Here is a 57,671-nt window from a genome sequence, read left to right on the forward strand (position 1 = left end):
ATAATCGAGCTGAGCTGTTGGCAATGAAGCGCAATCAACCGTTGAAGCTGAAGTTGGATGGCATCGGTGAAACGTATGTGACTTTATCGCAAACGAATAAGTTGGGGATGACAGTCGTTTCTATGCTTCCATCGTATGAGGTGACGGATCGGTTGGCTGGTGTACGAACAACAATCGGTGTTGTAACGGTATTGTGTGTAATCTTGGTCGTTGGCATCGCTTATGTAACCGTGATTCGTATTTCTAGACGCACGCAAGTTATCGTGAAAGCGATGAAGCAAGTACCTGCGGGCAAGCTGGACACACGTATTAATTTTCAGCAGGAAGATGAGTTGTCTGATATTGCACATAGTTTCAATCATATGGTGAACGACTTATCGGATTATATTAATCGTGTCTATAAGTCGGAATTGAAACAGAAGCATGCTGAGCTTGTGGCATTACAATCACAGATTAAGCCTCACTTCTTATATAACACGCTCGAAGTGATCCGTATGCGTGCTGTAGCGAAAGGTGCACATGATGTGGGTGATATGATTTACAACTTAGCTTCCATTTTCCGTCATATGGTTAAGGACAAGACGCATATTACACTGCAAGAAGAAATAGAGAACTGCAAGCGCTATTTGGAGCTAACGCGTATTCGCTATCGCGATAAGCTGCAATACACGATTGAGATGGATGCTGGTATCGGTGGCTATCAGGTAATGAAGCTGTCGGTACAGCCCATGATCGAGAACTACCTCGTTCATGGCTTGGGATTGGAGCGGACAGACAATCATGTATGGATACATGTGCTGCGTGAAGAAGATGAACTCATTATCCGTATTCGTGACAATGGTTCGGGTATTCCGCCTGAGCGCTTGCAGCAACTGCAAGATGAATTAAGCAGCGATGATTTGCAGGACCATGGCTCTTTAGGCATTAAAAATGTCCATAACCGTCTTCGAATTTTGTACGGCGATGGGGCAGGAATAGAGATCGACAGTATTTATCAAGAAGGTACAACCGTAACAATACGCATTCCAATAGGCTAGTAACGCACGCATCTGATGTGGAGGGATACGACATGTTTGAAGTATTTCTAGTAGACGATGAGCCATTCATCATAGAAGGGCTGCAAAGCATTTTAGAATGGAACGATTATGGCTTAACGATTGTAGGCCAGGCTGAAAATGGGGAAGCGGCTTGGCAGGCTTTACAGGAGAGGCCAGTGGATTTGGTTGTGACGGATATTATGATGCCGAAAATGACAGGGCTGCAACTCATCGAGCGTATGAAGACTACGCATCCCCATACACGTTTCATTATTTTGAGCGGCTACAATGAATTCGGTTATGTGAAGGAAGGCATTAAGCTTGGGGTAGAGAACTATTTGCTGAAGCCGATTAACCTAGAGGAATTCCGCTCTACCTTGGAGACAACTGTACAGAAGATGGAGCAGTCGCGCTCTAGCCAGTTGGTTGAGCAGCATAATCGTGATATTTTGCGTGAAAACGTATTGTATCGTTGGGTACGAGATCAGATTCATATGGAGGAGCTGCAGCAGCGAGCGGACATGCTAAATTTACAATTTAAGCATGCGTATTATTGGACGGTACTCGTTCGCATGGAAGGTGAGATCGCCCTCGATAGGCAACAGGCCCAGCAAGAACAGTTGTGGCGTATTGCAAATGACTATATTCGCTCGTACGAATACAGCTTTATTGTGCGTGAATGGGACGGCGAAGTTGTGTTTGTATTCGGAATAGGAGATACACAGTCCGATAAAGAACAACTGCTAGGATCGCTGCGTCATTGGAAGCAGGAGACGGAACAAAAGCTGGACGGCATCACTCTACAGATGACAACAGGCAGTATTCAGGCGGGCTATACGAAAGCAGCGCAAAGCTATGCTCATGCGAAGCAGATTCAGCCCTACCATCTTGTGCGGATGGACGAAAATATTTTGGATTACGAGGAAGCGATGCGCTACCGTTCCTCAAGGCCAGCCTCTTTGCAGCCTGACGTTGAGTCCTATGTGCGGTTGTTGTACGCCAAAAATAGGGAGCAACTGCATGAGCAATTGGAGCAGGACTTCCTCCACCTTACAGAAACAGATGGGGCAGAGCCGCGTGATGTGCGCAATTTTGCTGTTGAGCTGTTAATGGTATGGAAGCAGTCTATTAAGGAGACAGCTGTTCAGCTTCCTGTTAAGGATATTGATTGGTTTAGTGAAGTCTATCGCTTGCATTCGCTAGATGCGATAAGAGAACATGTGGAGAAAATAGCGGACCATCTGATCGACTTACTTACACAGCCGCAAGATATGTCTCCGGTTATCAAACAGGTGCTGCAGCATATGGAGGAGCGCTATGCGGAAGAGCTGTCGTTGAAGACGCTAAGCCAGGTGTACAACATTAATCCTGTATATTTGGGACAACTGTTCCAGAAAGAAATGAACGGTACGTTCTCTGATCATTTGAACAAGACACGTATTAAAAATGCGAAGCGCCTATTAGTAGAGACGCACTATCGCATGACCGAAATTGCTGAGAAAGTGGGCTATTGGGATAAAAGTTATTTTTACAAACAGTTTAAAAAGTATGTGGGTACTTCACCTAAAGAGTATCGGGAAATACGAAGCGGTGTGGATCAAGAACTCCGTTCTTAATAGTAAGGTATCGAATGGAACGCGTTCTTACATGGAAGGATATTGGACGTTGCCTATTCTAACGGTCACTAATGACGTTATTTTAGTTAAATTGGGTGTAGTAGAATTTTAACGGTCGTCAGAGCGCCTATTCTAGCAAAATGGTGAATAGCTTCGCTCTGTGTGGCAAATAAGCTCTCTGACATCCCTTACATTTCAAAATAAGCAAATATAGGCTGATTAGCCTCTGTGGCGACCGTTAGTGAAATTATGATGTACATGTGCTTGGAGCATCTTCTTTATTTCGCACTATTCGCTATCCGTCCCTTCTTATTGTTAGGTTGCCGAATACTCAGGTAATAAAAATCCCTCATTGAAGGGTAAGAAATCGACTTACAGACATGATTGCATTTTGAATATTATGATAATCAACAGGCATGCTCCACTTTTGAATATTTGGATAATCAACAACCGTGATAACAGGCTTACTAAGCTATATGTATGAAGGGTATTCCTCATTTGGTGTCCTAATTATAGCCAATGTAAGCCCTTTCTTTATTTTGTACACCAAATCTAAAGTTTGTTGACTATAGAAAATACCCCAGATCCGTTACGCTTAATTTACATTAAAGCAACGGGGGATGAATCGGATGCAAACGATTATGAACAGCTTAAAGAACCTCTATCGCAACCGGATCTTTCTTCTCATGGTACTCCCGGGAGCACTATGGTTCTTGTTCTTCTCCTACCTGCCGATGCTCGGAACTGTTATCGCTTTCAAAGACTATCGAATTCATCGAGATGGATTCTTTGCTGGCTTGATGCAGAGTGAATGGGTAGGCTTCGAGAACTTCGAATATTTGTTCAGTACGAATGATGCTTTCTTAATTACTAGGAACACGATTTTGTATAACTTTGTGTTTATCATTTTAGGTTTGGTATGTTCCGTCGCAATGGCTATCATCCTAAGCGAGATTGTGAACAAGCGCCTAGCAAAGGTCTATCAAACAGGTATGTTCTTGCCGCACTTCTTGTCTTGGGTTATCGTTAGCTACTTTACATTCAGTTTCCTGAGTGTAGACAAAGGGGTTATGAACCAAATTCTTGCTTGGTTCGGTGCGGATCCTATTTCATGGTACTCCGAGACGAAGTATTGGCCTTACATTCTGACCTTTATGAACATATGGAAAGGCGTCGGTTACTCCAGCGTTGTTTACTTAGCAGCGATTGTTGGTATCGATAAAACGTATTATGAAGCTGCGATGATTGACGGAGCGAGCAAATGGCAGCAAATTCGCCATATCACGCTTCCATCTATTACACCATTAATTACGATTTTGACGCTGCTTGCGATTGGTCGTATTTTCTACGCAGACTTCGGTTTGTTCTATCAAATACCGCGGAACTCTGGTCCGCTGTATCCGGTTACGAACGTTATCGATACGTACGTCTATCGTGGATTGAAGGCGACAGGGGAAATTACGATGAGTACGGCAGCAGGTCTATATCAGTCGTTCATCGGCTTCATTCTCGTCATCACATCAAACTGGATCGTACGAAAATCCAACAAAGACAACGCGTTGTTCTAACGTAGGGAGGACTGACTATGCGCAAGAAAAAACACCGCGACGTCCACCATCTCTCACCGATGATGAATCTGGTGTTCAATATTATCGCAGGCGGATTCGCTTTACTCTGTGTATTCCCGTTCTTATTCGTCATCATTATCTCATTTACGGATGAGGCGGCGTTGAACAAAAATGGATATTCGATCTGGCCTGAAAAATGGAGCTTCGCTGCTTATGAGTACATTTTCAAAGCAGGCGATCAATTGCTTCGTTCTTACGGGGTAACGATCTTCATTACCATAGTAGGTACACTCATTAGCTTGGTTACGATTTGTTTGTTCGCTTATGCAATATCTCGGAAGAACTTCAAGTATCGCGGGTTCTTCTCCTTCATGGCCTTTTTCACGATGCTATTCAACGGCGGTCTTGTACCAACATACATGGTCGCTACGCAAGTGTTGGACTTGAAAGACAGCATTTGGGCTTTGATCCTGCCATTGGCGGTAAACGCATTCTACATCTTAATTATGCGTACGTTTTACAGCACCTCTGTTCCAGATGCGATCATCGAATCTGCGAAAATTGATGGTGCGGGCGAACTGAGAGCATTCATCACAATCGTGCTGCCGATCTCCTTGCCAGGTATCGCGACGATTGGATTGTTCTCGACGCTAGGCTATTGGAACGACTGGTTCAATGCTTTGCTCTACATCGACAATCCGAACATCGTTCCATTGCAAGCGATGCTGATGCGAATTGAGAACAGTATGCAATTCTTGATGAACAATGCGCAGCTAAGTGCATCCGGTCAATCGTTGGAACTCATGCGTTCCTTGCCTGCAGAAGCAACGCGAATGGCACTTGTCGTACTGGCAACGGTACCTATCGCTTGTGCGTATCCGTTCTTCCAACGCTACTTCGTTCAAGGTTTGACGATTGGTGCAGTAAAAGAGTAATGCCGGGTATTCCTGCTCTGGCCACTGAGTGATAGGGGATTCAGGGTCATCGTGGTCAGAGCAGACACCATATATGCAATTCATCACGCTTATACAAAGGGGTTGACAAGAATGGCTAAAGCAAAAAAATTGCTCATGATGACGTTCTGTCTCGTAATGGTCGCTTCTCTTGTTCTCACAGGCTGCGGCAGTAAAAAAGAAGCAACTGGCGGTAGCACAGAAGGCACAGCTGAAAAGCCAGTTGAGCTAATCTGGTACACAATCGGTACTCCACAAAAAGACGTTGACAAAGTAATGGCAAAAGTCAGCGAGTATACGAAAGAAAAAATCGGTGCAACCGTCAAGATGAAAATGTATGATTGGGGCGAGTACAACGAGAAGATGCAAGTAATCGCGAACTCTGGTGAGCCTTACGACATCGCGTTCACAGCTTCTTGGGCATTCGACTATGTAACAAACGCGAAGAAAGGTGCTTTCCTAGCTCTTGATGACCTTATGGCAACAAAAGGCCAAGATATCGCGAAGAACGTTCACCCTTCCTTCCTAGAAGGTGCGAAGATTGATGGCAAGACGTATGCAATTCCAGTTAACAAAGAGTTGCCTGCACAGAAAGTATTCCGCTTCAACAAGAAGTATGTAGATAAATACGGTATCGACTACAAAAACGTGAAAACGCTTCAAGATCTTGAGCCGATCCTCGCGAAAGTAAAAGCAGGCGAGCCAGGCATGTATCCGCTATCTGCGGATAAGCAGTTCAAATTCGGCTTGAACTACGACTTGATTTCTGAGAACTTGCCGATCGGTGTAGCTTTGAATGACACAAATGAGCTAAAGCTTGTGAACGTTCTTGAGCAGCCTGATACGATGAAAGACTTGGAAACGATGCATGAGTACTACAAAAAAGGTTACCTGAAGAAAGATGCTTCTACGGCTTCCAGCGGAGATGAAATGAAAACAGGTAACTGGCTTGTAGATATGCCAGATACACAACCTTTCGCTGACGCATTGTGGTCTCAATCTATGGGTTATGAAGTTGTTTCTACACCTTACACGAAACCATATGTATACAACTGGTCTGTAATGGGTGCGATGCATGCGGTATCTGCTAACTCTGCATACCCAGAGAAAGCAGTAGAGTTCTTGAACTTGCTGAACTCTGACAAGACACTTCGTAACATGATCAACCATGGTATCGAAGGCGAGCACTTCAAGCGTATTGACGCAGAAACAATCGAATTCTTGCCTGCTAAGACAGAAGGCTATGATATGCCAGGCTTCACATTGGGTAACTTCTTCCTCTTGGATAAGCTGCCTACAGACCCTAAAGACAAATGGGAGCAATTCGAGAAGTTTAACAACTCTGCTGAAAATGCACCATTGCTTGGATTCCACTTCAACGCAGATAAAGTGAAATCTGAAGTGGCAGCATTGCAAAACGTAAAAGAAGAGTTCTACGCTTCCTTGTTCACAGGTACAGTAGACCCTAAAGTTTATGTTCCTAAAGCAATCGAGAAGTTCAAAGCAGCGGGCTTGGATAAAGTTCAAGCTGAAATGCAATTGCAATTGGATGAGTGGAAAGCATCCAAAAAATAAGTTTTGATGTGATTGGGCGAACCTTCGTCTGTTGCAGCATTGACAACAAGAATGGAACATCCGCAAAAGCGAAGTGAATAGCCCGATCTATGCAATCAGGTGGAGCATCGGCTTCACCTGATTGTGTCTTATAAGAGCATTCGACTACAACAGCGATCGTAAAAATGATTTGTTCTTAAAACGACAGGCAAGCCTATGTACTTTTCAATGCCCTAGGAGAGAAGGAGAGAATCGATATGGAACGTCTACCCCAAGCCGTACTTCGCGTGATGGAAGAAGCATCAACTCGATTAAACGATAATGAGAAACTGAAGCAGCTGTTCCTCAACTGTTTCCCTAATACGTTGAAAACAACGACGAAACTGCATGAAGATGGCACTTCGTACGTGTTCACAGGTGATATTCCAGCGATGTGGCTTCGCGATTCCAGCGCCCAAGTTCGCCAGTACTTGCCTTTGGCGGCAGAAGATGCAGACGTACGCCGCATTATTGCTGGCCTTGTACGTAAGCAACTGAAATATATTCAGATCGATCCGTATGCCAACGCATTCAACGAGACGCCTGTCCCACTAGAAGAGATTCATCACCGTGATATAACGGAGCTGAACGGCTGGGTATGGGAGCGCAAATACGAGATTGATTCCCTCTGCTATCCGATTCAACTTGGTTACTTGTACTGGAAGACAACAGGCGATGCATCGTTGTTCGATAGCGAATTCCGCCATGTTGCACATATCATTATGAACTTGTGGACGACAGAGCAGCGTCATTTCGAGCAGTCTTCTTATCGCTTCCAGCGTCAAGATTGTCGCCCTACAGATACGCTCAAAAACAATGGCATGGGTATGCCCGTTAACTATACAGGCATGACTTGGTCTGCTTTCCGTCCAAGTGATGATGCATGTACGTTCGGCTATTTAATCCCGTCCAACATGTTTGCAGTGGTCGTTCTTCGTTACCTCGAAGAGATTGCACGCGACGTGTATCAAGATGAGCTGTTCGCAGAGAAGGCGCGTAGATTAGGCACAGAGATTGATGAAGGCATTCAAGCCTATGGTATCTTCCATCACCCGAAATACGGAAAAGTATATGCTTATGAAACAGACGGATATGGCAACCACAACTTAATGGATGACGCGAACGTACCGAGCTTGCTCGCGATTCCGTACCTTGGTTATACGACGGCTGACGATCCGATCTATCAAAATACTAGAAAGCTCATTTTAAGTGAAGATAATCCATACTACTACGCAGGCAAGCAAGCACGCGGTATTGGTAGCCCGCATACGCCGAAAGATTACATCTGGCATATTGCTTTGTCAATGCAAGGCTTGACGGCTGCTACAGATGAGGAGATTCAAGAAGTTATCGCAATGCTAGTAGATACAGATGCAGAGCTAGGCTATATGCACGAAGGCTTCCACAAAGACGATGCAAAGCATTTCACGCGCGAATGGTTCGCTTGGTCGAACAGCTTGTTCTCTGAGCTCATCTATCGTGAATTCTGGTTGAAGAAATAGAAGGCAAGAACATAGGAACTGGAATACAACAGTGAACGGAAACATGATCTACTAACCAAACTCAGACAATGATAGTCATAAAAATCATTTCTAAACGCCCTTCTATTGGAGAGGAGAGACAACAATGACGAAAAAGACAGCTCATATTATTTCCCATACTCACTGGGATCGCGAATGGTATATGCCTTATGAATATCATCATGCACTCTTAGTAGAATTGATGGATACTTTGCTAGAAACACTTGAACGTGATCCTAACTATAAGAGCTTCCACCTCGATGGACAGACAATTATGCTGGAGGACTACTTGCAAGTACGTCCAGAAATGAAAGGGAAGCTGGAGCAATATATTGCCGAAGAACGTATTCATATTGGTCCATGGTACATCCTTCAGGATGAGTTCCTGACGAGCAGTGAGGCGAATATTCGTAACTTGCAGATCGGTCACCGTGACACGAAGCAGTATGGCGGTAAAATTTCAAAAGTCGGCTATTTCCCGGATTCCTTCGGAAACATGGGGCAGGCGCCGCAAATTTTGAAGCAAGCAGATATCGATGTGGCGATGTTTGGCCGCGGGGTTAAGCCAACGGGCTTCAATAACCAAGTGTCTGATGATGCGTCTTACGAGTCGCCTTTCTCTGAAATGATCTGGCAGTCTCCAGACGGTTCTCGTGTCATCGGTATTCTGTTTGCAAACTGGTACTGCAACGGGATGGAAGTACCTGTAGATGAAGCACAAGCAGTAGCGTATTGGGAGAAGCGTATTCCAGATGCGGAGAAATTTGCTTCGACGAACCATTTGTTGTTCATGAACGGTTGTGACCATCAACCGATTCAAACGGATTTGTCACAGGCAATTGAAGTGGCGAAAAAGTTGTTCCCAGACGTGGACTTCGTGCACTCCAACTTTAACGAGTATGTAGACCGTGTGCGTGAGGAATTGCCTGAGAACTTGAAGACAGTAGAAGGCGAATTGCGCAGTCAGCGTACTGATGGCTGGTACACCCTTGTAAATACGGCTTCTTCTCGTGTGTATTTGAAACAGATGAATGCAGACAACCAAACGCTGTTGGAAAAAGTAGCAGAGCCATTGGCGGCATTTGCTCACCAAGCAGGCAAGCCATATCCGCATCATTTGTTCGTCTATGCGTGGAAGACATTAATGCAGAATCATCCGCATGACAGCATTTGCGGTTGCTCCGTAGATGAGGTTCACCGTGAAATGGTGACGCGTTTTGAGAAATCGAAGCATATGACAGAGATGATCGTGAACGAGTCTTTGGATTCCTTGCTGCCGCAAATCGATACGATGGCATTTGACGGCAAGCGCGCGGTGCCGTTCACGGTGTTTAACACAGCTGGCTATGAGCGCAATGGTGTTGTGGAAGTGACGCTTGAACTGAAGCGCCGTTACTTCAGCGAAGCACATCCAACTGTATTGGCAGCAGAGATGAAGCCTGAGCCGATTGAGCCAGGCGTAGTTATCGATTCAAACGGCAATTCGATCGATTGCGAGTGGGAAGATGCGGGCGTTATGTTCGGCTACGACCTGCCGAAGGATAAGTTCCGGCAGCCTTATATGGCACGCATCATTAAGGTTCGCGTACAGGCGCAGCGTATTCAAGCGTTCGGCTACAAGACGTTGGCATGGGTACCTGTTACAGAAGCGGGTGCAGCAGCAAGTGAAACAACAGCGACAACGGTAACAACAGCTTCTGAGTGTCTCGTTACAGGAGAGTTCACGTTGGAAAATGAGTTCCTGCAAGCAGAAGTTCAAGTAGACGGCGCATTGAAGCTGACGGATAAGCGTACAGGTCACGTATACGATGGCCTTAACGTCTACGAAGACGCGGGTGACATCGGCAACGAGTACATGTTCCGTATGCCAGAAGGCTCTACACCGTTGACGACGAAGGGTGTTCAGGCGGAGCGCAAGCTGATCGAAAATACACCGTTCCGTGCAGTAATCGAAGTGAAGCACAACTGGAGCATTCCGGTATCAGCGGATGAGACGCTGAAGCAAGAAATATTGGACATCGTGGACTTCCCGAAACGTCAGGCGCAGCGTTCTACAGAGATGGTGCCGTTCGTGATCGTGACAAAATACACGTTGGATCGTGGTGCGAAGCGTGTAGATGTAAACGTGACAATGGAGAATCAATCTAAGGACCATCGTGTACGTGCATTGTTCCCGACTGGCTTTACGGCAGAGACGCATGTGGCGGATTCCATCTTCGAAGTGGCGCGCCGCAACAACGTGCCTGCGCAAGAATGGCAGAACCCGAGCAACGACCAGCATCAGCAAACCTTCGTCAGCGTAAGCGATGGCGTGCATGGGTTGACGGTTGCGAACATCGGCTTATGCGAATACGAGGTATCGCAAGACAACAAGAATACCATTGCGGTTACACTGCTTCGCTCTTCGGGTGAGCTTGGTGACTGGGGCTACTTCCCGACGCCAGAAGCGCAGTGCCTTGGCAAAAATACCGCTTCCTACAGCATTATCCCGCATGCGGGCGATGTCGTTACGTCCGGTGCCTATGCGGAAGCTTACAGCTTCCCAGTGCCATTCCTCGTGCGTCAAACGGACGTGCACGAAGGCCGCTTCGCGGCAGACCACGCCTTCATGGCATGGGAAGGCGAAGGTGTCGCGTTCTCTTCCTTAAAGATGGCGGAAGAGACCGGCGACATGGTCGCGCGCTGGTACAACCTTGCGCACGAACCGCGCGCGCTTAGCGTAACGCTGCCAGCAGCAGCGAGCGGGTTCTACCGCTCGGATGTGCTGGAGCGCGCCGGCGAAGCGATCGCTAGCGCAGACGCGCAGCGCGCTAACATTGAGCTTGGCGCAGCGGAAATTTTCACGCTCGGCATGAAATAATAGCAAAGGTTGGCTGCTCTCTGTATGTACGTGGAGAGACAGCCAACCTTTTTAAAATACAAAGAAGTGATGGAATGAATAAGCTTAATAGGTATTTCATCCGTGTTTCTAATTGGATATAATTACTCTAAAATAGAGTGGATTGGAGTTGGTGTGGTGCAGTTTAAGATGCTTTTTAAGAAAGAACTGATTACGGCGGTGATATCTAGTTTGCTCGCTTGTCCATTAATAGCTTGGATGCACGATATCAATCAAGGAACGAGTTATCATTCACTCGATTTGAACGATTCCTATAGTAGTCTTGTATTCATATACCTTACATTTGCTACCCCATTCTTCCTTCTAATTGGTATACCTACCTCAATTACCCTGACTTCAATGGTTCAAAAGTTGAAATGCTCTTCTTTCATAAAATACGTGGTCAGTTGTGTATGTTTCTTTTTATCAGGCGTCGTTATCTATTGGGCTTATATTGCTGCTGGACGGCTAATCGTGGGAGCTACTTTGACCACTAATAATGTTCTATTTTATATGCTAGCTTTTGGCTTTTCTGCGCTCTTTTATTTTCATGTAGGTTTATTTGTGAAGCGAATTATAACATCAAGTTAGCAATTCAATGGCAGATAATTTGGTGATTTATATGGTATAAAACTTTTTTGACAATAAGGAGGTTCGTTTATGAGCGTAAAGCGAGCAACGATGAGGTTAGCTATGGGACTGCTAGCTGCTTTTGTTATTTTAACGGTTGGGTTCTATACAAAAGAGGAAGCAGTTGCTCTACCATCTAAATATGTAGTATCGGTATTTGGGCAAAACATGAGCACTTCTCACGTATATGTAAATGACGGAAAGAGCTATGTGTCGTTACGAGCGTTAACTGATAAATTACAGACAAAAATCAGTTATACCAAGCATTCTGAGCTGTACGATTATCATCAGTATGAGTTTAGTTTCAATGAAGAGCGAGCAATGGTCTGGGGCAACGAGCACCGAGGCTTCTGGATTCAATCGCGTCCTGTTGGTAAAGATAGTGGCCCTCATGATAAGAAAATCTATAAGCCCGAACAAATTTGTGTGCAGGAGTCCGATGTTTGCAAAGTAGATAAGAAGCGGTATCGCGGCCCTATCCTTGTGAAAGGAACGCTGTATGTACCTATTCGTGAGATTGCTCAAGCACTAGAGTTGGAGGTCGTAATGAAAAAGACAGATGGACAAACGGTGATTGATTTAGCAAGTGCATCCAACTAGAAATGGACAGTGCTCCACTAGCGGCTAGTGGAGTGCTTCTCGTTTAGGTGATGGACAACTACGAAGCAACTTTGTGCAAGCTCGAACATGAATCTTAAAGTTGGATAAATTTTTACCAAAAGTAGTTCATATGAGAAACATTTGTTAATTCTAACGCGTAAATCATGATATAATGAGACAAGCACAAAAAGGGCCATAAGGGCGCGGTCGGCTAGCTTCCCCAGAGGGAGGTGATGCCCCATGTCAGTGTACGAAGCGCTTACGCTTATGATAAGCTTTGGGACGCTTCTCATCGCGCTGATATCCGTCAATAAACGGAAATAGACCGCCCCCCGCAAAGGTTCGGTCTATTTCTGTACCGGTGCTTATTGCAGCCGACCGCTCTTATTGCGGTGTTGTGCCTGAGCCATGTTGACGCATGGCTCTCTTTTCTATGATTATTATAACCTCAAGGATTTATTCCGTAAACCTACGAAATGGTGAAAATCGACAGCACAAAGCCCCTTGTCCTATGAGTAGGATAAGGGGAGTTTCGAGTATCAAAAGAAATTAACGCATCTATATACGATAATGGCCTTTTTTCTGACAATTGCATATGCATTTCTTCGGTTTTTGTCTACTTGTATGCGATTAGCGCCTGATTGCTCAATAATTTCGCTCATTATTGCCACTTGCCACCCTCCACAATCACATCGTTAGGATTCACATCAGGACCAAGCTCACTGCGTAAATACTGATCGTACAGTTTTAGCAGATACTTTTCCTCGCCGAGCTTTGCCAACTCTTGATTCACCCATTCGCGAAGTTCGTCATTGCCTTTCTGCACCGCTGGAGCTATAGGAGCCTCTTTCTCCAGCTTATCTGCAAGTACGGTGTAGCCAGCATTTTTTCGTGCCCATGCATAAAGGATAATGTTGTCCTGCGCATAGCCATCTCCGCGCCCGTCTTTGAGTGCTTGCAGTGACTCGGTATTTTTATCGAACTTGATGAGTTCAACATCTGGATTTTTTTTCGTCAAATAAATATCAGCGGTCGTCCCTTTTGTAACGATGATCTTCTTTCCCTTAATGTCTGCTAACGATTGAATGCCGCTCTTATCACTAACAATGAGCTGAGTGGCTACCTTTACGTTTGGATTGGTAAAATCAACAGCTTGCTTGCGTTCTTCGGTCACCGTCATATTGGCGAGTATAAGATCGACCTTGCCGCTTTGCAAGTATGGTACACGGCTGGCTGGCTCTACGGTTACGAATTCAATCTTCGATTCATCACCAAGTAAGTCTTTGGCAAAGCGTTTCGCAAGGTCGGTATCGAAGCCGACATAATTGCCTTTCTCATCCACGAAGCCGAATGGCGGTTTATCGGTAAAAATACCAACGATCAGCTTGCCGCGGTCTTTGATTTGCTGCAAAGTTCCACTTGCATGAGCCCCTGCTGTACTTGATTTGTCAGATGTAGAGTCCTTACCATTTGATGTTTTGCTGTTCTGTCCGCCGCAACCTGCCAATAACACCGTAACAAATAGGATTGTTGCAAACATAGTTGCGAATGATCGAAATGTTTTTTTCATATGACTTCTCTCCCTTTCCATGTCTCTATCTCATAAAATTGCTGCAAAAATCGCTTGGCGCGATCGGTTTGCGGCTCTGAGAAGAAGCTTGTTGGATTTCCTTGTTCAATAATCGATCCCTTATCCATAAATAGAATTCGATCCGCCACGGCTCGGGCGAAGCCCATTTCATGCGTCACGATTATCATCGTCATCCCTTGTCGTGCTAATTGAAGCATCACTTCTAGCACTTCTTTGACCATTTCTGGATCAAGGGCAGCGGTCACCTCATCGAACAGCATGACTTCTGGATTCATGCACAGTGCTCGAACAATCGCGATCCGCTGCTGTTGACCGCCTGACAGCTCACGTGGATAAGCATCGCGTTTATCGAGCAAGCCGACTCGTTCGAGTAGCTCTTCCGCCTGCGCTAGCGCGTCGTCTTTGCTGCGTTTTTGTACCTTTAGAGGGCCGAGCAAAATATTATCTATCACCTTCATATGAGGGAATAGATGATAGCTTTGAAACACCATTCCGATGCGTTCGCGCACAGCCTGCCATTGCGGGCACTTAGGTGTAAGCTCCAGCTCATTGAAACGAATGCTTCCCTCATTTATGAACTCAAGTCCGTTCAAGCAGCGAAGTAGGGTGCTTTTGCCACAGCCGCTAGGCCCGAGAATGACGGTGACTTCGCCAGGATAGACCGACAGGTGAATATTTTTCAGGACAACTTGTTTCCGAAATGACTTGCCGACATTCATTAGTTTTAAAATAGGTGAAGCTGCAGCGTCATGGGTCATACATCTATTCCTTTCTCTCTGTTCTCTGTTAACAAACAACGAGGTGTTTCTCATTCGAACTCATTTGCCTGTTAGATTATGCTTTTTTCCAGTTTGCGCGATAGGACAGACAGCGGATAGCAAAGTAAGAAATAGAAGAAGAACAGACATCCGTAAATCAAAATGGCTTCGCCGGTTCGCTCTATAATTTGCTGTCCTGCCTTAACGACTTCGGTAACTCCGATGAGCACGGTAAGTGAAGTTGTTTTAATGATCCGTGTATACACATTGATAGATGGCGGTATCATTCGACGCAGCGCTTGTGGAAAAAGAATGTATCGATAGAGCTGGATTGTACGGAGTCCAATCGAACGTCCGGCATCACTTTGTCCGCGAGCGATAGATTGAAAGGCTCCACGTGCTACTTCGCCAATCTCTGTAATGCCCCATAGGGAAAGAACGAGTACGGCACAAGCGAAGCTGGATAGGTGAACATTGAAAAATAGCGGGAGACCAAAATAAACGAAGAACAGCCAGACTAGAATGGGTATCGACCGGAACAGCTCCAAGTAGAAACGGGTCAATAGGTTTAGCCATAATAAACGGATTGTTTGCAGGGCTCCAAATACAATGCCGCCAATCGTACTGAAAATAATGCTATAACAGGCGATCATTAGCGTTTGGATGAGTCCTTTTACGAGCTGGGGCATGGATTGTAGGAGTAGTTCAAGTCCCAAAAGTTCCATGCTGGTACCTCCTCTCAACCCAAGAGAGCAGAAATGAAAGCGGTAGAAACAGCAGGAGGTAAATCGCAGCCATCATGATGAGCATTTCATATGTTTTGTAATAAAGTGCGATATAGCTTGTTGTCGTGTATAAAATTTCAGGGATCGCGATAGCAGAGACGACCGTCGTTTCTTTGAGCAAAAATATAAAGTTAGCAAATAAAGCAGGGGTACTTATACGCAAAGCTTGTGGAAAAATGATATAGCGGAACAGTTGGGCTTTGCTTAAGCCAATGGCTAATCCCGATTCTTCTTGGCCTGGAGGTACAGCGTCTATCCCTGAACGAATTACTTCTGTTAAATAACCTGTACCTAAAAAAGTCATCGCGATAATCGCGGTGTCATAGTTGGATAGTTTAATCCCAAGAGAGGGAAGCGCAAAATACAAAAAGAATAGCTGGATAAGCAGCGGCGTGTTGCGTGCTATCTCTACATGGACGCGGACAAGCGTATGTAAAACAGGTAGGCGGTGATACAAAATTACGTTATATATACTTGATAGGAGCAGGGAGGCAGCAATGACGATAGCTGCGATTTCAGTGGTGAGTAGAGCGGCTTGAATAAAGTCAGGAATACGATCAATCATGAAGGCAGTATCAAGCTTCATCTTCTCACCTCGTAGGATAGTGGGATCGGTTCCTACTCCCGCGCGCTCCTGCGACGACGAGGGAGGGTGCGGGGACAGGAGTGTGCTGCAGGGTAGGAACCTGGATAGGACATTCCTTCGTAAAAAGGATATAAAAAAAGCCCAAATTTCATCGATGGCTGCGTGGGGTGCATCCATCTCTAGAAATAGGGCTTCCGTCCGTACGGTCAGCTATATCTGATTCAAATCATTGCATCTAATACTAATATTTTCACTATATTATTCCATAGTAAACCAACTTGTCAACTGGGTTATTGATAAATGTTTACGTGGATTTTTGTTTACGTATGACAGTTCGCATGCCATTCCAAAAATTCAAGCCGATTGCCAAGGATATGTCTATCTTAAGACTGGATGTCTTGAATGGTAATGGGAATTAACGTTTTTGATATTGAAGACTTCTTACCCTCGATCAATTGCTCGCAAATGACTTCAAAATTAATGCTATATAAATGTTGTTGCTCATAATAGGTTTTGTTCAGATTAAATGTTACTTCATACAAGTTTGAACTTTCTTTTTTCTCAATGAGTTTAGTTGTTGGTTCACTAATTACACCTATAAGTGAATCGGGGACTTTGAAATTAACTTTCGCACCATTAACTCTGGTTAGTTCATATTTCATCGTTACTTTCGTTCCATGCTGACTAAATGCGCTTCCCATGACATATATTTGTTTGTCCTCTGGGATTTGATCAGTGTGGTCTTTTCCGTCAAATACAAATAATCCTGTTTCAAGCTTAATCTCGTTATTAAATCCATCTATTATTACAATTTGATTGAAGTTAACATTATTTCCTTCAGTTTTTATCCATAGTTTATTATGATCAATGATATCAAACTTATGCTCGTTCTTTATGGATTGAACAAGTTTGTTATTCATATATAGATGTACACTTTGAATATTTTCAATGGTGTTAATAGCGTAAGGGAAGTAAATAGTGAAATCTGTATCATTAAACAAATAAGACTCCTCATTCATAACAAACTGCTGCATCTTATTTATATTTTCTTTATATGTTATTTGACTTTTTGATTCTGTGGCTGTACTACCTAAATCACAACCTACTAGAATAATAAATAACCATATAGTCAAACTAGTACCAAGACTACGTTTCATATGCTTTCTTACCCCTTTTTGTTTAAAGAGCATCCCTAAACGGAATGCTCTTTAATTGTGTAAGTCTTATTTATTTTTTAATTGGATTTGAATAGATCCAATATTCATTTCCTCTATGATCTAAGCTAGAAGCGGAGTAACGAGTATCACCAAACCATCCTGTATGCGTATATCTATAGTTTTGTTCCACGGTTTTTTTTGCGCTTTTTAATTCAGTAACATAGTATGGCTTTACAGTTACTTCTTGAATAAATTCTTTAGAATAAGTTTGTCCGATTGTTCCTTGCATTTGGGCTTGAGCAAATGTGCTAAACCCATACTCAATTTGTCCAGAGATAGAAGCCGTCATGCTAGACGTAGTTTTGAGCGTTATTTTTACAGAGCCTTTTGTATTGTTATTGTAACGATCATAGTCGTGACCTGAGTATTTATTAGCTTCTGACACTTTGGACCAAGTGTTAATACCACGAAGGACGTTAGGTGGTAGAGTGCCTTCTTTTCTTGGAACAAATTCAGGTGTTGTTCCTAATTCCGCATCTTTTAATTCCTTGTAATTATCAGGAATAACAGGAATTCCATCAAGATACTTTACACCATCAATTGTTTTTTCTACGGGCGCTCTAAAATTCGCTTCATCATTAGCATGAGCAACAGACCCTAGTGAAGAAATTGATAGTGAAATTGCCAAAGTGCTTAAAACTGTAATTTTCTTTAAACTTTTCTTCAAAACAACAACTCTCCTAATTTTTAGTGAAAATAAATTCTAATATACCTTGTTAAGAATTTCAATAAAAATCATTGAAATTATATACTCCTTATATTGTAAAAAAAGTTCGCTGGCGAAAAGTTAATTATTCTAAGGGGGCTTCTTGAAAGAATGATAGCTCAGGAAGATTAAACTGATAGTTCTTAAGCTTTATATTTTATAGAGTAGAATTGTCAGAATCGTAGAAATTGAGTGTGTACGGTCGATAATGAAAAAAAGATGTGCAGCTTCGAAGAGATGCTGCACATCTTTATAAATTACACACCAATAACCGTCAGTTCTTTAGGGAAGGAAGTCAATACACGTACGCCATCCTTTGTAACGACGACATCATCTTCAATACGCACGCCGCCAACACCTGGAACATATACACCAGGTTCGATCGTAAATGCTATGCCTGGTTGAAGCGTATCTTCATTTTGCTCATGAATCGAAGGATACTCATGTACATCGATACCGAGGCCGTGCCCTAGACGATGTGTGAAATATTCGCCGTAGCCCTTCTCCGTAATGAGGTCGCGTGCTGTACGGTCAAGGGAACCGAATGTAACACCCGGCTTCACGGCTGCAATCGCAGCTTCGTTAGCTGCTAATACCGTATTGTAAATAGCTTTCAATTCGTCGCTTACTTCGCCAACTGCGAACGTACGCGTAATGTCGGAAGCATAGCCATCCAAATAAACGCCAAGGTCGAACAGCAACAGGTCGCCTTCTTGAATGCGGCGTGTGCCTGGAATGCCGTGCGGCAGTGCGGAATTGTCACCTGTCAGCACCATCGTAGAGAAGGAAGGGCCTTCAGCGCCTTGCTTCTTCATTTCATACTCTAGCTCTGCCACAACTTCTGCTTCAGTCATACCGACACGAACTCGCTCTACGACATTGCCAAGCACTGTTTCCACACAGTCAGCAGCAGCTTGCATGCGCTCGATTTCTACGTCAGTCTTTACAACACGTAGTGACTGTAGCTCTTGTCCGATGTCTTCCACGTTCACAGCTTGTACGACAGCTTGCAGTGCTTCATAGCGCTGTACTGTCATATGTGCCTTTTCAATACCGAATGTGTGAAGGGATGAAGGTAGCTGTTCACGTAAAATTAGATAAGGATTGTCCGTGTCTTTGTGTGTTGCGATGCGCTTAATGGAGGAATCAGCAGCAGCTTTGTCTCCATCTAGAGCAGGGACGATTAAGACAGGATCTTGTCCTTGTGCAAGCACGATGCCGAGGAAGCGCTCATGCGGGTCACAAGCAAAGCCTGTAAAGTAGTACACATGCTTCGGATCGGTAATAAGCATAGCATCCCACTTATTGCGTTCCATAGCAGTATAGAGTTGTTGTACGAGGTTATTCATGGTGTAGTCATCCTTTCCGTTCTAAATTGATATATATCGACGATATCATGTTTACCCCATAAATGCGAATTTGATGAGGAAAGCAGCGGTAGTTGTAAAAGTAATTTTAGAAGTTGACTAGTTGAAGTGGTTAAAGGGGAGCTTATATGAATTGCATGGTTGTAACGGTTGCCACAGAGGCTATTTAGCTCAAATTGGCTTCATTCGGATTGTAAGGAACGCCAACGAGCTTATTTTTCAATGTGATCGATATCATTAAGCGGAATGGCTAAAATAAGCGCTCCTATGATCGTTACAATATTGATCCCAGTGATTTTGTCTGAATAACGTCAATGGCAACCGTTAGAGGAGGGAGCTTTATGCTCTCTATGCTAGAGAGGGTACGATAGTGGTGCTGTATACGGTTCGTCCATCGAGGGAGCGTCATGACTTTATGCTATTGGGCATATCGAATGCCAACGATAGAGTTTCACCTCAATGCGATAACTACGTTCTGTTACATAGTCGACGTATTTCCCGAATTTCCAAATGTTTCACGTTCCTCGTGGAACATTTTTCGACTATATTCGACTACGGGTGTGTTGAAATATACGGGATAACGAATGATCGTGGCAACAAATATAGGTGTGAACAGAGGAGTAGGGAATTTGTGGTATCATTTTCCGACTAGTGCCGAACTGAGAACAGTTTGTTCTTACCTTGAGATGAGGTTCACATAATATTCGAATTCTAGCTCGATTTTTTGATTTTTGCCACACTATTTCATCTTCAATTATGGGAAAATGGAAATGTAAGGATAGGAAAAAGGATGATTTTGATGGAGGGGACCGACGATGGTGACAACGGCAGAACTGCCAGTCCATTGGAATGAACATACAGTAGAACAGTTAGAGGTACGGAAGGCCGGTTATCAACTGTTGGTTGATTTTCTTGGAGAAGCACCAACACTGGAAGTGATAATGTCATGGCGCAATCATCCAGAACTGATTAGATTGTCACAGATCTCAGAAGGAGCACGTATCGTTCATGAGACGTTGTGCAAGATGACAGGAGAGGATATGTATCGTTTGTTCGCTCGCTTGCGTGATGAGTATGCACGTTTGTTCAACCGTGGAGGCGAACTGCCTGTAACTCCATGTGAGACGATGTATCGTGCGAATGAGCAGATGCTGCCGAAGTCTTATGCACAAGAGGTTTGCAAGGAATATGAACAGTTTAGCCTTCACTTTAAGAAGTTGAGAGGCGAGACGGACGATCATATTGCGATTGAACTCGAATTTATGATTACGTTAATTGAAAAAATGCTGAATACAGTTATGACTGAAGAAAGATTCAGCCGTTATATGAATGGGCAGCGTCGTTTTGTGAAAGAACATTTGCAATGTTGGGCGGCGCGTTTCGCTGCTGATTTGAAGCAGTATACGACACATCCATTATACGGTGCTATTGCTATGATGCTGCAAGAATTTGTGGCACGTGAAGCACGTTGGGCATTAGAAGGGGACGCGGCATAGTAATAGAGTTAGGTTTAAATAATAAAAGGGCTGTCACCATCAATTGAACGATGGAGATAGCCCTTGAGACCTGCCATTTGAGGCAGGTCTTTTTGCTTTTATTTTTTGATCCCTATAATGGTTATGCTAACAGCTTTAGACCGATAACAGAAGCGACGATGACTGCAATACATAAGATTCGCTTCCAGTCTTTCTGTTCTTTGAACAAGGTCATTCCTAATACGGCACTACCCGCTGTACCGATACCTGTCCAGATGGCATAAGCAGTACCCATGGAAATGGACTTCATTGCATAAGAAAGCATCGAGAAGCTTAATCCGAAGGCTACGGCCAGCATCAAGTAAGACTGCCAGTTGCGATGTGTCGTAACACGTTTAATCGCGAGTACACCTGCCACTTCGAACAAACCTGCAGTAATCAAAATCAACCATGCCATTATGCTACACCTTCTTTCGCTTCTTCATTCTCATCTTTGGTCACTAGCTTAAGCCCGATAACGGCACCAGCCAGTGTTGCAATGAAGAATAGTTTAATTGGGTTGGCAGGCTCTCCGAATACAAGAATCTCCATTAGTACGGTACCTGCTGTACCGATACCCGTAAACACTGCATAAACCGTGCCAAGTGGAAGCTTGGAAGCCGCTTCAATTAACACTTTAAAGCTCAGAGCAATTGCAGCGATGGTTAAAGCCCAGTGCCACCACTCTGTTGAATATTTCAGACCAGATACCCAGAAAATCTCCAGAAATCCAGCTAAGAACACCAATCCCCAATGTTTGTTCATGATGGTGATTCTCCCCTTTACGTTTTATATATTTTAAATAGATATTGTTCGTACAACAGCTCAAACTGCCCCTGTATGATAAATGAAGTGGTTTTGTTGTTGCTATTTGTTCAATCCTCTCCAGAACATCAGCCAAGCTGCATTCAGTCTTCTCGTTGCACGTTCAGGGCCGCCGTAAAGCAATTCAACGAAAAACCCATCAAGCAAGCATAGAAACGCCGCAGCGGCTTGCCCTGCGTCTATATTGTCAATTTCTCCAGCTTCTACAGCTGCTGTAATACGTGAAGCTACATATTTCTCTAATGTGTCCAAATACGTATACAACCGCTCCATGACTTCCTGTTCCATCCCAGCAGGTGGAAAGAAGGAGGTACGCAGCATAAATTTCATGTCCGGATGTGTATCATATCGTTCTTGATAAGTGGTAAGCATCAACGGTAGCAGCTGCTTTAATGGCATTTCACGGTTTGCTTCAGCTAGCTTTGTAATGTAATCCAGCTCAGATTGGAACACATTTTGAACGACACGCAGAAAAAGATCATCTTTACTTTTAAAATGTGCATATATTGAAGGCTTCTTAATGCCGACCTCTTCAGCAATCATGGCGAGCGAAGTTTCCGCGTAGCCATGCTCCGCGAAGTGGGCAAGTGCGACTTGTTGGATTCGGTTTGCTGTCATAATAGGAGACCTCCTCATTAGCAATATTTTGTACCAAACATGTTGTTCCTACTGGATAGACAAGCTAGAGAATTCTGTATGCTGCTCTTTGTACGTACTCAACAGAAGCGATAAACTGAGAAATGAACTTTATTTTAACTACCTAACGGTCGTTAGTTAATATGCTGCTATTATTTCACATGGAGATATGTCTGTCAATATATATTCGAAAGATCTTTTTGCTGCATTTGTTAGTAATAAGGATTGAGCCTTATGTACGAAGTGTAAAGATCATTCAGGAAATGTAGATTGGCAAGAGGAGAGAGTTAAGGGCATAATAAACAGATAGACATCCGAAGTGGAGGGTACGCGTAATGAGAAGGAGCATACAAATTACATTATTTCTTATAATGCTCTTAACGCTCGGCTACTACGTAAATGATACATTTGGTCGAACAATTGCCACGGCACTAAGTATTTTAACCCCATTAGCAGTTTTAACGCTGGCTATCATTATTTTTATGGAGAATCGGCATCCATCCAGTACGATGGCTTGGCTGTTAATTTTAGCACTTATTCCTGTGGTAGGATTCGTCTTTTACCTGTTGTTCGGACAAAATTATCGTAAACGGCGCAAGTACTCGAAGAAGGCGAAACGTGATAAAGAAGAATATGCATTCCTTAAGGCGCAGTGGATCGAAAGTCAATACTCAGCCAGAGAATTTACGGCTGAACAGCGCAAGCTACTGCTGCTCATGAATCGTATTAGCAATAGTACAGTTAGTTTCTCTACAGAGACGAAAGTGCTTACAAATGGGGAAGAAACCTTTTCCGCCCTGCTGCATGAATTGCGGATGGCACAACATCACATCCATATGGAATATTACATATACCGCGATGATGATATTGGTAGAGAAATTCAGCAAATTCTTATTGAAAAAGCAAAATCCGGGGTACATGTTCGTTTTATGTATGATGCAGTAGGCAGTGTGTATTTGAAAAATAGCTTCGTAAAAGAACTGCGTGAAGCCGGTGTTCAGGTGGCTGTATTCGGTCCTGTGCGATTCCATCTTGTGTCCAACAAGGTTAATTATCGTAACCATCGTAAAATTGTTGTTATCGATAGTAGCGTTGGATTTATGGGCGGATTAAATGTTGGGGACGAATACTTGAGTCGTAACAAGACGTACGGTTTTTGGCGGGACACGCATATGATTGTTCGGGGGGAAGCGGTGCAAACGCTGCAAGCTATTTTCCTCAAAGATTGGCGTCATATGACGAAGGAAAAGGTTGTAGAACCGAAATATTTTGTATCCTGTAATACGTTGAATCCAGAAGCAGAGCATGGGGCTGTCCAAATTATTGCGAGCGGACCTGATCAGGAATTCCAGACGATGAAGAACCTGTTCTTCTCGATGGTCACATCTGCACAGAAGTCGATATGGATCGCGACACCGTATTTTGTTCCAGATGAAGATTTGCTTACAGCACTTAAAGTAGCGGCTTTATCAGGGCTGGATATTCGGTTGCTGTTTCCTGCGAAGCCAGATCGATGGCTGCCTTTTCTTGCGTCTCATTCCTATTTCCCGGGGCTAATCGAATCCGGTGTCAAAATCTATGAATACGAAAAGGGCTTCTTGCACTCTAAGCTCGTCATTGTAGATGGAGAAATTGCGACCATTGGCACGACGAATATGGATATGCGCAGTTTCTACTTGAACTTTGAGGTAAATGCGCTGCTTGTGCGTACAGATAGTATCGAGCGACTTGTGACAGACTTTGAACGCGATCTTCAATCAGCAGCCCGTATTAATGAAGAGCAATTCAAAAAGCGCAAGAAGAGGACGAGGTTCTTGGAATCTTTAGCCCGCTTATTCTCTCCGTTATTATAGTACGTAAAAAATTCAACCTATATTGTGCCATGGAAACGATTGACTATCTAATGGGCATATGTCATCATAGAGAAAAGATGAGAACGATTATCATTATTTTTAACGCTTGCAGTTTATCAATTTAGGTATGGGGTTGGAATTCGAGCTGGGCCCATACGTTGAGGAGGGCCGTCAATGGCAGGATTACAGACTGAATCGATAACGTTAGCTTATGATGACACGGTCATTGTGGATCAGTTGTCTTTAAATATCCCACAGGGTAAAATTACAGTACTAATCGGCAGCAATGGATGCGGCAAGTCAACATTACTGCGCTCACTTGCTCGTTTGCTCAAGCCAAACGAAGGTTCTGTCCTTTTGAATGGACATGATATTCATACTTCTTCCACGAAGGAAGTTGCACGCAAGCTTGCGATTTTGCCACAGGGGCCTGTCGCTCCAGAAGGCTTGACAGTACAACAGTTGGTGAAGCAGGGGAGATATCCTTATCAGAGCTGGCTTAAGCAGTGGTCAGAAGAAGATGAGCGCTGTGTCAATCACGCTTTGAAGGTTACTGGGATGGAAGAACTGAAGCACCGCCCAGTAGATGCGCTATCAGGTGGCCAACGTCAGCGTGCGTGGATTGCGCTAACATTGGCTCAAAATACGGACATCATTCTGTTGGATGAGCCTACAACTTACTTGGATCTCAGCCACCAGATCGAGATTCTAGACTTGCTGTACGATTTGAACCGTGAAGAAGGCCGTACGGTTGTCATGGTACTACATGACTTGAACTTGGCTTGTCGTTACGCAGATTATATCGTTGCTGTACAAAATAAAGGTATTTACGCAGAAGGTGCGCCAGAAGAAATACTATCCCCACAGCTTGTGAAGGATGTATTCCAGATGGACTGCATGATCTGCTGCGACCCTATCTTTGGTACACCCATGTGTGTACCTCATGGAAAAGGACGCAATTGCATCAAAGATGCACTTACTTTCAAGCAAAATGCGGATTTGCTGCGTACTGTAGCTACGGATTATTCTGCTTTGGCAGTGGCAGCGAAGTAATTGCATTGCAGCAATATTGAAGTAATCATACATAGCCCGCCCTCTCTCCTATTAAGGATGAAAAGGGGCGGGCTTTTTGCTGTATTTTCGGCGGCAGATTTATCAAATGTATCATTGTCAACATTTTCAAACCAGAAATGAAAAATTGAAGTTGGAGAATGTATCGTTGTCGCGTACAATTAGGGTTGTTCGTGCATTTTACGCACACAGTGGAAAGAGAAATCATATTGAATAGAAGACGGAGGTGCGCTTTATGAAATATCGCAGCGTCTTTGATATAATCGGGCCCATTATGGTAGGGCCATCGAGTTCGCATACTGCGGGAGCTGCTAAGATTGGCAGGCTTGCTCGCAGTATTTTTGGGCGTCAGCCGCAGTCGGTGCATATCTCGTTGTACGGATCATTTGCAGAGACATATAAAGGTCACGCAACAGATGTGGCTTTGATCGGTGGATTGTTGGATTATGAACCGGATGATACGAGGTTGCCGGAAGCCCCGCGTTACGCAGAGGAAGCAGGGATGGCAGTTACCATTGCGACAGAGGAAGCGGTGCCCGAGCATCCCAATACAGCTCGTATACGCATGCAGGATGAGCGGGACAAGATGGAGGTCGTCGGAATTTCGATCGGCGGCGGTAAAGTTGAAATTTGTGAGCTGAACGGATTTCCGCTTCAGCTGTCAGGAACGTGTCCTGCTATTTTAATCGTGAATGAGGATCGATTTGGAGTCGTAGCTGCCGTTACACAATTGTTAAGCAGAGAGCAAGTGAATATCGGGAATATGAAAGTATCGCGCAAGGAAAAAGGCGAGCGTGCATTGATGATTATAGAAACCGATGAACGAATGAAGCAGCCGTTGTTGGATGAAATCAATGAGCTGGCGGGCGTCATTCGTGTGCTTCGAATGGAAGATTAATTTTGCCGAATAGTTGAGGGGGTACATTATGTTTCGCAATGTAGCGGAGCTAATTGCATTAACGGAGGAGCATTCCTGTTCGATCGCGGAGATTATGATTGAGCTGGAGATAAAGGCTACGGATAGAACAAGGGCAGAGATACGCGCTCAGATGGGCCGCAATCTGGATGTGATGGAGCAAGCAGTGGAACGCGGGCTGGCAGGTGTTAAGTCTCATTCTGGCTTGACGGGCGGAGATGCAGTGAAGCTGAAAGCCTATATGAACAGCGGGCGAGGCTTAAGCGGAGATACGCTGCTTGATGCGGTATGCAAGGCAATAGCAACAAATGAAGTCAATGCCGCAATGGGTATGATTTGTGCAACACCAACGGCTGGTTCCGCAGGTGTTGTACCAGGTACTTTGTTTGCCTTACGTGAAAAATTGAATCCAAGTCGGGATGAGATGATCGATTACTTGTTCACCTCTGGAGCATTTGGGCTTGTAGCGGCGAATAATGCATCTATTAGTGGTGCAGCTGGCGGCTGTCAGGCTGAGGTGGGTACAGCTTCAGGGATGGCGGCGGCATCGATTGTTGCTTTGGCAGGAGGAACACCGAAGCAATCTGCTCAGGCAATGGCAATCGCTCTTAAGAACTTGCTAGGGCTTGTCTGCGATCCGGTAGCAGGATTGGTTGAGGTTCCATGTGTGAAGCGCAATGCGATGGGGGCGGCTGTGGCAATGATGGCAGCAGATATGGCGCTTGCAGGCATTGAGAGTGTCATTCCATGTGATGAAGTTATCGATGCGATGTATCGAATCGGCCAAACGATGCCGGTTGCTTTGAAAGAAACCGCGCAAGGTGGTCTTGCCGCAACACCTACAGGTGAACGTTTGAAGAAGCAAATTATGCAGTAGCAGAGCAGGCGCTCATGATGAGGAAGCTTGTCATTCTATTGCATGTTGCTATGTTAAACAGTTGGACATATACGGTATAATAAATATTTGATATTCTAAATGTAACAATGAATAGGTGCATTCCAATCTTTCTTTGGGAATGCACTCGCGTAAAAGAATAGTGGACAAGCCAAACCTATACTTAATTAATGCAGTGATATTGCATATGTGCTTATAAAGATAGCTTTTCAAGATAACTGTAATAATAAGCTACTGCTCCATCATCTATTCTATACGCATAAATCCAAGCTGAAGCCAGCGTACTGCCAAGGAGGTCGTAACCGATGTCAGAATGGAATAGTCAGGATGTGCCCGCGCACGGTGCAACCGAGCAGCGCAAAGCGGAGCATGTCCGTATTTGCTTGGATGAAGCAGTAAACAGTGTTGGTGTATTAACGGGATTGGAGCAATATCGTTTTCTTCATCAGGCATTGCCCGAAATCAATTTCGATGACATTGATCTGTCTACAACATGGTTCAACAAGCGAATTTCGACTCCTTTACTCATTAGTTCAATGACAGGCGGCAGTTACGGTACAGGCAGTATTAATCGCCGATTGGCAGAGGTGGCTGAGTCACGTGGATGGGCAATGGGGGTAGGGTCTGTACGTGCGGCAGTAGAGAATCCAGAAGTAGCTTCGACCTTCCGTTTGCGGGATGTTGCGCCTACCATTCCTATCTTCGCCAATATCGGTGCCGTTCAGCTCAATGCTGGTATGGGTATAGAGGAATGCCAAAGGGCGGTAGAGATTGTAGAGGCTGATGCGTTAATTCTTCACCTGAATGCGCTGCAAGAAGTGTTCCAGCCTGAAGGAGATATTGATTTTAGCGGATTGTTGGTTAAAATCGAACACATATGTCGTAAGCTTTCTGTACCAGTTGGTGTAAAAGAAGTGGGTTGGGGTATCGCTGCCGATACAGCGGTGCAGCTTGCTAATGCCGGTGTCGAATTTATCGATGTCGCGGGTGCAGGCGGGACTTCCTGGATTCAGGTAGAGAAATACCGCTCTAACGACGCAATGAAGCGACGTGCTGCTGCTGCTTTTGCGGACTGGGGAATTGGGACTGCTGATAGTGTCATTCAAGTTCGCGAAGCACTTCCAGATATGAAAATTGTCGCGAGCGGTGGTCTGCACAACGGAGTTGAGGCAGCTAAAGCAATCGCATTAGGTGCAGATGCAGCAGGCTTTGGACGTTCGCTGTTGCAGGCAGCTGTCGATTCTGAAGAAGCGATTGATGATGTGTTGGCTCAAATTGAATTTGAGCTCAGAGTAACGATGTTCGGTATTGGAGCACGTACGATTGAGGAACTGCGCCATACAAAGCGACTTTTGAAAAAGGAATAGCCGGAGCATAAGTACGTTCATAGTTGCTTTGTTCTATTAAGCCGATGACAGTGGGTAGCCGCTGTATCGGCTTTTTGAAATTATAGTTATTATATGCTTTATTTTATATGAGTACACATCTACATATACATTTAATGATAGGTACATATAGTCGTTCGACTACTTGCAATTGCGGAGCTGTATTAGCGGCTATCTGTGCAAAGTAATCGAATCTATACATCAGGGGGCTGACAGCATGAAACAGAAGGTAGCAACAATTGCTCGTTCAATGCAAGGCGTTTTTCAGAAGAAGAGAATGTCTATTAAACAGCGTTTCATCATTCTTGTAACTATAATTACGGTCGGCTTTATGATTGCAGGGACGGTGTCCAACCTTAGTTCGAGGACACTCGTCGATAGCATGGATCAGATGTATAACGAACATATGCAAAATGTCATTCGTGCAGAAAAAATGATGCTTGTTTTCAAGCAGTCCGAGTTGTTCTTGGAACGCACGATTGAGAGTGAGACGATGGATGAGGCGACAGGGCATGTGAATGACTATATGCGCTTTATTATGGAGGTTCGCCAGCCGCTGCAAGAAATTGTGAATAGTGAACACGGTGAGCAGGCAGCTAAGTATTTGGAAGCGATTGAAACACATTTATTTAAGTTGGAGTATTTGGCTGCCGAGATGAAAGGATATATTGCTGACGGTAAGCTGGAACAGGTTAAGCCAGAAATCGAAGCGGAAATAAGACCAATTGAGAAAAAAGTGTTCGCTGATATGCTGATTATTGAAGAAAGCAGTATACAAGCAGCAGAGCAAATTTACTTGAATAACAAGTCAGATGCGACACAAAGTCGGATTTTGAATGTTGTGATGACGATTGCTGTGGCTATTGCTTGCATATGGATGGCTGTAGCAACGATGAAGGTGATCCGAAAGCCGATTGATTCACTACAGCATTTAATGGCTGGAGCAGCAGAAGGGGACTTGAGTGCGACGAGCACGAATGTGGGAACAGATGAACTGGGACGTTTATCTGTCAGCTACAATGAAATGATTCTAGGTTTGAGGCGGCTTGTTGAACTTATTCAAACGAGTACAAATGTGTTAATGGACAATGTATCTCTAGTTGCAGAATTTGCTGTACAGTCCCAGCAAAGTGCTCAGCAGACGGCAGCAGCAATGGTGCGGACGGACGAAAGCGCTAAGCGTCAACAATCTTCTGCTGGTGAAACATTGCGTGCGATGGAAGATATGGCAAATAGCATTCAGCATATTGTTCACGCCACGACCGAAGTTGCCGATATAACACAATATGCAGGTCAGCACGCAGCACAGGGCGTTGTAACGATGGAACAAGCGGTTACTGAGATGGATCGTGTTCATCAATCTGTCCAGGGGGCTGAACATACGCTACAAGAGCTGCAGCAGCATTCCAAAGCAATCGTTCAGGTTATTACGATTATTCAGCAAATTAGTTCTCAGACATCCTTATTGGCGATTAATGCGTCCATTGAAGCTGCTCGTGCTGGTGAGCATGGCAGAGGGTTTAGTGTCGTTGCGGATGAGGTCCGCCAGCTTGCCGAGCAGTCTGGAGAGTCTTTGAAACGAATAAGCAGCATGGTTGATGCGATCCAGCGTAATACGGGCTACATGGCAAATGCGATGTTTGAAGTATCGAACCAAACACAAGCTGGGCAAGAAAAGGTAACAGCAGCGGGTGTTATGTTTAGAGATCTTCATCAGCAAATTAACGAAGTGGTAGAGCAAACCGAATCTGTATCGGCGTCTGTTCAAGAGATGAGTGCTTGTACAGAAGAGATCACAGCTGCCAGCTCGGAAATGGCGGCATTGTCCGAGCATGCAGCCGAAGAAGTTCAGCTTGTCACAACGATGACTACAACCCAGCTGGATCAGATGAGTCGCATATCTACTATTTTGGACGAGCTGTATGAAATGGCATATGGACTTGACGAGCAAGTAAATAAATTCCGCCTACAACAAGCAGAGACGGAGAGTAAGAAATAGTAAGAAAAGTAAGAAGCAGTACGTGCAGGTAAGAGTAGTAAAGGGCATTATGGGAACAGTAAAGGATAGAGAATAATCGCAAACAGGCACTGGCATATAGGTTTTGGATACCGGTAACATTTACCTTTAGCTATTAGCGGTTTGTTGTGATTACAATGGTCTTTATACTTATTGGTCTTACGACCAGATCACAATCGGAGTTAGAGTAGAGAGGTGTCCATCAGCAGCATGTCAAACAAGCAAGAAAGTCCTTCTACTGTAGACAAGAAGGCTGGCACAACAGAACGTTTCAGTTCCGCGGGCTTTATTTTGGCGGCAATCGGAAGTTCTGTAGGTTTGGGTAATATGTGGAAGTTTACGTATGTAACAGGACAGAATGGCGGGGGTGCCTTCTTCCTATTGTTCATTGCCTGCTTGTTTATCGTTGGCTTGCCCGTATTATTGGGAGAGTTGGCAGTTGGTCGTGCAGGACGTGGCGACGCCGTTATATCTTTTTCTAAGCTGTCAGGTAAGAAGTGGTGGGGAGCGCTCGGCTTTGTTGCTGTTATGGCTGCTTTCCTCGTAATGACGTTTTACAGTACAATCGCGGGCTGGACATTGCATTATGCAGTGCAGTCGATAAGCGGATCTTTATTTGAAAGTACAGATTATCAAGCCGTTTATGATGCTTTTACGGCAAGTTCAGCCCCTATTTGGTGGCAAATTGCTATCTTCGTTATAACGGGTATCGTTATCGCAAAAGGAATATCAAGTGGTATCGAAAAGTTTAATAAAATTGTTATCCCTGGATTGCTCATTATTCTCGTTATCATGTTGGTACGTACGCTGACGCTGGATGGAGCTGCTGAAGGTATTCGTTACTTCTTATATCCTGACTTCTCGCAGCTTACTTTCCAATCTGCTCTTGAGGCATTGGGCTTAGCATTCTTCTCCCTTTCTCTAGGGATGGGAGCGATGTTGACGTATGGAGCTTATGTAGAGAAGCATCAGTCTTTATCCGCAGCTACACTTGCTGTTGGTGCAGGGGATCTGGCCTATGCTCTTATCGCAGGTCTCATCATCTTCCCGACGACATTCACATTCGGAATTGCACCGAATGCAGGTCCAGGCCTCGTGTTCGTAGCACTGCCAGCTGCGTTTGCAGCAATGCCATTTGGCAATCTGTTTGGTGGTTTGTTCTTTATTTTACTAGCAATCGCCGCGATTACGTCTTGTTTGGCGTTGATTGAGGTGCCTGTAGCGTACTTGATGCGTAAATACGGCCATGGCCGCACGAAGGCGACTGTATTCGTTATGATCGCGATGTATGTGCTGGCATTGCCTGTGACGTTAGCTGCAGGCGGTGTGCTGACAGATGTGACGTTTGCAGGGCGCAACTTGTTCGATTGGCTGGATTTTGTGACATCAAATATTATGCTTCCGCTCGGCGGCTTGTTCGTGACGATCTTAGTCGGATTTGTCTGGAAAGGTGCTGGGGAAGAAACGGGTCTAAAAGGATGGTGGCTTAAGGCGTGGTTGTTCTCGATGCGTTATATTGCCCCAATTCTAATCGTGCTTATCTTCCTTAAGTACGCAGGAATTATTTAATTAGGTAGTTGGAAATGGAAATATAAGAATTGAAGCTAGGGAGTAACCTTCTACTTAAGGAGGGTTACTCCTTTTCTTTATGCGGATAATAGCATGAGAAAAAATTGCCAATCATAATAAGTGTGTGTATGTGCAACCTTCGACATATATAGCCCGTCTGAAGCATGAATAACAGAACAACACAACTTTGAGGAGGCACTAGTTATGAAAGCATGGAGCAAATTTCTCCTAACTACAACAGCCGTTACACTTTTAGCATTACCATTATCAGCATCCGCTCTTAGCAGCGTTAATGCCACAGAGCCAGTTCCTACTGCAAAAGTTATCGAAAGCAAGCAAGAGGCAGTTGAGCAAGCAGGAACTAAAGGGTTGCTGCAGCAAATTGTACATACTAAAAAAGGTACCCAAGTTTTTGTTGAAGGCGAAGGGATACGCCCCGTAGATCAGGATATAATTGTTTTGAATGTAACTGACAGCGTGCCAGTTGTTGATCAGCATGGTAACCCTGCCGATTTGTTAGAAGCTTTGCAGCAAGAATGGACGGTAACAGCCTATTATAATCCAGCAATTACGAAGAGCTTGCCAGCTAAAGGCAATGCGGAAAAGTTCGTAGTTGAGCGTCCGGAGGTTAAAGCGATGGTATCTACAGGTATCATTGATTCCACAGGAAAAGACCGTGTCGTTATGGTTGGCGATAGCAAAATCGTACTGAACTTGTCTGAAGAGACGGTTATCACAGATAAAGACGGTAAAAAGCTTAAGCAATCTGATCTGAAAGCTGGCCAACGCATTGAAGCTCACTATGGCCCGATGATGACAGCAAGCTTGCCACCAATTAGCCCGGCGCAAAAGATTGTAGTCTTGGGTGAAACAAGCCGCGTAGAAGGTGTTGTAGGAAAAGATATGAGTAAAGATGCGAAGAGCATCTATATTGATACAGCAGGCGACAAAAAGCGTGAGAACGATATCATCCTTCATCTCAACGAAGATACTTCTATTATTAACATTGTAGGTACACCGGTGAAGCCGGAAGAGATTAAGAAAGGCACAAAGATAGCTGCTTATCATTCTCTAGCAACTACTTTCTCCCTTCCTGCTCAAAGCAGTGCTTATGTAATCGTCGTACTCCCTGATCCAGTTAAATAATACAAACAGCCCCAACTGCTTAAAAGCAGTTGGGGCTGTTTTGTTCTTATATAAAAAAGGGAGAATGTCGTTCTATAGCAGAATTAACCGCTCAAGCCGATGTTGAAACATGTCTTTGTTTGACGAAATGTAGAATTTATTGTCAATAGGATAAAATATTCATTTTCAAATATTTTTTTGATTCGACAGGAGGATAAAAAAGGAAGATGACGAATACAAATATTGTCGAATCCTCGACTATGTCATTTATAACGTAACAAAGGAGGCAGAAAGCCAAATTTAGAAGTGTGTATGAATGGGATACTGTCCGCAAGAAAATGTAAACCTAACTCTCTTTTCAGAGGGAGACACAATTGCCTCGGTTTTTCTGATTAGCCAATTTCACTTCTTTTACTTTCATTCATTATATCTTTAAAGCAGTACACAAGCGCTGCGGAGGTAAGAAGCAGACAAATGCATATGCTGGAGGGGCGCTATGGGAAAAGTGGCTTTTTTGTTCCCTGGTCAGGGATCTCAAATCGTAGGCATGGGTAAAAACTATGCTAGAAGATTTGGTAGTGACTTTGAATCCATTTTTGATGAGGCTAGTGATGCGCTTGGTTTTGATTTAAGGCAGTTATGCTATGCAGGTCCCGAGCGTGATCTGATGAAGACTGAAATTGCACAGCCAGCCATTGTGACAGTTAGCAGTGGTATTTTGCGAGTGCTTATTAGAGAAGGACTATGTCCCGACATTGTAGCTGGTCATAGTGTAGGTCAATATTCGGCTTTAGTAGCTGCAGGTGTTTTATCGTTTGCAGATGCAGTGAAATTGGTACGCAAGCGCGGTGAGTTCATGGCAGCTGTGCGAACACCAGGAACGATGGCTGCTGTTGTTGTATCCCAACCCGAGCAAATGTCACAGGTGATAGCAGAGGTTAAGAATATGGAACTTGATATTGCTGGTATGAATACACCGAGTCAAATCGTCGTATCAGGCGCTAATCACATCGTTCCTATGCTATTGGAGCAGTTGCAAGCGATACAAGGAATAAGGACGAAGCCATTGGCCGTATCGCATGCGTTCCATTCTCGCCTAATGATTGAAATGGAAGAGCCTTTGATGGCTTATGCAGCAGGTTTATCCTTCTATGATGCTCAAGTACCCGTCGTGTTGAATGAAACAGCAAAAGTAACGACAGCAGTGGTCGATATTGTGGAGGATATTCGCGCACAATGCACAAAGCCAGTAGCTTGGAGACAAACCATTGAAGCAATTGGTCAGTATGAAGTTCAACATGTCATCGAAGTAGGCGCTGGAAATACGCTTACAGGGATGATGCGCTCATTCGGTAGCCATTGGAAAGGACAATCTACGAATTCTCCTATGGAGCTTGAGAAAGTATTACAACTGATGCGGAAGTTTAAAGAGGGGGCATAAGGATGGTGTGGTTTGAGCAAGGACAGATTGCGGTTGTCACTGGTGGATCAAAGGGGATCGGTAAGGCGATTGTACAGGATTTAGCGAGCCAAGGCGTAACGGTTGTTTTCACGTATTCTAGCAATGAAAAGGCAGCATTAACCATTGAAGCTGACATAAAGGCGTCTGGCGGTAACGTGAAAGCTGTACAAGTAAATGTGGCTTATGAACAGGATATTAAACGACTGTTTCAAATCGTGAAGACAGAGTATGGCAGACTTGATATTTTGGTGAATAATGCAGGCATTACGCAAGATGGCTTTTTGGCGGTCATGAGCGAGGCGAAGTGGGATGACGTGCTGCAAGTGAACTTGAAGGGGACGTTCCTATGTGCGCGTGAAGCTCTTAAAGTGATGATGAAGCATAAGTCGGGCTCTATTATAAATGTGGCTTCGACTAGTGGTATTACAGGCACACCGGGACAAACCAATTACGCTGCATCAAAGGGTGGAATGATAGCGTTCACAAAAAGTTTGGCAGCTGAAGCAGCGGCCTATCAGATTCGGGCGAATGTTGTAGCTCCTGGGTTTATTGAGACAGATATGACAAAGAAAATGGACAAGCAGGTACTATCAAAGTATATCGAGCATATTCCGCTTAAACGTATGGGTCGTCCAGAGGAAGTCGCACATTTAGTATCCTTTTTAGCCTCCAACCGAGCTTCTTACATTACAGGTAAAGTGTATACGGTGGATGGCGGAATGGTGAATGGGTAGGTAGAATGAATGATCGACTATGTCTGTTGTACATATAAAGGGGGATTTACAAATGAAGACAATACTAAATGCGGATGATATTCGTTCGCTGCTGCCGCATCGTTGGCCTTTTCTTCTACTTGACCGTATAGTCGAATTAAAACCTGGTGTGAGTGGGATTGGAATTAAAAACGTCACAGTCAGCGAACCATTTTTCGAAGGACATTTTCCGAAAGAATCGATTATGCCGGGGGTTCTTATCGTAGAGGCATTGGCTCAAATGACAGCACTCGTACACATTACAGGGGCTTTATATGAAATCCAACAGGGTGATAGTGAAGCAGCAGTTAGCCGTGAAAATATATTGAAGTTAATGGCTGGAGAAGGCGAAGATATTTCCTCTAAAGTGGGCTATTTAGCATCAATAAGGGATTTCAAATTCATAAAGCCAGTTGTACCAGGCGATCAATTGCTGTTAAAAGTTCAAGTGGGAAGGTCGTTAGGCGCATTATATCAAGTAAAAGTGTCCGCTATGGTGGATAAGCACATCGTAGCTGAAGGTAGCTTGAACGTTTCTCACCGTGTTGAGTAAGCTTAATAGGCTTAGACGGATACACGCAAACAACCTTAGCCGCTTGAAGTGACCAAGGTTGCTCGCTATATATTTAAGGGGAAACATGCTAACAATTAATCACCACATTCTATGAAGTTGAAACGTTAAAATTTTTTTGAAAGGAGAAGGAAAAATCAAGAAAGAAGCGAATATAAAAGAAATGTCGAAAATGCGACTATTTAATCAGAAAAAAGGGTTGAATGACTGATGTTGTCATCAATTGTAATTTGAATGGAGGGGAAATGTTCCTAATTATTTCAACATATCCGTATGTCTATGATCGTTACTCATGCTAGTTCAATCTACTTCATGTCTACATACATCATCGCTAATACATCGTTTTGTTTGTAAGTCCACACTTTCAATGTTTATTTTTCTGAGCTTGTCCTTATCATTTCTTCTTATCAGTCCTACATTTTTTACATTTCTGAAATTACATTACATGAATGAATTGAGCGAATTGTAAGCGATTACTCCTGTACTCGACTTTACCGTTCTATTTTACTGTATCTATTTTCGTGCAGGTTTGCATTCATATCGTTCATTCTACGAAGGAGGAATTCCTATTTATAAGCCGGTAACGATGGAAGTTCCTGTCCGTTACATTGAATGCGATCTCATGGGAGTAGCGCATCATTGTACGTATTTAGTTTGGTTTGAGTTGGGACGCGTTGAAATTATACGTGTTATCGGGGGAAAAGCGTTTGTTAACAAAAATAATTTTGTTTTCCCCGTCATTGATATTCAATGTTCTTACAAAGCATCTGCTCGCTTCGGTCAAACAGTCATTATCGAAACGATATTGAAGACTCCGGATAAGGCGTTACTTGAATTTGAATATCGTATTCTTCGTAAATATGGTCGCGAGCTGCTCGCAGAAGGCCGTTCCGTTCACACGCTGATGAATACAGACGGACAGACGATCTATCAGCTTCCAGGAACGATGAGAGAACGGATTGAGCAGTATCATAACGGCACGTTATGGCAGAAGCAGTAAATGGATCGAAAATGTGTATATAGCCTAGGGAGGAATGCATAGATGAATACGTATGAGGCTGGCTTTGCACAGGCAGCGGAGAGAATGGCACTTACAAGTAAAATTAAAGAAATTATCGTACAGCGACTTGATATGGATATTGACCCTGCATTTATTACGGACGACCAACCTATTTTTGGACGTGGTCTTGGTCTGGATTCTATCGATGCTCTAGAGTTATTGGTAGCGATCGAAGATGAATTTGGCGTAACGATATTTGATGATAACATGGCGGTTTTTGGATCTGTAAATAAAGTGGCTGACTATATTGTATCCAATACGAAAGCTGCTTCTTAATAGAGAATTATGCAGTCTTCCAACGGTAACAGATTAACGCTCATACTATGATGAAATCGGGTGATCACATGATAAATGTATTGAACATGTCCGAATTAACAAAAAGTTTAGCTGAGCACGGGGCACTACGTGATGAATCAGGATACGGTGTAATTGCCACCTTCCAAGGCGCAGAACATGAATATCATGCATTGCGCAATCATGTTGGCCTAATTGATTTGTCCGCATCAGGTCTTTATTTAATTAGTGGGGAAGACTTTGTTGAGTTCGTTAGCTCATTACTAACAAAGGATATAGAATTCCTTGATATAGAAAAAACAGTGACGAGTCTAATGTTGGATGAAGATGGTCAGATCATCGATATGGTAAGTGTATATCGTTTGGAACAGGCCATTCTTATAGAGACCTCTGCAGCAAGACGGGACAAAGTTGGAGCTTGGCTCGCTGAGCGTAAAAGCGATGGCGTGGAAATTGAGCACTGGAATGCTTCAAGAACGATGATCGGATTTGAAGGGCCTTATGCTTGGAAGCTTGCACAAACGATCGTGCCATTTGATATTTCTTCGGTTCCGTATCAAGCATTCGTTGAGATCGAGCTAGAGAACGAGCCGATTGTATTTATCCGCAGTGGATTTACGGGTGAGTATGGATATAAGATCATCGTTCCGCATCATCAAGCGATGTCTACTTGGACACAACTGAAAGAATGGGGAGAGGAAGAGGGAGAGTTAGAGATTAAGGTGGAGCCTGTTGGTCTCGAAGCGCTTGAGATTGCCATGTTAGAGGTGCGCCAGCCTTGTGCTCAAGTTGAAGGTAATGGATTGACGGTTTATGAGGCGGCTGTGCAATGGTTTGTAAGTTATCATAAGGAAGAGTATGTAGGTTACAATGCTTTGCAGCAGCAGCTTCAACAGGAGAGCAAGCAGCATCTCGTTGGTTTTACAGCGGCTAATGCTTTATCTCTTCAAATCGGGAACGCTGTTATGTTGTCCAGTAATAAGGTGGGTCGTATCGTTCAGCTTGTATACAGCCCTACACTTGAGAAAAAGCTTGGCTTAGCTTTGTTGGATGATGCTTGTGCCGTATCTGGAATTGAGTTGGAAGGTATTAATGAAGCTGGGGAATCTGTTGTGTTGCATACGGTATCTTCTCCTTATGTGCTCCCAAAATCATGGTCCATTAAGATGATATGAGGTGATCCTATGGCAAACGATCAGGTTCAGATTGCGATAACTGGTGTCGGCATCATCTGTGCAAATGGACAAAACATTGATCAGTTCTGGCGCAATGTGACAGCTGGTCAGAGTGGGATACGACTCGTGACAACGATTGATACAGCAGAGCTTGATGCTAAGCTAGGTGGTGAGGTTGATGGTTATCTTCCTGAAGACTACTTCTCTACCGAAGAACTCCAGCACCTAGATCGCGCTGGTCAATTCGCAGTCATTGCAGCGCGTGAGGCTGTGCAAAGAGCAGGGCTCGATATAGCTAGCTTTGATCCTTATCGACTCGGCATCGTACTGGGTACATGTTTAGGTGGATTGAGAAGCGGGGAAGCGTTTCATGAACAATGGATTACTCAAGGGTTGGAGCATGCAGAAGAGCATTTGTTGATGAAATATCCAATGCATGCCCCTTGCGATAATATAGCACATGATCTAGGTTTGAAAGGGCCGCGAAGTGTTATTGCCAACGCCTGCGCGGCGGGTACAAACTCGATAGGTTATGCAGCTGACATGATTCGGATGGGTACAGCAGATATCATGCTTACTGGTGGCGTTGATCCGTTGGCACGTTTGTCCTATAGCGGCTTCAATAGCTTGCAGGCATTGAGTGCTGGAGCTTGCGCACCGTACAGCACGAGTGCGGGTTTGAATCTAGGTGAGGGTGGAGCCATCCTCGTACTAGAGCGTATGGATGTAGCCTTGCAGCGCGGTGCTACGATTATTGCTGAGGTACTCAGCTATGATCTTTCCGCTGATGCGTATCATCAAACAGCGCCTGAACCGGGTGGGGCCGGTGCGCTGCGTTCGATGAAAGGCGCACTTAGGCGTTCTGGTGTTACGGTAGAGGATGTTAGCTATATTAACGGACATGGCACAGGGACGCCTGCAAATGATTCTTCTGAACCGAAGGCCATGCGTGCTCTCATTCAGGATCAACACGTTCCGATTTCGTCGACCAAATCGATGGTAGGGCATATGCTGGGGGCTGCTGGAGCAGCAGAATCCATTGTGTCTGCATTGGCCATACAAGATGGTTATATACCGCCTACGATCAACTTTAATGCTGCTGATCAGAAGTTCGATTTGGACTTTATTCCGAATGAAGGTCGGGACACAGATGTACAGGTGGCGCTCTCCAATTCATTTGCATTTGGTGGGAATAATGCAACCATTTTGCTCGGGAAGTCTAAAGAACCGTCTGGAGAAAGCTTATCTTCTGCTCGTAAAAAGGTTCTTATAACAGGAGTTGGCGGACTAGCTGGGAATGCTGCTACTATTCAGCAACTGCAAGAGCTGATAGATCGTGGTGAGAGTGGAATTAGTCCGATTCGACTATTCGATTCGAATGCGTATCAGCTTCATGAGGCTGGACAAGTCCCTGAACTTGCATATGCGAAGATGATCAATCCTAGCCTGCTGCGCAAAATGGATACGATTAGCAAGCAAGCTGTAGCAGCTGTGAAAATGGCATTGCTGGATGCAGGGATCGTTGTCAATCGTGCGAATCAGGAGCAAATAGGCGTTATATTTGCGACAGGGACAGGCCCTATTGAGACGGTCGATGCCTTTAATCGTGCAATTATAAAAGATGGTATTAAGGCGGCCAATGCGAAGCTATTCCCGAATACAGTTACGAATGCACCTGCAGGCCATATCGGGTTGAATTTTAATATTAAAGGGCCTACATCTACAATCGCGGCGGGCGGTACTTCATTTATTAATGCGCTCTACTATGCAAATGCCATGATCCAGCTTGGTCAATGCAAGACGGTGCTCGTTGTTTCATCAGACGAGTTCAATGAACCGTTATTGGCTGGGTACCAGCGTGTTTCCGGCTATTTGAGTAAAAGTGTTATTCGTCCGTTTGATAAACATCGAGACGGAGCGGTATTAGGCAGTGGAAGCTTTTGTTACATTGTTGAGAGTGAAGAAGCGGCTCTTGAGCGCAATGCAAATGTGCGTGCTGAGTTAAAGGGATTTGGCATGACATCCGATGTTCGTTTGCTAGGCGGCATCAATCCGAGGGGAACAGAATGGGCGGATAGCTTCCGCGCTGCCCTTCATCATGCGGATTTGTCTGCTTCGGACATTGACTATGTTGCAGCAGCAGCTTGTGGGCACCGTATATTTGATTATGCAGAGGCTCATGCTCTTAATCGTGTGTTCGCTGGTTCGGTTCCTGTGAGTGCACCTAAGTCTTACTTTGGTGAAACACATAGTACGGCAGGAGCTATCGGTTTGTGGACAGCGCTGAATGCTATGCAAACGGGTCGTATCCCTGCTACGCTTCATTTGAATGAGCCATTGCAAGGTGTGGATGTGGATTTTGTTACAAGTGAGCGTCAAGAAGCGACGGTTCGCCACGCGATGATTAGCTCTTTTGCCTACGGCGGTAGCTACAATTCATTGATTGTAGGTAGGTACGAATAAATAGGAACCTCGAACGCGTTAGGCAGGCGTTCGAGGTTTTTTCGCTATGCGTCTAATAAACGGACTTATACTTATTGTGTTGAGTTAAGGCAGCAATGGTGAAGGGAGAGCCTTCGCTAATCTGTCTTCTTTGGCTTTTGTTGAAAAGGAACCGCTGTTTTAGCTTGCTCCAACGTATCATTGACGAATGCCATATCTTGATTTTTGGCATGCATTTGGGTCGTGCCTTTATAATTGCCGCGATGAGACTTGTTTTCCATACCTATCATCCTTTCGATACATTTTGTATAGTCCATTAGTTATGTTTCTATGGTCGCATATTGTCGCAGTAGTAAGATGCAACTAGGATAAAAAAACTATACGTTTTCATTGACAATGATACGATTAGTATCGTACTATAGTCTCGTTACATATTGTATCAATTTAATAAGGTGAGGAGGAATAGTGCGATGTCTAGTTCTGTTTTCTATGATGTGAACAGGCGATTATTAGTTTCCTTATTTGTACTTGTGCTTGTAGTTATGGGGGTCGTTGCACCGTCTCAGGCTTATGCTAATAAAGCTCCTGAGCAAGCAAATGTGAAAGCCGTTTATGTATGTTCGGACAACAAAGGTTTTGACAAATGGCGTGTATCAAATCATAGTAGTTCTGTTATTAAGGTGAATTGGTTTACAAAAGGTATGTCTGGTTTTGAGGATAGTGGCTTTGAAGTTTTGCAGCCAGGCAAATCGAACGATGTGTTTTCCGTGAAAAGTGAAAAGCGAAATGATCAAGTAACACTCACCATTAAGGATGAGAACTACAGCAAGACATTGACAACTGCGATAACAGATCGAAAAGCTTGTGGTGAGACGGAACAACGCGGCAAGATCCAGTTCAGCAAACCCAATACGTCTGCAGTTGAGGGAGACACTATTAAAATTGCTGTAGAGCGGGTTGGCGGTAAAAAAGGTACAATAGAAGCGACGATGTGCTTCTGCAGTGGTTCTGCGAAAGCAGGAAAAGATTTTGTAGATACGATCTTCACGGTTACCTTTAAAGATGGTGAGACTAGCAAAGTGTACGAACTGCCTCTTGTTGAGGATAATCAACCTGAAAAACGGGAAAACTTTATAGCACTACTGCAAGGGGACAATGAGGTTCTAGGTTTCAGACGTTCCATGGTTTTATTTATTACAGATAATGATTAATGCAGAAGTTGATGCTGTAAATAAGCGAGAGTTAATTCGCAGATAAGCATGGTCGTTTTTAAAAATGGCACACGGCCTTCCTTATTTAGCAGAATATGTAGAGAAGTCGGAAAAAATCTAGTCGATGACTAGGTTTTTTTTGCGTTGTTGGTTATAATGGTTAAGGAATTTTTGCAGGACGTAGTAAGACACGTCTGGATACGTTGTTAAGGGAACATGTTGTTCTAGTGAACTTATGTTTTTTATTACAGGCATAAGTGTGCACGGATTGATTGGATACATGACATGATGATGAGAAGGAGAGATATTTGATATGGCACTTAAGGCAGGTATTGTCGGACTTCCGAACGTAGGTAAATCTACACTATTTAATGCGATTACACAAGCGGGGGCAGAATCTGCGAACTACCCGTTCTGTACGATTGATCCAAATGTAGGGGTTGTAGAAGTTCCGGATGAGCGTTTGGTAAAATTGACAGAGCTGGTTACACCTAACCGTACCGTTCCAACTGCTTTTGAATTCGTTGATATCGCTGGTATCGTGCGCGGTGCGAGCAAAGGTGAAGGCTTGGGCAACAAATTCTTGGCTCATATTCGCGAAGTGGATGCGATTGTTCACGTTGTTCGCTGCTTCGAAGATGAGAACATTACACACGTTGATGGAAAAGTTGATCCGATCAGTGATATCCAAACGATTAACCTTGAGCTTATCCTTGCTGACTTGGAGTCTGTTGAGAAACGCCTTGAGCGTTCCAAGAAGAACTTGAAGAGCGGAGACAAGAAAATTGCTTTGGAAGTAGAAGTGTTGGAGAAGGTAAAAGAAGCTCTTTACAACGATACGCCTGTGCGCGGTATCGAGTTGACTGAAGACGAGAAGGTTGCTATTCGTGAGCTTCATTTGTTAACAATTAAGCCTGTGTTGTATGCAGCTAATGTAAGCGAAGATGAAGTGGCATCTGCGGAAGATAACAAGTATGTTGCAAAAGTTCGTGAGTTTGCAGCAGCTGAGAATGCAGAAGTTGTTCCGATCAGCGCAAAGGTAGAAGCAGAGATTGCTGAGCTGGAAGGCGAAGATCGTGACATGTTCCTTGAAGAGCTTGGCTTGGAAGAGTCCGGATTGAACCGTCTTATTAAAGCAGCGTATCGCTTGCTGAACTTGTACACATACTTCACTGCTGGTGTACAGGAAGTTCGTGCTTGGACGATTCGTAAAGGTATGAAAGCACCTCAAGCGGCTGGTGTTATTCACACCGACTTCGAGCGCGGCTTTATCCGTGCAGAAGTTGTATCTTATGATGATTTGGTTGCTGGCGGTTCTATGAACGTGGTGAAAGAGCAAGGTAAACTGCGTCTTGAAGGTAAAGAGTACGTTGTTCAAGATGGCGATGTTATGCACTTCCGCTTTAACGTTTAATAAATAGCCATTGTAAACGGCTTAGTCCAAATAGATGATTTTGATATATACACAATAATTGTGAGGAGAGGTGAACGTTTCATGTTAGATCGTTTGCAATCGTTGGCTGATCGTTATGATAAGCTGAGCGAGCTACTATGTGACCCGGATGTCGCTAATGATTCTAAGAAACTTCGCGAATATTCGAAGGAGCAATCTGATCTTCAGCCAACTTATGAAGCATATACGGAATATAAGTCCGTCATGTCTGAGTTAGAAGCGGCTAAGACGATGATGCAAGAGAAGCTCGATGATGAAATGCGCGAAATGGTAAAAATGGAGATTGAGGAGCTTTCCGCTCGTCAAAAAGAGCTGGAAGAACGTATTTTCATCTTGCTCTTGCCGAAGGACCCTAATGATGATAAGAACGTAATCGTTGAGATTCGCGGTGCAGCTGGCGGTGACGAAGCGGCTTTGTTCGCGGCAGATCTCTATCGTATGTATACTCGTTTTGCAGATTCACAAGGCTGGCGTACAGAGCTTATGGAAGCAAACGTGAACGGCTTGGGTGGCTTCAAAGAGGTTATCTTTATGATTACAGGTAAAGGTGCCTACAGCAAAATGAAGTACGAGAGCGGCGCACACCGTGTACAACGTATTCCAGTAACGGAATCCGGCGGACGTATTCATACATCGACTTCTACAGTGGCGGTTATGCCGGAAATTGATGATTTCGAGATTGAAATTCACGATAAAGATATCCGTGTCGATACATTCTGTTCCTCTGGTGCAGGCGGTCAGTCGGTTAATACAACGAAGTCTGCGGTACGTGTAACACACGTTCCAACGGGCATTGTAGCACAGTGTCAGGATGGTAAGTCGCAGCACGAAAATAAAGACAAGGCGCTTCAAGTTCTACGCGCGCGTATTTACGACATTAAGCGTCAAGAGGAAGAAGCGAAATATGCGGGAGAACGTAAGAGCAAAGTAGGTACAGGTGATCGCAGTGAGCGTATCCGTACGTACAACTTCCCACAGAGTCGTGTTACGGATCACCGTATCGGCCTCACGCTGCATAAGCTTGAGACAGTTATGAATGGCGATATGGAAGAGATTATCCAAGCATTGACTGTAACAGAGCAAGCGGAAATTATGGAGAGAGAGAATCAAGGATGAGTGAACGGAACTTGATTGACGGACCGTTACAGCCGTTCTCTCTTATTCCTCCACTAACGATAAGAGAAGCCTGGGTACAGGCTTCTTCTTATTTATCTGAATCTGGTGTGGAGGACGCTGGTCACCACGCAGAGCTACTGCTGAGACATGTGCTCGATTGGGAGCGCGTGACGTATTTGATGCGAATGCAAGAAGAACTGCCTGCAGCGAGCTGTGAAACATACCGTGAAATGATCGAGCGCCGTGGCTGTGGAGAGCCGACTCAATATATTATTGGAGAGGCATATTTCTATGGTCTAGGCTTCCGAGTAACGCCAGACGTCCTGATTCCTCGTCCAGAAACGGAATTGCTTGTGGAAGCCGTACTGGAAGAGGCGGATCGCCTATGGGGAGCGACAGCATCCATTCGTGCAGCGGATGTTGGTACAGGCAGTGGCGCTATTGCTTGTGCATTAGCATCAGAGCGTCCTTCTTGGCATGTTAGGGCGGTCGACATATCTACCGCGGCTTTGAGTGTGGCACGCTCCAATGCGCAGCAGTTGGGCGTGGCAGAGCGTTTGGAGTGGCTGGAAGGCGATTTGTTGTTGCCCCTTGAAGGTCTGGAGCTGGATGTTCTCGTATCGAATCCTCCATATATCCCTGATGAAGATCGAGAAGGATTAATGCGTGAAGTGCGTGACTATGAACCGCATACTGCTCTGTTTGGTGGTCAAGATGGTCTGGAACCGTATCGACGCATGATGGCGATGCTTCCTCGACTTGCTGCATTACCGCGCATTGTTGCTTTTGAGCTTGGGCGTGGACAGGCGCAGGATGTTGCCGCGCTCGTACGTGAAGCAGGTTATCCGCATATCCGTATCGTTAACGATCTTGCAGGGATTGAACGTCATGTGTTAGGTATTCTCGATTAGAAATGTTTAGCGATAAGAATATTAATGCTCAATATACTTATTGCGGTAATATTGCATGAGTTAAAGGCTCTTAAATGCTAGATAGGCGGGCGATGCTCGCCTATTTTTTATTATACGGATGCGGTCCCTTTTCTAGGACAAATCTATCGATTTGTACGTAAGGAAGAGACGGTGTTGAGGGTGAGGAGATGAGAGTGGGGGATGTACATTACAGTGAAGCCCAGTAAATCCCTGCATGCTGAGTGGAGAGCCATCATGTACATTAGCCTTGCTTAGCTGAGAAGTATCGATGGTAGAGTAAGAGAGTGCAAAAGAACAAAATATTTTTTAATAGTTTCATAGGTTTAGCGTTGAGAGGTTGGGGACATAATGATGGCTAAGAGGCGCGCCCAACCTCACAAGGAGCATAACCGTTATGAAACGTCGCACTTGGCTGAACATGCTGATGCTGACAGCTTTGACTGTTGGTATCGTGATGAGTTGGGATGGAAATGGAACGAATGCACAAGCAGTACAAACTTCAGAAGCTATTCCGGAAGATGCTATCCGACTTCGCATATTAGCACATTCAGATAAAGAAACGGATCAGGCTGTGAAGAGACAGGTGCGTGATGCTGTCGTCGAAGGGATGAATGGTTGGCTAGAAGAAGGAAGCACGCCGCGTTCCCGTGAAGAGGCAAGAAATTGGATTGAATCACATCTCGAACAAATTCAAAACATTGCAGATGAAGTGGTTACGAAAGCGGGATATTCTTATGGAGTAAAGGCCGAATTGAAGGTTGTTCCGTTCCCTGCGAAGTTATATGGAGGTCAAGCTTATCCAGCTGGCAACTATGAGGCTTTACGAATTACGTTAGGTAGTGGTGAAGGTCAGAACTGGTGGTGTGTATTGTTTCCTCCATTATGTTTTGTAGATGGTACACAAGGCACAGCTGTCGCAGCTGAGGCGGAAAAGGCAGAAGCAGTTGAAACTGCCAATCAGAAAGAAGCAGGGAAGTCGTCAACGCAATTGGAAGGAACTACATCTGTAGGAGAAGAAGCAGGTACATCAGATCGGGAAGTTCGTTTTTTCTTATGGGATCTACTTGTGTCCATTTTTGAGTGGATAGCTAACGTAGCTAAGTCCATATTTTAAATTTCGATGTAATATGCATGATGGATATACCGGCATGCTTTAGTAAGAGAATGAGTCTGGTTAAACCAGTTGTTACGAGTTCTAAGCGTCCTAAGGAATTGGATAATCATTGTTTCATGGCTATCATTTCATTTATAATAAATCTAGTTCAGTAATGTGAGATATACAGTCGAGAGTCGCTAAGCGAAAGTACGGAATGCAGAGTGTCGCAGAGACTGTTTTGTATAGTAAGAATGACTTGTTCTAAGCAAGAACCATTGCAGCAGGACATGAGGGTTTAATATGAATAACAAGATCCGAGAGAAATGACAGGAAGATGCCGCTGATCCCGGCATCTTCTTTATTACGGTTAGGCTTTTCTTGACGATAAATATAGCGTTCAGCAGTGAAAATAGATTAGTTTGGCAGCGCAGTGTCTGTTGATAAATAGGATATGTACATGTTGTACAAAGTGACAGGAGGCAATAGGCATCATGAAAATAAATAATGAGGATCCTCAATACAGCGGATCTGGATTGCTGCCGGAAGAGAGAACAAAAGTATGGCAACTGCAAGGCACAGAACCAGCGATAGCAGAGCAGTGGATTCATGAAGCGGCATTGTGTTTGGCGGAAGGGAAGACGGTCGCTTTTCCAACAGAGACTGTGTATGGCTTAGGTGCGGATGCTACATCTACCGAGGCGGTTGAATCTATTTTTATGGCAAAAGGAAGACCATCTGATAATCCACTTATCGTGCATATCGCGCATCGAGAACAGCTTGATGATCTCGTACAGCCGTATAATGAGCTTGCCCAGCGACTCATGGAGCGCTTCTGGCCAGGACCATTAACATTGGTCCTGCCTGCACGCTCTGGTGCAGTTTCCCCGCGTGTGACGGCAGGCCTATCAACGGTAGCGGTGCGTATGCCGGATCATGAAGTTGCACTTCGTCTTATTGCTGCGTCGGGGAAGCCGATTGCGGCACCGAGTGCCAACCGTTCAGGTCGGCCGAGCCCAACGCGAGCCGAGCATGTTGTGACGGATTTGGCTGGGCGAATCGCAGGTGTTGTCGATGGTGGTTCAACGGGAGTTGGCGTAGAGTCTACCGTTGTGGAACTTGATGGTGATCGTATCCATGTGCTGCGTCCAGGCGGTGTAACGCTTGATATGTTAGCAGAGCTTGGTACACCTGTTACGGTTGATCGTGCAGTGGACCCGACATTAGTAGGTGTTGAGGTTGTTCTGAACCATATCCATTCGGGCAAAGAAATCATCCCAACAGAGTCTGCAGTGGCAGAAAATGAAACAGTAAGCAGCATAGGATTTGAGAAGGAAATAGTGAACATAAATGGTGCAGATATAGAGCAACTGCAACTGCCGGCGCGCCAATTGGTTGTAGAACCTACAAAGGATAGTCAGGTTACTGTATCAGCGGCAGAGGCGGTCGCTCCACGCTCGCCGGGCATGAAATATGCTCATTATGCGCCGCAAGGCACGATGTATCTCGTGCAAGGCGATGATGATACCGCTGTGTCGGCTTACATTCAAGCCGACCTCGACGACGCCAAGCAGCGCGGTGAGAAGACAGGCGTGCTCACATTCCATGAGCATGCCACACGTTACCGCGCAGACGTCGTCGTAGAGCTGGGCAGCTTGCAGCAGCTAGAGCAAGCTGCCCAACTGCTGTACGATGCGCTCCGCCGCTTCGATGAAGCGGGCGCAACGTACATCGCCGCCGAGACATGTCCGGCCGAAGGAATCGGCTTGGCGGTCATGAACCGCCTCGTAAAGGCCGCCGGACACCGTCTCGTCCGCGTGCCATAACGCACGCGTCCTTATACGCCTTTCGTTCCAGTAGGAACGATGGCGACCCAAACCGAGCAGGCCAGCGCCGCAAAAGATGGCGTTCCTAGCATCGTCGCATTTTTCGCGCAAGGCGATGCTACAGCGGTGAGGTCGTTCGCGCTCTGTGGATTGCAGGCCTGCTCTGTCATGATTCCCTCCTTGTCCGCATAGGCTGAATTAGATATCGGACAAGGAGGGGAAGTTCTTGGGAGATATAATGGCTGTTCCGTTTGGCCAACTGATGACCATTATGATTATGGCGCTAGCGCTCGGTTGCGATGCGTTTTCTCTCTGTCTAGGTATCGGAATGCAGGGAATGCGGGCGATTGATATGGTGCGTATAAGTATTAGCATCGCTCTTTTTCATATAGCTATGCCATTGCTAGGACTCTTAACAGGAGCCTATATGAGTGTGGTATTTGGACAAGTTACAAGTTATGCGGCTGGGGCGCTTTTGCTCTTGCTGGGCATACATATGATATATAGTACGCTGAAAGGTGATTCTGCGGGATTGTTTCATACAAGCACTTGGTGGGGAACCTTACTATTTGCGTTAAGCGTCAGCGTGGATTCATTTTCGGTCGGTGTTTCACTTGGCATGTTCCATTGGAACTTGTTCCTCACAGTCATGTTATTCGGCATATTTGGTGGAATCATGTCTATATTGGGATTAAAGCTGGGGCACCTTGTTGGCCAGCGTATAGGTGAGTATGGTGAGGCAATAGGAGGAGCGGTGCTGCTTATCTTTGGTATTCTTTTTTTGATTCCATCGTAGAATCGGGTACAATAGATATAAAGAGCGCTTGAGCGCACGAAAATGCACCGTGGAGGGACAACGATGACACGCATCTTATTTGTATGCACTGGTAACACATGCCGCAGTCCAATGGCAGAATCCCTGCTGCGTCATATGGCGTCTCAACGTGGGATCGCGGTTGAAGTACGCTCGGCAGGAGTAGCAGCAACGGACGGCATGCCGATGTCTAGGCACGCACAGACGGTGCTCTATGAACGGAATATGTCGAATGAATCTTTTGCCTCCCGTTCTTTGGAAAAGGCAAGTATAGATTGGGCGGATATTATACTAACGCTTACCGCGAGTCACAAACAACATGTGATCCACAAATTCGAGGGTGTCGCTGATAAAGTTTTTACGCTTAAGGAATATGTGGAGGAGAACGATACGTCCAGTCAGAAAGAGCAGTTCCATCAAGAGCTGCATTCGCTGATGGCAGAATTGCAATTGAAGTTGTCGATGGGAGAACAGCCTTCTGAACTGGAAATTGCAAGAGTCTATCAACTCCAAGCACGCATGCCTAATTTGGATATTCAGGATCCATATGGCGGAAACTTAGAACAATATCAATTGACGGCAGAAGAGATTCGATCCGCTTTAGAACGTGTTTTGGACAAGCTTGATCAAAAATAAATTGAATTTGTTATCGGTTTGCGATATGATTCAATTATCAAACGCGAGGTTCGATGTGACTGGCGACAAGAGTGGAGAAATACCACGATGGAGCATCGAATAATACGGCCGGTCGCCTGGGCAGAAGAGCAAGTGTACGCATATGCGTATGCTTAGCTCTTTTTTTGTTATCTGCATACCTCTCCGTCCTAGAATTTGTGCATTTGGATGTTAATCCCTTGTGACGAATTTGCGAGAAATGCGTCTTTTTCTACAAAATTCGTTATAATAGTGGCATAAACCGTAGGAGGTAACTTGCTATGAAAATTGCAATCGGAGCAGACCACGCAGGTGTGCGTTTGAAACAAGATATTATTGAAGTGATTCAACAAATGGGACATGAAGTACAGGACTATGGCTGCGATTGCAACCAATCTGTTGACTACCCGGATTATGCATTGCCAGTAGCAGAGGCTGTTGTTAATAAAGAAGCTGATCGCGGTGTCCTCATTTGTGGTACAGGTATCGGCATGTCCATTGCTGCGAATAAAGTGACAGGCATTCGCTGTGCACTTGTTACCGATCTTTTCTCCGCGCAAGCGACGCGCGAGCATAACGATACGAATGTATTAGCTCTAGGAGAACGTGTAACAGGTCCTGGTGTTGCACAAGAAATTGTGAAAGTATGGCTGTCTACGGAGTTTAGTCAAGGCGAGCGTCATGCAGGCCGCTTGAACAAAGTAGCGGAGATCGAGCGCAAATATCACGCAGCTCCTTAAGCGGAAAGGAGACTCATCATGCAGCATCCAGAACAACTTGAGTCCATTCGTGCTGAAGCAGAGCTAGCGGCCAATGCTCTAGTAGAGGCTGCTGAGCTGCGGCCTGGTCAAATTGTGGTCATCGGTTGCAGCACAAGTGAAGTGATTGGAGAACGCATTGGCACATCTGGTACATTGGATGTAGCAAGCGCGCTCTATGATGGATTGCAAGTTCTTCAATCGCGCTATCAGTTACAATTGGCTTTTCAATGCTGCGAGCATTTGAATCGGGCGTTGGTTATAGAGCGGTCACTGTGCGAAGCTATGCGCTTAGAAGAAGTCAGTGCTATTCCAGTTCCACGAGCAGGAGGTTCAATGCCTTCCATCGCTTATCGCAATATGAGCGATCCGTGTGTGGTGGAGCATTTGTCTGCACATGCAGGGATAGATATTGGGGAAACACTAATTGGTATGCATTTGCGCCATGTGGCTGTCCCATTACGAACTGCTGTCCGAACAATTGGTGCTGCACGCATTACGATGGCGACCAGTCGCCCCAAGCTAATCGGAGGCGAGAGAGCAGTATATAGCCTTGAGCCACATAGTGGAAATGATATAGTTGGCAGTTGTTCGTAACGGTTGCTTGATCTCATGGTTGTTCGAACTTGGAACAACGTAGTAGAGGAATTGATTTGCTCACGGAACGATTATGAATGACATAGTCGTTTCGGTCAATTTATATAAAAGTGTTGAGCATAGTGAAGTATGGATGAATTGTGGGAGGGATACGTCGATGGTAGATTTTTTGAGAAAGCAAGACCCAGAAGTATTGAAGGCAATGGATTTGGAACTGCAGCGTCAGCGTCACAACATCGAGCTTATCGCATCTGAGAACATTGTAAGCGAAGCAGTTATGGAAGCAATGGGAACAGTGTTGACGAACAAATATGCGGAAGGCTATCCAGGTCGTCGTTACTATGGTGGTTGCGAGCATGTCGACATCGTTGAAGATCTCGCACGCGACCGTGCGAAAGAGTTGTTCGGTGCTGAACATGCAAATGTGCAGCCGCACTCTGGTGCTCAAGCAAATATGGCTGTATATTTGGCAGCGTTGAAACCTGGGGATACAGTTCTAGGTATGAACTTGGCGCATGGCGGTCACTTGACGCACGGAAGTCCAGTTAATGCTTCAGGTGTTCTCTATAACTTCGTAGAATATGGTGTGGATAAAGAAACATTCCGCATCGATTATGAGGAAGTGCGTAAGGCAGCATTTAAGCACCGTCCGAAAATGATCGTAGCTGGTGCGAGTGCATACCCGCGTATTATAGACTTTGAAGCACTTGCTGCTATTGCTAATGATGTAGGTGCATTGTTCATGGTTGATATGGCTCATATCGCGGGTCTTGTTGCAGCTGGATTGCACCCTAATCCAGTGCCACATGCACATTTCGTAACGACAACAACGCACAAGACGCTTCGCGGTCCTCGCGGCGGTTTGATTCTTTGCCGTAAGCCGTGGGCAGCAGCGATCGATAAAGCTGTGTTCCCAGGTACGCAAGGTGGACCTCTTATGCATGTTATCGCTGCAAAAGCAGTTGCATTGGGTGAAGCGCTACAACCAGAATTCAAAGCATACGCACAAAACGTTGTCAGCAATGCTCAAGTGTTGGCTGAAGAGCTGCAAGCTCGTGGCTTGAACTTGGTGTCTGGCGGTACAGATAACCATTTGATGCTTATTGATACACGCAGCGTTAATATTACGGGTAAAGATGCTGAAAAAGTGCTTGATTCTGTAGGCATCACTTGTAACAAAAATGCGATTCCATTCGATCCAACGAGCCCGTTCATTACGAGCGGTATTCGCGTTGGTACGCCTGCAGCAACTGCGCGTGGTATGAATGGTGAAGCAATGCGTGTAATTGCAGAAGTAATTGCAATGACGTTGAAAAATCCTACGGATGAAGCAACGTTGGAGCAGGCTCGCGGCAAAGTGCGTGCGTTGACTGATCAGTATCCGCTGTATACACAGTTGTCCTACGACGCATAAGCGCGACCATGTGTCTTTGTGAGGTTAAATAACATTAATGATGCTCGTGTTGAGTGGCATCATGTAGTATAGGTTTCCTAGCCGTTCGTTGCCCTAGTGGTAGCGGACGGTTTTTTTATGAAGATTTTATAAAATGAAATATTGATCCGTTTTCGAAATGTCAGCGTATAATATAGTAATGGTTGAAGAGGAGGGGTAACAGATGGAGACAATAGTAATCGTCTTTGCTATTATTTTTGTTTTATTGCTCGTTATTGCATTTTCGTCTCCCAAAGCAAGAAATAGACGATTGAACAAGGAGAAGCCCTATACAGGGAGTGCCCCAGCTTATCTAGGTGTAGAACATAGCCATTCTGTGTACCCGCTTGTTAAGCATTACTTACATAGCTGGAATTCGGAATATGAGGAGCGCCTGAAGCTGCGAATGCTTGAAGAATTTTCGGGTATGACCGATTCGGAATATAGTTGGCGCAAGTTAGAGTTAGATCGGTATTTTGTGATATGTGCCATATTAAAAGAAGTGCCTATGTTCAGCAGCAAAGTGGATGCAGTATGGCATGAAATGCTTATGTTTACTAATAATTATGACCAATGGTCAACACGTTATATGGGAGAAAAAATTCATCATGAGCCTGCCGTTACGGTGAGCCCGACTCCACATTTACGGGCATGGTTTGATTGGGTATATAGTCAATTGTTCACGCCAACTGAATATACAGAGCAGCTATGGGGGAAGTTTTTCCGCTATCCATTAGATCCTGTTTTTCAGCAGGAGTTCGTGCATTCGGAGTGGGAAGAGCTGGAGCGTAGATTGTTCCGTAGTAGTTGCTGGAGGAAGGTTCCTGAGGCTAGAGAGGCAGCGACTTATTTGATTCAACAAGCTCGATTGCAAATGCAGCAAGCCGATGAATGGCGCGATATGAAAAGCGTTCGTGATCTGCGTGATCGATTGGAGGATCGCCAAGGTCATCTTGTCTCACGTCAACAATCGCAACAAGATCAAAGCTATCTTCAATGGGGACTGGCGGCCTCGGTTATGTTTATCGCATCCACTACGGATCATGTAGATTACGAAGAAGAGATGTCGGAACATGATAAGAGTAGCTGCTCAGGAGCGAGCGCTTGTGGCTCATCTAGCGGTGATTATAGTGGGAATGATAATGGGGGAAGCAGTGATTCTGGTTCCGGCTCAAGTTGCGGTAGTTCATGTGGCTCGGGATGCGGCAGTTCTTAATTATCTTGATTAGTAAAAGTTAAAGCGATATGTAATCTGTCACGGAAGGTCAATCGGCAAATAGGGTAAGCTTCAATTGTGCATCCTACGAAAATGTGTACGAACTAAGAAATGGGAAGCTCATTGACGTGCAGTCAATAGGTAAAAATGTTATAATAAAGGCTGTTTGAAGACGGACGAGTGTTGCTGTTTGCATTCAACGATGAGAGTAAATTGCGGAGGGAATTATTTATATGAGCAAACTGGTCATTTGTGATCATCCATTAATTCAGCACAAAGTAACATTGATTCGTGACAAAAAAACATCGACAAAAGATTTCCGTGAATTAGTTGATGAAGTGGCAACATTGATGGCATATGAGATTACGCGTAATCTGCCGCTGCAAACTACAACTGTTGAGACGCCAGTGGCGAAAACAGAAGCAAAAATTGTAGCAGGAAGAATGCTTGGCTTGATTCCGATTCTGCGTGCTGGCCTTGGCATGGTAGAAGGTGTTGTTAAGCTAATTCCAGGTGCGAAAATAGGTCACGTAGGCCTATTCCGCGATCCGGAAACGATGCAGCCTGTTGAGTATTACACAAAGCTACCTACAGATGTACAAGAGCGTCAATTGATCGTTATCGATCCGATGCTGGCAACAGGTGGTTCTGCCATTGCAGCTATCGACTCTTTGAAAAAGCGTGACTGCACACAAATTAAGCTTATGTGCTTAATCGCGGCTCCAGAAGGTGTACAAGCTGTTCAAGAAGCGCATCCTGATGTAGATATCTATTTGGCTGCACTTGATGAAAGACTTGATGATCATGGCTACATTGTACCTGGCCTTGGTGATGCAGGCGATCGCTTGTTTGGCACAAAGTAATACATTAGACAAAGCGGCATGCCGAATAGGGTGCCGCTTACATTTATGATGATATATCGGAGGATTGACCTATGAGTAAAATCAAAGTCATGACGGTCTTCGGTGTTCGACCGGAAGCAATTAAGATGGCTCCATTGATTTTGGAACTGCAAAAGCACCCAGAGCATATTGAGTCTATTGTGTGTGTAACCGCCCAGCATCGTCAAATGCTTGATCAGGTGCTTGAAGTATTCAAGATTACACCAGATTACGATCTAGATATTATGCAGAAACAGCAGTCTTTGAATGACATTTCGATTCGAGTTCTTCAAGGGCTTGAACCTGTACTTCGTGAAGCAAAGCCGGATATCGTGCTTGTTCATGGAGATACGTTAACGACATTCTTGGCAAGCTACGCATCGTTCATGCAGCAGATCAAGATTGGTCATGTTGAAGCTGGATTGCGTACTTGGAATAAAATGTCTCCTTATCCAGAGGAGATGAATCGTCAGTTGACAGGCGTTATGGCTGACTTGCATTTTGCCCCGACAGATTGGTCTGCTGGCAACCTGCGTAAAGAAAACAAATCAGAATCATCGATTTATGTCACAGGCAACACGGCAACAGATGTGTTTCAATATACAGTACGGGATGATTATGAGCATGAAGTGCTAGAGTGGGCGAAGGGTAAGCGTCTTGTTCTCATGACTGCACATCGCCGCGAATCACAAGGTGAGCCACATCGTAATATTTTCCGTGCTGTACGCCGAATTGCTGATGAGTTTGAAGATATTGCTATCGTGTATCCGGTACATCCAAGTCCGGCTGTACGTGAGCCAGCACATGAAATGTTGGGTGATCATCCACGTATTAAGCTCATTGAGCCGTTAGATGTGGTAGATTTCCACAACATTTATCCGCATACGCATCTAATTCTGACAGATTCCGGAGGTATGCAGGAAGAAGCGCCATCATTTGGTGTTCCTGTACTTGTGCTGCGTGATACGACAGAGCGTCCAGAAGGAATCGAAGCTGGCACATTAGAATTAGTTGGTACCGAGGAAGAACAGGTTTATGCGCGTACGAAGGCGTTGCTTGAAGATTCCGCTACTTATGAGCGCATGAGCCAAGCTGCGAATCCATATGGAGATGGCAAGGCTTCTGCGAGAATTGTCAGTGCAATTCTTCACAGTTTCGGTATAAACGAAGAAAGACCTGAAGCTTTTCACACAAAGTTCACAATTTAGTGCGATAGGCTCTTCTCTTTAAAAACGGTTCAGCATACAGTAGTACTGTACGGTTTTGTGCGAAAGTCGTACAAGCCGTACAGTTTGGACATCTATCTACAAGACGTGGCAAAATCTGGCTAACATTCGTTGACAAGTTCTTATAGTTTTAAGTAAAATGAATGGGAATTATAGCCTATGAAACCTAGTAATCATAACGAGAGCACATGGCGTACAGCCCTTGCTATCGGCGGCGCAGGCGTTACCCTTATTTTGTATATTCTTGTTGGATACTTGATAGGGAGCTGGCTGAAGCAAGAATGGGAGGGCCCTAGAATCTGGATTGGCCTTGGTGTCATTATCGGATTCGTGGCCGGGGTGATTCATATCATCTTCTATGTGACAAAGTTCATGGGGGAACAAAATGAGTGAACTATCTTCCATAGTGAACGCAGCTACTAGAACAGTGTTTCTACTGATGTCAGCAGCGCTGTTCGCATGGGCGTTCTTACCCGAACATCGGCCGTTAATGGCCGGTTTAGCACTAGGCTTGGTCGCAGGTTTGCTTACAGTGCGCAATTTAGCCATGAAGGTTATGCGCCTGTCGGAAATGGCGGCCAATCAAGAGAAAGGACGAGTTAATTTCGGCCTGCTCACAAGAATGTGCATCTCGCTGCTGGTTGTTATGATCGCAGTGAAGTTTGAACAGATATCCCTTATGTCGACAATTATCGGGTTGTTTTTTTCGCAGCTCATAATCTTGGTTGTCGCTATTTCAGTAGCATCTAAAAATAAATAAAGCTATGGAAAGGGGTGAACACATTACATGCATTTTGCTCCAATAATTCAGATTTGGGGGATAAACTTTGACCTATCGACCATAGGTATGCTCCTCATTTCCGGTCTCATCGTGTTTGTCCTAGCACGCTTGGCTGTCCGAAACTTGTCGGTTGACAATCCTACTCGTATGCAGAATTTCATGGAGTGGCTTGTCGAATTCGTGCAAGGCATTATCGGCAGTACCATGGATTTGAAGAAAGGTTTGGGATACATATCGTTATGTATGACCCTGATGCTATTTATCTTCGTTTCCAACATATTAGGATTGCCATTTGCAATTATTACAGAACCTCATGGACCAACATCGATATTTGGTTTCGAGATCCTGGCTACGAACCAAGCTGCGTTTGACGCACTGGGTGAGGGCGAGCATATTCAATTGCTCTGGTGGAAATCTCCAACGGCAGATATCGCGGTAACTATGGGACTTGCAACCGTGATTTTCATCCTGGTGAACTATCTAGGATTGAAGCACAACCGCAAGCATTATCTGAAGCACTACATTGAGCCATTCCCAGTCTTCCTCCCACTTAATATCGTGGAGAACTTGGCGAAGCCAGTAGCGCTTGGTATTCGTTTGTTTGCGAATATCTTTGCAGGGGAAGTAATTCTATCGACGCTTATTAAGGCGAGTTTCTTCGGACTGCCGTTTATCGCGGCATGGCAAGGATTTAGCTTGTTCGTCGGTGGATTG

Annotated in this window: 54 protein-coding genes and 1 riboswitch (2 of these 55 running past the window's edge); of the genes, 42 read left to right on the top strand and 12 right to left on the bottom strand. The window is 44.7% G+C overall.

Annotated features, from left to right (window positions below; all coding sequences use genetic code 11):
• From IFO66_RS07475 to IFO66_RS24320, 9 genes are all read left to right on the top strand, one after another.
• Positions 1–1,037 carry the 3' portion of a sensor histidine kinase gene (locus tag IFO66_RS07475; RefSeq protein ID WP_192024523.1) on the top strand. 862 nt of this gene lie to the left of the window's left edge, so only the last 1,037 of its 1,899 coding nucleotides appear in the window; its start codon lies off the left edge, out of view; its stop codon occupies positions 1,035–1,037.
• Positions 1,038–1,069: 32 nt separating this feature from the next.
• Entirely contained in the window at positions 1,070–2,653 is a 1,584-nt protein-coding gene (locus IFO66_RS07480; protein WP_192024524.1) for a response regulator transcription factor, read from the top strand.
• Positions 2,654–3,273: 620 nt separating this feature from the next.
• Complete coding sequence (locus IFO66_RS07485; RefSeq protein ID WP_420488653.1) at positions 3,274–4,221, top strand: ABC transporter permease; 948 nt, start codon at positions 3,274–3,276, stop codon at positions 4,219–4,221.
• Between the two features lie 17 nt (positions 4,222–4,238).
• Positions 4,239–5,156 carry a carbohydrate ABC transporter permease gene (locus IFO66_RS07490; protein WP_192024526.1) on the top strand — a complete coding sequence of 306 codons (918 nt, stop codon included), beginning with the start codon at positions 4,239–4,241 and terminating at the stop codon, positions 5,154–5,156.
• Between the two features lie 111 nt (positions 5,157–5,267).
• Entirely contained in the window at positions 5,268–6,749 is a 1,482-nt protein-coding gene (locus IFO66_RS07495) for an ABC transporter substrate-binding protein (protein WP_192024527.1), read from the top strand.
• 236 nt (positions 6,750–6,985) lie between these two features.
• Positions 6,986–8,269 carry a glycoside hydrolase family 125 protein gene (locus IFO66_RS07500; protein WP_192024528.1) on the top strand — a complete coding sequence of 428 codons (1,284 nt, stop codon included), beginning with the start codon at positions 6,986–6,988 and terminating at the stop codon, positions 8,267–8,269.
• A gap of 124 nt (positions 8,270–8,393) precedes the next feature.
• Complete coding sequence (locus IFO66_RS07505) at positions 8,394–11,147, top strand: alpha-mannosidase (protein WP_192024529.1); 2,754 nt, start codon at positions 8,394–8,396, stop codon at positions 11,145–11,147.
• 678 nt (positions 11,148–11,825) lie between these two features.
• Positions 11,826–12,395, top strand: coding sequence for a hypothetical protein (locus IFO66_RS07510; protein ID WP_192024530.1), 570 nt, complete (start codon positions 11,826–11,828; stop codon positions 12,393–12,395).
• A gap of 240 nt (positions 12,396–12,635) precedes the next feature.
• The gene (locus tag IFO66_RS24320) at positions 12,636–12,719 is read left to right on the top strand and encodes a putative holin-like toxin (RefSeq protein WP_222429819.1); all 84 of its coding nucleotides are present in this window, start codon (positions 12,636–12,638) and stop codon (positions 12,717–12,719) included.
• Between the two features lie 337 nt (positions 12,720–13,056).
• Here the strand turns inward: IFO66_RS24320 and IFO66_RS07515 are convergent, their stop codons facing one another.
• The 7 genes from IFO66_RS07515 to IFO66_RS07545 all read right to left on the bottom strand — a co-directional run bounded on the left by IFO66_RS07515 (position 13,057) and on the right by IFO66_RS07545 (position 19,387).
• Complete coding sequence (locus IFO66_RS07515) at positions 13,057–13,965, bottom strand: transporter substrate-binding domain-containing protein (RefSeq protein ID WP_192024531.1); 909 nt, start codon at positions 13,963–13,965, stop codon at positions 13,057–13,059.
• The gene (locus IFO66_RS07520) at positions 13,962–14,744 is read right to left on the bottom strand and encodes an amino acid ABC transporter ATP-binding protein (RefSeq protein WP_273015137.1); all 783 of its coding nucleotides are present in this window, start codon (positions 14,742–14,744) and stop codon (positions 13,962–13,964) included. The genes IFO66_RS07515 and IFO66_RS07520 overlap by 4 nt, the downstream gene beginning before the upstream one ends.
• 71 nt (positions 14,745–14,815) lie before the next feature.
• Entirely contained in the window at positions 14,816–15,469 is a 654-nt protein-coding gene (locus IFO66_RS07525; RefSeq protein WP_192024532.1) for an amino acid ABC transporter permease, read from the bottom strand.
• On the bottom strand, positions 15,450–16,115 hold the full coding sequence (locus IFO66_RS07530) for an amino acid ABC transporter permease (RefSeq protein WP_192024533.1): 666 nt from the start codon (positions 16,113–16,115) through the stop codon (positions 15,450–15,452). The genes IFO66_RS07525 and IFO66_RS07530 overlap by 20 nt, the downstream gene beginning before the upstream one ends.
• A gap of 383 nt (positions 16,116–16,498) precedes the next feature.
• Positions 16,499–17,272, bottom strand: coding sequence for a hypothetical protein (locus IFO66_RS07535; protein WP_192024534.1), 774 nt, complete (start codon positions 17,270–17,272; stop codon positions 16,499–16,501).
• A gap of 70 nt (positions 17,273–17,342) precedes the next feature.
• The gene (locus IFO66_RS07540) at positions 17,343–17,999 is read right to left on the bottom strand and encodes a hypothetical protein (protein WP_192024535.1); all 657 of its coding nucleotides are present in this window, start codon (positions 17,997–17,999) and stop codon (positions 17,343–17,345) included.
• Between the two features lie 296 nt (positions 18,000–18,295).
• The gene (locus IFO66_RS07545) at positions 18,296–19,387 is read right to left on the bottom strand and encodes a M24 family metallopeptidase (protein ID WP_192024536.1); all 1,092 of its coding nucleotides are present in this window, start codon (positions 19,385–19,387) and stop codon (positions 18,296–18,298) included.
• A gap of 833 nt (positions 19,388–20,220) precedes the next feature.
• Here IFO66_RS07545 and IFO66_RS07550 point away from each other — a divergent pair.
• Positions 20,221–20,901 carry a TorD/DmsD family molecular chaperone gene (locus tag IFO66_RS07550; RefSeq protein WP_192024537.1) on the top strand — a complete coding sequence of 227 codons (681 nt, stop codon included), beginning with the start codon at positions 20,221–20,223 and terminating at the stop codon, positions 20,899–20,901.
• A gap of 121 nt (positions 20,902–21,022) precedes the next feature.
• Here IFO66_RS07550 and IFO66_RS07555 read toward each other — a convergent pair whose 3' ends face one another.
• From IFO66_RS07555 to IFO66_RS07565, 3 genes are all read right to left on the bottom strand, one after another.
• On the bottom strand, positions 21,023–21,337 hold the full coding sequence (locus tag IFO66_RS07555) for a DMT family transporter (RefSeq protein ID WP_192024538.1): 315 nt from the start codon (positions 21,335–21,337) through the stop codon (positions 21,023–21,025).
• Complete coding sequence (locus IFO66_RS07560; protein ID WP_192024539.1) at positions 21,337–21,684, bottom strand: DMT family transporter; 348 nt, start codon at positions 21,682–21,684, stop codon at positions 21,337–21,339. Before IFO66_RS07560 ends, IFO66_RS07555 begins: the two co-directional genes overlap by 1 nt.
• Positions 21,685–21,786: 102 nt before the next feature.
• A complete protein-coding gene (locus IFO66_RS07565; RefSeq protein ID WP_192024540.1) occupies positions 21,787–22,362 on the bottom strand; it encodes a TetR/AcrR family transcriptional regulator in 576 nt (191 codons plus the stop codon).
• Positions 22,363–22,715: 353 nt separating this feature from the next.
• Here IFO66_RS07565 and cls point away from each other — a divergent pair, with 353 nt between their 5' ends.
• From cls to IFO66_RS07640, 15 genes are all read left to right on the top strand, one after another.
• Complete coding sequence (gene cls, locus IFO66_RS07570; RefSeq protein WP_192024541.1) at positions 22,716–24,233, top strand: cardiolipin synthase; 1,518 nt, start codon at positions 22,716–22,718, stop codon at positions 24,231–24,233.
• 174 nt (positions 24,234–24,407) lie between these two features.
• Positions 24,408–25,286, top strand: coding sequence for an ABC transporter ATP-binding protein (locus IFO66_RS07575; RefSeq protein ID WP_192024542.1), 879 nt, complete (start codon positions 24,408–24,410; stop codon positions 25,284–25,286).
• A 253-nt stretch (positions 25,287–25,539) separates the two neighbouring features.
• The gene (gene sdaAB, locus IFO66_RS07580; RefSeq protein WP_192024543.1) at positions 25,540–26,202 is read left to right on the top strand and encodes an L-serine ammonia-lyase, iron-sulfur-dependent subunit beta; all 663 of its coding nucleotides are present in this window, start codon (positions 25,540–25,542) and stop codon (positions 26,200–26,202) included.
• 28 nt (positions 26,203–26,230) lie between these two features.
• Positions 26,231–27,097 (top strand): L-serine ammonia-lyase, iron-sulfur-dependent, subunit alpha, encoded by an 867-nt coding sequence (gene sdaAA, locus IFO66_RS07585; protein WP_192024544.1) that lies wholly within the window; start codon positions 26,231–26,233, stop codon positions 27,095–27,097.
• A gap of 323 nt (positions 27,098–27,420) precedes the next feature.
• The gene (gene fni / locus IFO66_RS07590; protein ID WP_192024545.1) at positions 27,421–28,482 is read left to right on the top strand and encodes a type 2 isopentenyl-diphosphate Delta-isomerase; all 1,062 of its coding nucleotides are present in this window, start codon (positions 27,421–27,423) and stop codon (positions 28,480–28,482) included.
• 235 nt (positions 28,483–28,717) lie between these two features.
• On the top strand, positions 28,718–30,499 hold the full coding sequence (locus IFO66_RS07595) for a methyl-accepting chemotaxis protein (protein WP_192024546.1): 1,782 nt from the start codon (positions 28,718–28,720) through the stop codon (positions 30,497–30,499).
• Positions 30,500–30,727: 228 nt separating this feature from the next.
• The gene (locus IFO66_RS07600) at positions 30,728–32,086 is read left to right on the top strand and encodes a sodium-dependent transporter (RefSeq protein WP_192024547.1); all 1,359 of its coding nucleotides are present in this window, start codon (positions 30,728–30,730) and stop codon (positions 32,084–32,086) included.
• A gap of 204 nt (positions 32,087–32,290) precedes the next feature.
• On the top strand, positions 32,291–33,232 hold the full coding sequence (locus tag IFO66_RS07605; RefSeq protein WP_192024548.1) for a hypothetical protein: 942 nt from the start codon (positions 32,291–32,293) through the stop codon (positions 33,230–33,232).
• Between the two features lie 475 nt (positions 33,233–33,707).
• On the top strand, positions 33,708–34,652 hold the full coding sequence (locus IFO66_RS07610) for an ACP S-malonyltransferase (RefSeq protein ID WP_192024549.1): 945 nt from the start codon (positions 33,708–33,710) through the stop codon (positions 34,650–34,652).
• 2 nt (positions 34,653–34,654) lie between these two features.
• Positions 34,655–35,407, top strand: coding sequence for a 3-oxoacyl-[acyl-carrier-protein] reductase (gene fabG / locus IFO66_RS07615; protein ID WP_192024550.1), 753 nt, complete (start codon positions 34,655–34,657; stop codon positions 35,405–35,407).
• A gap of 52 nt (positions 35,408–35,459) precedes the next feature.
• On the top strand, positions 35,460–35,978 hold the full coding sequence (fabZ, locus tag IFO66_RS07620) for a 3-hydroxyacyl-ACP dehydratase FabZ (protein ID WP_192024551.1): 519 nt from the start codon (positions 35,460–35,462) through the stop codon (positions 35,976–35,978).
• A 547-nt stretch (positions 35,979–36,525) separates the two neighbouring features.
• Complete coding sequence (locus IFO66_RS07625) at positions 36,526–36,996, top strand: acyl-CoA thioesterase (protein ID WP_192024552.1); 471 nt, start codon at positions 36,526–36,528, stop codon at positions 36,994–36,996.
• Positions 36,997–37,038: 42 nt separating this feature from the next.
• Positions 37,039–37,332: an acyl carrier protein gene (locus IFO66_RS07630; RefSeq protein ID WP_028593862.1), complete on the top strand. Its 294-nt coding sequence runs from the start codon at positions 37,039–37,041 to the stop codon at positions 37,330–37,332.
• A 68-nt stretch (positions 37,333–37,400) separates the two neighbouring features.
• Positions 37,401–38,525, top strand: a complete 1,125-nt coding sequence (locus tag IFO66_RS07635; RefSeq protein WP_192024553.1) for an aminomethyl transferase family protein — start codon at positions 37,401–37,403, stop codon at positions 38,523–38,525.
• A gap of 9 nt (positions 38,526–38,534) precedes the next feature.
• Positions 38,535–40,988, top strand: a complete 2,454-nt coding sequence (locus tag IFO66_RS07640) for a beta-ketoacyl-[acyl-carrier-protein] synthase family protein (protein ID WP_192024554.1) — start codon at positions 38,535–38,537, stop codon at positions 40,986–40,988.
• Between the two features lie 116 nt (positions 40,989–41,104).
• Here the strand turns inward: IFO66_RS07640 and IFO66_RS07645 are convergent, their stop codons facing one another.
• Positions 41,105–41,248, bottom strand: coding sequence for a hypothetical protein (locus tag IFO66_RS07645; RefSeq protein WP_192024555.1), 144 nt, complete (start codon positions 41,246–41,248; stop codon positions 41,105–41,107).
• A 189-nt stretch (positions 41,249–41,437) separates the two neighbouring features.
• On the opposite strand from IFO66_RS07645, the gene IFO66_RS07650 reads away from it, so the two are divergent.
• From IFO66_RS07650 to IFO66_RS07675, 6 genes are all read left to right on the top strand, one after another.
• Positions 41,438–42,178 (top strand): Calx-beta domain-containing protein, encoded by a 741-nt coding sequence (locus tag IFO66_RS07650; RefSeq protein WP_192024556.1) that lies wholly within the window; start codon positions 41,438–41,440, stop codon positions 42,176–42,178.
• A 313-nt stretch (positions 42,179–42,491) separates the two neighbouring features.
• Entirely contained in the window at positions 42,492–43,592 is a 1,101-nt protein-coding gene (gene ychF, locus IFO66_RS07655) for a redox-regulated ATPase YchF (protein ID WP_192024557.1), read from the top strand.
• An 81-nt stretch (positions 43,593–43,673) separates the two neighbouring features.
• The gene (gene prfA, locus IFO66_RS07660) at positions 43,674–44,747 is read left to right on the top strand and encodes a peptide chain release factor 1 (protein ID WP_192024558.1); all 1,074 of its coding nucleotides are present in this window, start codon (positions 43,674–43,676) and stop codon (positions 44,745–44,747) included.
• Positions 44,744–45,658: a peptide chain release factor N(5)-glutamine methyltransferase gene (gene prmC / locus IFO66_RS07665; protein WP_192024559.1), complete on the top strand. Its 915-nt coding sequence runs from the start codon at positions 44,744–44,746 to the stop codon at positions 45,656–45,658. Before prfA ends, prmC begins: the two co-directional genes overlap by 4 nt.
• 415 nt (positions 45,659–46,073) lie before the next feature.
• Complete coding sequence (spoIIR, locus tag IFO66_RS07670) at positions 46,074–46,793, top strand: stage II sporulation protein R (RefSeq protein ID WP_192024560.1); 720 nt, start codon at positions 46,074–46,076, stop codon at positions 46,791–46,793.
• A 473-nt stretch (positions 46,794–47,266) separates the two neighbouring features.
• Positions 47,267–48,598: an L-threonylcarbamoyladenylate synthase gene (locus IFO66_RS07675; protein WP_192024561.1), complete on the top strand. Its 1,332-nt coding sequence runs from the start codon at positions 47,267–47,269 to the stop codon at positions 48,596–48,598.
• 11 nt (positions 48,599–48,609) lie between these two features.
• Here IFO66_RS07675 and IFO66_RS07680 read toward each other — a convergent pair whose 3' ends face one another.
• Entirely contained in the window at positions 48,610–48,768 is a 159-nt protein-coding gene (locus tag IFO66_RS07680; protein WP_192024562.1) for a hypothetical protein, read from the bottom strand.
• A gap of 68 nt (positions 48,769–48,836) precedes the next feature.
• Here IFO66_RS07680 and IFO66_RS07685 point away from each other — a divergent pair, with 68 nt between their 5' ends.
• From IFO66_RS07685 to atpB, 11 genes are all read left to right on the top strand, one after another.
• The gene (locus IFO66_RS07685) at positions 48,837–49,394 is read left to right on the top strand and encodes a manganese efflux pump MntP (RefSeq protein WP_192024684.1); all 558 of its coding nucleotides are present in this window, start codon (positions 48,837–48,839) and stop codon (positions 49,392–49,394) included.
• 63 nt (positions 49,395–49,457) lie between these two features.
• On the top strand, positions 49,458–50,048 hold the full coding sequence (locus tag IFO66_RS07690; protein WP_192024563.1) for a low molecular weight protein arginine phosphatase: 591 nt from the start codon (positions 49,458–49,460) through the stop codon (positions 50,046–50,048).
• A 45-nt stretch (positions 50,049–50,093) separates the two neighbouring features.
• Positions 50,094–50,177: riboswitch (ZMP/ZTP riboswitch) on the top strand.
• 170 nt (positions 50,178–50,347) lie between these two features.
• A complete protein-coding gene (gene rpiB / locus IFO66_RS07695; RefSeq protein ID WP_192024564.1) occupies positions 50,348–50,806 on the top strand; it encodes a ribose 5-phosphate isomerase B in 459 nt (152 codons plus the stop codon).
• Positions 50,807–50,824: 18 nt separating this feature from the next.
• A complete protein-coding gene (locus IFO66_RS07700; RefSeq protein ID WP_192024565.1) occupies positions 50,825–51,421 on the top strand; it encodes a TIGR01440 family protein in 597 nt (198 codons plus the stop codon).
• A gap of 157 nt (positions 51,422–51,578) precedes the next feature.
• On the top strand, positions 51,579–52,835 hold the full coding sequence (gene glyA, locus IFO66_RS07705) for a serine hydroxymethyltransferase (protein ID WP_192024566.1): 1,257 nt from the start codon (positions 51,579–51,581) through the stop codon (positions 52,833–52,835).
• A 202-nt stretch (positions 52,836–53,037) separates the two neighbouring features.
• Positions 53,038–54,069, top strand: coding sequence for a glycine-rich domain-containing protein (locus IFO66_RS07710; protein ID WP_192024567.1), 1,032 nt, complete (start codon positions 53,038–53,040; stop codon positions 54,067–54,069).
• 233 nt (positions 54,070–54,302) lie between these two features.
• Positions 54,303–54,932, top strand: a complete 630-nt coding sequence (gene upp, locus IFO66_RS07715; RefSeq protein WP_028593848.1) for a uracil phosphoribosyltransferase — start codon at positions 54,303–54,305, stop codon at positions 54,930–54,932.
• A 71-nt stretch (positions 54,933–55,003) separates the two neighbouring features.
• The gene (gene wecB / locus IFO66_RS07720; RefSeq protein ID WP_192024568.1) at positions 55,004–56,158 is read left to right on the top strand and encodes a non-hydrolyzing UDP-N-acetylglucosamine 2-epimerase; all 1,155 of its coding nucleotides are present in this window, start codon (positions 55,004–55,006) and stop codon (positions 56,156–56,158) included.
• Positions 56,159–56,335: 177 nt separating this feature from the next.
• Complete coding sequence (locus IFO66_RS07725; protein WP_192024569.1) at positions 56,336–56,569, top strand: AtpZ/AtpI family protein; 234 nt, start codon at positions 56,336–56,338, stop codon at positions 56,567–56,569.
• On the top strand, positions 56,562–56,936 hold the full coding sequence (locus IFO66_RS07730) for an ATP synthase subunit I (RefSeq protein WP_192024570.1): 375 nt from the start codon (positions 56,562–56,564) through the stop codon (positions 56,934–56,936). The genes IFO66_RS07725 and IFO66_RS07730 overlap by 8 nt, the downstream gene beginning before the upstream one ends.
• A gap of 27 nt (positions 56,937–56,963) precedes the next feature.
• Positions 56,964–57,671: the 5' portion of a F0F1 ATP synthase subunit A gene (gene atpB, locus IFO66_RS07735; RefSeq protein ID WP_192024571.1), read on the top strand. 69 nt of this gene lie beyond the right edge of the window; 708 of the gene's 777 nt are visible here — the first part of the coding sequence; the start codon lies at positions 56,964–56,966; its stop codon lies off the right edge, out of view.

Origin of the sequence: Paenibacillus arenosi (genome assembly GCF_014841135.1) — a bacterium.
GTDB lineage: Bacteria > Bacillota > Bacilli > Paenibacillales > Paenibacillaceae > Paenibacillus_B > Paenibacillus_B arenosi.

What these genes read in the sequence shown, in the direction of transcription:
- IFO66_RS07730 (WP_192024570.1), top strand. Translation starts at nt 56,562, where the DNA reads ATGAGTGAACTATCTTCCATAGTGAACGCAGCTACTAGAACAGTGTTT.
- fabZ (WP_192024551.1), top strand. Translation starts at nt 35,460, where the DNA reads ATGAAGACAATACTAAATGCGGATGATATTCGTTCGCTGCTGCCGCAT.
- IFO66_RS07505 (WP_192024529.1), top strand. Translation starts at nt 8,394, where the DNA reads ATGACGAAAAAGACAGCTCATATTATTTCCCATACTCACTGGGATCGC.
- upp (WP_028593848.1), top strand. Translation starts at nt 54,303, where the DNA reads ATGAGCAAACTGGTCATTTGTGATCATCCATTAATTCAGCACAAAGTA.
- wecB (WP_192024568.1), top strand. Translation starts at nt 55,004, where the DNA reads ATGAGTAAAATCAAAGTCATGACGGTCTTCGGTGTTCGACCGGAAGCA.
- IFO66_RS07710 (WP_192024567.1), top strand. Translation starts at nt 53,038, where the DNA reads ATGGAGACAATAGTAATCGTCTTTGCTATTATTTTTGTTTTATTGCTC.
- IFO66_RS07700 (WP_192024565.1), top strand. Translation starts at nt 50,825, where the DNA reads ATGCAGCATCCAGAACAACTTGAGTCCATTCGTGCTGAAGCAGAGCTA.
- IFO66_RS07645 (WP_192024555.1), bottom strand. Translation starts at nt 41,248, where the DNA reads ATGGAAAACAAGTCTCATCGCGGCAATTATAAAGGCACGACCCAAATG.
- IFO66_RS07685 (WP_192024684.1), top strand. Translation starts at nt 48,837, where the DNA reads ATGGCTGTTCCGTTTGGCCAACTGATGACCATTATGATTATGGCGCTA.
- IFO66_RS07560 (WP_192024539.1), bottom strand. Translation starts at nt 21,684, where the DNA reads ATGAACAAACATTGGGGATTGGTGTTCTTAGCTGGATTTCTGGAGATT.
- fabG (WP_192024550.1), top strand. Translation starts at nt 34,655, where the DNA reads ATGGTGTGGTTTGAGCAAGGACAGATTGCGGTTGTCACTGGTGGATCA.
- rpiB (WP_192024564.1), top strand. Translation starts at nt 50,348, where the DNA reads ATGAAAATTGCAATCGGAGCAGACCACGCAGGTGTGCGTTTGAAACAA.
- IFO66_RS07550 (WP_192024537.1), top strand. Translation starts at nt 20,221, where the DNA reads ATGGTGACAACGGCAGAACTGCCAGTCCATTGGAATGAACATACAGTA.
- IFO66_RS07565 (WP_192024540.1), bottom strand. Translation starts at nt 22,362, where the DNA reads ATGACAGCAAACCGAATCCAACAAGTCGCACTTGCCCACTTCGCGGAG.
- IFO66_RS07530 (WP_192024533.1), bottom strand. Translation starts at nt 16,115, where the DNA reads ATGAAGCTTGATACTGCCTTCATGATTGATCGTATTCCTGACTTTATT.
- fni (WP_192024545.1), top strand. Translation starts at nt 27,421, where the DNA reads ATGTCAGAATGGAATAGTCAGGATGTGCCCGCGCACGGTGCAACCGAG.
- sdaAB (WP_192024543.1), top strand. Translation starts at nt 25,540, where the DNA reads ATGAAATATCGCAGCGTCTTTGATATAATCGGGCCCATTATGGTAGGG.
- IFO66_RS07680 (WP_192024562.1), bottom strand. Translation starts at nt 48,768, where the DNA reads ATGACAGAGCAGGCCTGCAATCCACAGAGCGCGAACGACCTCACCGCT.
- IFO66_RS07600 (WP_192024547.1), top strand. Translation starts at nt 30,728, where the DNA reads ATGTCAAACAAGCAAGAAAGTCCTTCTACTGTAGACAAGAAGGCTGGC.
- spoIIR (WP_192024560.1), top strand. Translation starts at nt 46,074, where the DNA reads ATGAAACGTCGCACTTGGCTGAACATGCTGATGCTGACAGCTTTGACT.
- IFO66_RS07725 (WP_192024569.1), top strand. Translation starts at nt 56,336, where the DNA reads ATGAAACCTAGTAATCATAACGAGAGCACATGGCGTACAGCCCTTGCT.
- IFO66_RS07650 (WP_192024556.1), top strand. Translation starts at nt 41,438, where the DNA reads ATGTCTAGTTCTGTTTTCTATGATGTGAACAGGCGATTATTAGTTTCC.
- IFO66_RS07515 (WP_192024531.1), bottom strand. Translation starts at nt 13,965, where the DNA reads ATGAAAAAAACATTTCGATCATTCGCAACTATGTTTGCAACAATCCTA.
- IFO66_RS07690 (WP_192024563.1), top strand. Translation starts at nt 49,458, where the DNA reads ATGACACGCATCTTATTTGTATGCACTGGTAACACATGCCGCAGTCCA.
- IFO66_RS07635 (WP_192024553.1), top strand. Translation starts at nt 37,401, where the DNA reads ATGATAAATGTATTGAACATGTCCGAATTAACAAAAAGTTTAGCTGAG.
- IFO66_RS07610 (WP_192024549.1), top strand. Translation starts at nt 33,708, where the DNA reads ATGGGAAAAGTGGCTTTTTTGTTCCCTGGTCAGGGATCTCAAATCGTA.
- IFO66_RS07525 (WP_192024532.1), bottom strand. Translation starts at nt 15,469, where the DNA reads ATGGAACTTTTGGGACTTGAACTACTCCTACAATCCATGCCCCAGCTC.
- IFO66_RS07510 (WP_192024530.1), top strand. Translation starts at nt 11,826, where the DNA reads ATGAGCGTAAAGCGAGCAACGATGAGGTTAGCTATGGGACTGCTAGCT.
- IFO66_RS07675 (WP_192024561.1), top strand. Translation starts at nt 47,267, where the DNA reads ATGAAAATAAATAATGAGGATCCTCAATACAGCGGATCTGGATTGCTG.
- prfA (WP_192024558.1), top strand. Translation starts at nt 43,674, where the DNA reads ATGTTAGATCGTTTGCAATCGTTGGCTGATCGTTATGATAAGCTGAGC.
- IFO66_RS07605 (WP_192024548.1), top strand. Translation starts at nt 32,291, where the DNA reads ATGAAAGCATGGAGCAAATTTCTCCTAACTACAACAGCCGTTACACTT.
- IFO66_RS07485 (WP_420488653.1), top strand. Translation starts at nt 3,274, where the DNA reads ATGAATCGGATGCAAACGATTATGAACAGCTTAAAGAACCTCTATCGC.
- ychF (WP_192024557.1), top strand. Translation starts at nt 42,492, where the DNA reads ATGGCACTTAAGGCAGGTATTGTCGGACTTCCGAACGTAGGTAAATCT.
- IFO66_RS07490 (WP_192024526.1), top strand. Translation starts at nt 4,239, where the DNA reads ATGCGCAAGAAAAAACACCGCGACGTCCACCATCTCTCACCGATGATG.
- IFO66_RS07640 (WP_192024554.1), top strand. Translation starts at nt 38,535, where the DNA reads ATGGCAAACGATCAGGTTCAGATTGCGATAACTGGTGTCGGCATCATC.
- IFO66_RS07630 (WP_028593862.1), top strand. Translation starts at nt 37,039, where the DNA reads ATGAATACGTATGAGGCTGGCTTTGCACAGGCAGCGGAGAGAATGGCA.
- IFO66_RS07555 (WP_192024538.1), bottom strand. Translation starts at nt 21,337, where the DNA reads ATGGCATGGTTGATTTTGATTACTGCAGGTTTGTTCGAAGTGGCAGGT.
- IFO66_RS07495 (WP_192024527.1), top strand. Translation starts at nt 5,268, where the DNA reads ATGGCTAAAGCAAAAAAATTGCTCATGATGACGTTCTGTCTCGTAATG.
- cls (WP_192024541.1), top strand. Translation starts at nt 22,716, where the DNA reads ATGAGAAGGAGCATACAAATTACATTATTTCTTATAATGCTCTTAACG.
- IFO66_RS07575 (WP_192024542.1), top strand. Translation starts at nt 24,408, where the DNA reads ATGGCAGGATTACAGACTGAATCGATAACGTTAGCTTATGATGACACG.
- prmC (WP_192024559.1), top strand. Translation starts at nt 44,744, where the DNA reads ATGAGTGAACGGAACTTGATTGACGGACCGTTACAGCCGTTCTCTCTT.
- IFO66_RS07595 (WP_192024546.1), top strand. Translation starts at nt 28,718, where the DNA reads ATGAAACAGAAGGTAGCAACAATTGCTCGTTCAATGCAAGGCGTTTTT.
- sdaAA (WP_192024544.1), top strand. Translation starts at nt 26,231, where the DNA reads ATGTTTCGCAATGTAGCGGAGCTAATTGCATTAACGGAGGAGCATTCC.
- IFO66_RS07520 (WP_273015137.1), bottom strand. Translation starts at nt 14,744, where the DNA reads ATGACCCATGACGCTGCAGCTTCACCTATTTTAAAACTAATGAATGTC.
- IFO66_RS24320 (WP_222429819.1), top strand. Translation starts at nt 12,636, where the DNA reads ATGTCAGTGTACGAAGCGCTTACGCTTATGATAAGCTTTGGGACGCTT.
- IFO66_RS07500 (WP_192024528.1), top strand. Translation starts at nt 6,986, where the DNA reads ATGGAACGTCTACCCCAAGCCGTACTTCGCGTGATGGAAGAAGCATCA.
- IFO66_RS07480 (WP_192024524.1), top strand. Translation starts at nt 1,070, where the DNA reads ATGTTTGAAGTATTTCTAGTAGACGATGAGCCATTCATCATAGAAGGG.
- IFO66_RS07545 (WP_192024536.1), bottom strand. Translation starts at nt 19,387, where the DNA reads ATGAATAACCTCGTACAACAACTCTATACTGCTATGGAACGCAATAAG.
- IFO66_RS07535 (WP_192024534.1), bottom strand. Translation starts at nt 17,272, where the DNA reads ATGAAACGTAGTCTTGGTACTAGTTTGACTATATGGTTATTTATTATT.
- glyA (WP_192024566.1), top strand. Translation starts at nt 51,579, where the DNA reads ATGGTAGATTTTTTGAGAAAGCAAGACCCAGAAGTATTGAAGGCAATG.